Origin of the sequence: Mesorhizobium sp. M0590 (assembly GCF_040320905.1) — a bacterium.
Lineage (GTDB): Bacteria > Pseudomonadota > Alphaproteobacteria > Rhizobiales > Rhizobiaceae > Mesorhizobium.
This window is the reverse complement of record NZ_JAMYQN010000020.1, coordinates 1-54,113: the sequence shown is the minus strand read 5'-3', so window position 1 is coordinate 54,113 and position 54,113 is coordinate 1. Positions and strand designations below refer to the sequence as shown.

The 54,113-nt window shown below is 62.4% G+C and carries 61 protein-coding genes and 1 tRNA gene (1 of these 62 running past the window's edge); 35 read left to right on the top strand and 27 right to left on the bottom strand.

Going from position 1 to position 54,113, the window contains the following annotated elements:
* A protein-coding gene (locus NKI52_RS26480; protein ID WP_023674477.1) for a DUF982 domain-containing protein crosses the window boundary here: on the top strand, window positions 1-50 show its end. Its footprint begins 208 nt before the window's first position; the window shows 50 of its 258 coding nt (coding positions 209-258); the start codon falls outside the window, past its left edge; the stop codon is at window positions 48-50.
* A gap of 51 nt (window positions 51-101) precedes the next feature.
* Here NKI52_RS26480 and NKI52_RS26475 read toward each other — a convergent pair whose 3' ends face one another.
* Both NKI52_RS26475 and NKI52_RS26470 read right to left on the bottom strand, forming a co-directional pair.
* Window positions 102-260 carry a hypothetical protein gene (locus NKI52_RS26475; RefSeq protein WP_352449291.1) on the bottom strand — a complete coding sequence of 53 codons (159 nt, stop codon included), beginning with the start codon at window positions 258-260 and terminating at the stop codon, window positions 102-104.
* Window positions 261-373: 113 nt separating this feature from the next.
* A complete protein-coding gene (locus NKI52_RS26470; RefSeq protein WP_352449292.1) occupies window positions 374-1,417 on the bottom strand; it encodes an aldo/keto reductase in 1,044 nt (347 codons plus the stop codon).
* 280 nt (window positions 1,418-1,697) lie between these two features.
* Between NKI52_RS26470 and ppk2 the strand changes: the two genes are divergently transcribed.
* Window positions 1,698-2,618: a polyphosphate kinase 2 gene (ppk2, locus tag NKI52_RS26465; RefSeq protein WP_352571473.1), complete on the top strand. Its 921-nt coding sequence runs from the start codon at window positions 1,698-1,700 to the stop codon at window positions 2,616-2,618.
* Window positions 2,619-2,667: 49 nt separating this feature from the next.
* On the opposite strand, the gene NKI52_RS26460 is transcribed toward ppk2, so the two are convergent.
* From NKI52_RS26460 to NKI52_RS26450, 3 genes are all read right to left on the bottom strand, one after another.
* A complete protein-coding gene (locus NKI52_RS26460) occupies window positions 2,668-3,315 on the bottom strand; it encodes a dihydrofolate reductase family protein (RefSeq protein ID WP_352571472.1) in 648 nt (215 codons plus the stop codon).
* 400 nt (window positions 3,316-3,715) lie between these two features.
* Window positions 3,716-4,747 carry a porphobilinogen synthase gene (hemB, locus tag NKI52_RS26455; RefSeq protein WP_352571471.1) on the bottom strand — a complete coding sequence of 344 codons (1,032 nt, stop codon included), beginning with the start codon at window positions 4,745-4,747 and terminating at the stop codon, window positions 3,716-3,718.
* 87 nt (window positions 4,748-4,834) lie between these two features.
* On the bottom strand, window positions 4,835-5,659 hold the full coding sequence (locus NKI52_RS26450; protein WP_023674483.1) for a DUF8605 domain-containing protein: 825 nt from the start codon (window positions 5,657-5,659) through the stop codon (window positions 4,835-4,837).
* Between the two features lie 145 nt (window positions 5,660-5,804).
* Here NKI52_RS26450 and NKI52_RS26445 point away from each other — a divergent pair, with 145 nt between their 5' ends.
* From NKI52_RS26445 to NKI52_RS26430, 4 genes are all read left to right on the top strand, one after another.
* Complete coding sequence (locus tag NKI52_RS26445; protein ID WP_352700273.1) at window positions 5,805-6,848, top strand: enoyl-CoA hydratase/isomerase family protein; 1,044 nt, start codon at window positions 5,805-5,807, stop codon at window positions 6,846-6,848.
* Complete coding sequence (locus tag NKI52_RS26440) at window positions 6,845-7,267, top strand: DUF6163 family protein (RefSeq protein ID WP_023674485.1); 423 nt, start codon at window positions 6,845-6,847, stop codon at window positions 7,265-7,267. Before NKI52_RS26445 ends, NKI52_RS26440 begins: the two co-directional genes overlap by 4 nt.
* A 202-nt stretch (window positions 7,268-7,469) precedes the next feature.
* Complete coding sequence (gene ldtR / locus NKI52_RS26435; RefSeq protein WP_023674486.1) at window positions 7,470-7,985, top strand: transcriptional regulator LdtR; 516 nt, start codon at window positions 7,470-7,472, stop codon at window positions 7,983-7,985.
* A 338-nt stretch (window positions 7,986-8,323) separates the two neighbouring features.
* Window positions 8,324-9,577 carry a L,D-transpeptidase family protein gene (locus tag NKI52_RS26430; RefSeq protein WP_023674488.1) on the top strand — a complete coding sequence of 418 codons (1,254 nt, stop codon included), beginning with the start codon at window positions 8,324-8,326 and terminating at the stop codon, window positions 9,575-9,577.
* On the opposite strand, the gene NKI52_RS26425 is transcribed toward NKI52_RS26430, so the two are convergent.
* Window positions 9,574-9,711: a hypothetical protein gene (locus tag NKI52_RS26425; protein WP_156937265.1), complete on the bottom strand. Its 138-nt coding sequence runs from the start codon at window positions 9,709-9,711 to the stop codon at window positions 9,574-9,576. The genes NKI52_RS26430 and NKI52_RS26425 overlap by 4 nt on opposite strands.
* On the opposite strand from NKI52_RS26425, the gene NKI52_RS26420 reads away from it, so the two are divergent.
* From NKI52_RS26420 to NKI52_RS26360, 13 genes are all read left to right on the top strand, one after another.
* On the top strand, window positions 9,706-11,352 hold the full coding sequence (locus NKI52_RS26420; RefSeq protein ID WP_352571469.1) for a Na+/H+ antiporter: 1,647 nt from the start codon (window positions 9,706-9,708) through the stop codon (window positions 11,350-11,352). The genes NKI52_RS26425 and NKI52_RS26420 overlap by 6 nt on opposite strands.
* 116 nt (window positions 11,353-11,468) lie before the next feature.
* Window positions 11,469-12,782, top strand: coding sequence for a serine hydroxymethyltransferase (glyA, locus tag NKI52_RS26415; protein ID WP_352571468.1), 1,314 nt, complete (start codon window positions 11,469-11,471; stop codon window positions 12,780-12,782).
* A gap of 76 nt (window positions 12,783-12,858) precedes the next feature.
* Complete coding sequence (locus tag NKI52_RS26410; protein ID WP_502896681.1) at window positions 12,859-13,437, top strand: invasion associated locus B family protein; 579 nt, start codon at window positions 12,859-12,861, stop codon at window positions 13,435-13,437.
* Between the two features lie 153 nt (window positions 13,438-13,590).
* The gene (nrdR, locus tag NKI52_RS26405; protein WP_352571467.1) at window positions 13,591-14,100 is read left to right on the top strand and encodes a transcriptional regulator NrdR; all 510 of its coding nucleotides are present in this window, start codon (window positions 13,591-13,593) and stop codon (window positions 14,098-14,100) included.
* Window positions 14,101-14,102: 2 nt separating this feature from the next.
* Complete coding sequence (gene ribD / locus NKI52_RS26400; RefSeq protein ID WP_352571466.1) at window positions 14,103-15,233, top strand: bifunctional diaminohydroxyphosphoribosylaminopyrimidine deaminase/5-amino-6-(5-phosphoribosylamino)uracil reductase RibD; 1,131 nt, start codon at window positions 14,103-14,105, stop codon at window positions 15,231-15,233.
* A 30-nt stretch (window positions 15,234-15,263) separates the two neighbouring features.
* Window positions 15,264-15,881, top strand: a complete 618-nt coding sequence (locus NKI52_RS26395; protein WP_352449304.1) for a riboflavin synthase — start codon at window positions 15,264-15,266, stop codon at window positions 15,879-15,881.
* 130 nt (window positions 15,882-16,011) lie between these two features.
* The gene (ribH, locus tag NKI52_RS26390) at window positions 16,012-16,506 is read left to right on the top strand and encodes a 6,7-dimethyl-8-ribityllumazine synthase (protein WP_352449305.1); all 495 of its coding nucleotides are present in this window, start codon (window positions 16,012-16,014) and stop codon (window positions 16,504-16,506) included.
* Complete coding sequence (gene nusB / locus NKI52_RS26385) at window positions 16,503-17,003, top strand: transcription antitermination factor NusB (RefSeq protein ID WP_352571464.1); 501 nt, start codon at window positions 16,503-16,505, stop codon at window positions 17,001-17,003. The genes ribH and nusB overlap by 4 nt, the downstream gene beginning before the upstream one ends.
* Window positions 17,000-18,217, top strand: coding sequence for an MFS transporter (locus NKI52_RS26380; protein WP_352525292.1), 1,218 nt, complete (start codon window positions 17,000-17,002; stop codon window positions 18,215-18,217). The genes nusB and NKI52_RS26380 overlap by 4 nt, the downstream gene beginning before the upstream one ends.
* Before the next feature lie 159 nt (window positions 18,218-18,376).
* Entirely contained in the window at window positions 18,377-19,288 is a 912-nt protein-coding gene (osmF, locus tag NKI52_RS26375; protein WP_352571463.1) for a glycine betaine ABC transporter substrate-binding protein OsmF, read from the top strand.
* Between the two features lie 43 nt (window positions 19,289-19,331).
* Window positions 19,332-20,507, top strand: coding sequence for an ABC transporter permease (locus NKI52_RS26370; protein WP_352571462.1), 1,176 nt, complete (start codon window positions 19,332-19,334; stop codon window positions 20,505-20,507).
* Entirely contained in the window at window positions 20,504-21,442 is a 939-nt protein-coding gene (locus NKI52_RS26365; RefSeq protein ID WP_352571461.1) for an ABC transporter ATP-binding protein, read from the top strand. Before NKI52_RS26370 ends, NKI52_RS26365 begins: the two co-directional genes overlap by 4 nt.
* The gene (locus tag NKI52_RS26360; protein WP_352456588.1) at window positions 21,439-22,188 is read left to right on the top strand and encodes an ABC transporter permease; all 750 of its coding nucleotides are present in this window, start codon (window positions 21,439-21,441) and stop codon (window positions 22,186-22,188) included. Before NKI52_RS26365 ends, NKI52_RS26360 begins: the two co-directional genes overlap by 4 nt.
* Window positions 22,189-22,215: 27 nt before the next feature.
* Here the strand turns inward: NKI52_RS26360 and NKI52_RS26355 are convergent, their stop codons facing one another.
* Entirely contained in the window at window positions 22,216-22,449 is a 234-nt protein-coding gene (locus tag NKI52_RS26355) for a hypothetical protein (RefSeq protein WP_023674502.1), read from the bottom strand.
* 79 nt (window positions 22,450-22,528) lie between these two features.
* On the opposite strand from NKI52_RS26355, the gene NKI52_RS26350 reads away from it, so the two are divergent.
* Both NKI52_RS26350 and NKI52_RS26345 read left to right on the top strand, forming a co-directional pair.
* Entirely contained in the window at window positions 22,529-23,029 is a 501-nt protein-coding gene (locus NKI52_RS26350; RefSeq protein WP_352571460.1) for a DUF2165 family protein, read from the top strand.
* Between the two features lie 255 nt (window positions 23,030-23,284).
* A complete protein-coding gene (locus NKI52_RS26345) occupies window positions 23,285-25,426 on the top strand; it encodes a sodium-translocating pyrophosphatase (RefSeq protein ID WP_352456590.1) in 2,142 nt (713 codons plus the stop codon).
* Between the two features lie 124 nt (window positions 25,427-25,550).
* On the opposite strand, the gene NKI52_RS26340 is transcribed toward NKI52_RS26345, so the two are convergent.
* Window positions 25,551-26,084: an outer membrane protein assembly factor BamE gene (locus NKI52_RS26340; RefSeq protein ID WP_352449315.1), complete on the bottom strand. Its 534-nt coding sequence runs from the start codon at window positions 26,082-26,084 to the stop codon at window positions 25,551-25,553.
* Between the two features lie 114 nt (window positions 26,085-26,198).
* Here NKI52_RS26340 and NKI52_RS26335 point away from each other — a divergent pair, with 114 nt between their 5' ends.
* The 7 genes from NKI52_RS26335 (at window position 26,199) to NKI52_RS26305 (ending at window position 31,133) form a co-directional block, all read left to right on the top strand.
* A complete protein-coding gene (locus tag NKI52_RS26335) occupies window positions 26,199-26,738 on the top strand; it encodes a ubiquinol-cytochrome C chaperone family protein (protein WP_352456591.1) in 540 nt (179 codons plus the stop codon).
* A 40-nt stretch (window positions 26,739-26,778) separates the two neighbouring features.
* Window positions 26,779-27,327: a YceD family protein gene (locus NKI52_RS26330; protein WP_352571459.1), complete on the top strand. Its 549-nt coding sequence runs from the start codon at window positions 26,779-26,781 to the stop codon at window positions 27,325-27,327.
* A 123-nt stretch (window positions 27,328-27,450) separates the two neighbouring features.
* Window positions 27,451-28,521 (top strand): phosphate acyltransferase PlsX, encoded by a 1,071-nt coding sequence (gene plsX / locus NKI52_RS26325; RefSeq protein ID WP_352449317.1) that lies wholly within the window; start codon window positions 27,451-27,453, stop codon window positions 28,519-28,521.
* A 9-nt stretch (window positions 28,522-28,530) separates the two neighbouring features.
* Window positions 28,531-29,502 (top strand): beta-ketoacyl-ACP synthase III, encoded by a 972-nt coding sequence (locus NKI52_RS26320; protein WP_023674509.1) that lies wholly within the window; start codon window positions 28,531-28,533, stop codon window positions 29,500-29,502.
* A 103-nt stretch (window positions 29,503-29,605) separates the two neighbouring features.
* The gene (locus NKI52_RS26315; protein ID WP_023674510.1) at window positions 29,606-29,929 is read left to right on the top strand and encodes an integration host factor subunit alpha; all 324 of its coding nucleotides are present in this window, start codon (window positions 29,606-29,608) and stop codon (window positions 29,927-29,929) included.
* A gap of 245 nt (window positions 29,930-30,174) precedes the next feature.
* Window positions 30,175-30,717 carry a MerR family transcriptional regulator gene (locus NKI52_RS26310; protein WP_023674511.1) on the top strand — a complete coding sequence of 181 codons (543 nt, stop codon included), beginning with the start codon at window positions 30,175-30,177 and terminating at the stop codon, window positions 30,715-30,717.
* Window positions 30,718-30,791: 74 nt separating this feature from the next.
* Window positions 30,792-31,133 carry a hypothetical protein gene (locus NKI52_RS26305; protein WP_023674512.1) on the top strand — a complete coding sequence of 114 codons (342 nt, stop codon included), beginning with the start codon at window positions 30,792-30,794 and terminating at the stop codon, window positions 31,131-31,133.
* A 127-nt stretch (window positions 31,134-31,260) separates the two neighbouring features.
* Here the strand turns inward: NKI52_RS26305 and NKI52_RS26300 are convergent, their stop codons facing one another.
* Window positions 31,261-31,452 (bottom strand): hypothetical protein, encoded by a 192-nt coding sequence (locus tag NKI52_RS26300; RefSeq protein WP_352700272.1) that lies wholly within the window; start codon window positions 31,450-31,452, stop codon window positions 31,261-31,263.
* 317 nt (window positions 31,453-31,769) lie between these two features.
* Between NKI52_RS26300 and NKI52_RS26295 the strand changes: the two genes are divergently transcribed.
* Entirely contained in the window at window positions 31,770-32,048 is a 279-nt protein-coding gene (locus tag NKI52_RS26295) for a helix-turn-helix domain-containing protein (protein WP_352456593.1), read from the top strand.
* Window positions 32,049-32,167: 119 nt separating this feature from the next.
* On the top strand, window positions 32,168-32,626 hold the full coding sequence (locus NKI52_RS26290) for a YbaK/EbsC family protein (protein WP_352700271.1): 459 nt from the start codon (window positions 32,168-32,170) through the stop codon (window positions 32,624-32,626).
* 38 nt (window positions 32,627-32,664) lie between these two features.
* On the opposite strand, the gene NKI52_RS26285 is transcribed toward NKI52_RS26290, so the two are convergent.
* From NKI52_RS26285 to NKI52_RS26255, 7 genes are all read right to left on the bottom strand, one after another.
* Window positions 32,665-32,859, bottom strand: a complete 195-nt coding sequence (locus NKI52_RS26285) for a hypothetical protein (RefSeq protein ID WP_023674517.1) — start codon at window positions 32,857-32,859, stop codon at window positions 32,665-32,667.
* A gap of 167 nt (window positions 32,860-33,026) precedes the next feature.
* Window positions 33,027-33,260, bottom strand: a complete 234-nt coding sequence (locus NKI52_RS26280; RefSeq protein ID WP_352471996.1) for a hypothetical protein — start codon at window positions 33,258-33,260, stop codon at window positions 33,027-33,029.
* Between the two features lie 791 nt (window positions 33,261-34,051).
* A tRNA-Pro gene (locus NKI52_RS26275) sits at window positions 34,052-34,128 on the bottom strand.
* Window positions 34,129-34,164: 36 nt separating this feature from the next.
* Window positions 34,165-35,454 (bottom strand): O-antigen ligase family protein, encoded by a 1,290-nt coding sequence (locus NKI52_RS26270; protein WP_352571458.1) that lies wholly within the window; start codon window positions 35,452-35,454, stop codon window positions 34,165-34,167.
* Window positions 35,451-36,986 carry an undecaprenyl-phosphate glucose phosphotransferase gene (locus tag NKI52_RS26265; protein ID WP_352571457.1) on the bottom strand — a complete coding sequence of 512 codons (1,536 nt, stop codon included), beginning with the start codon at window positions 36,984-36,986 and terminating at the stop codon, window positions 35,451-35,453. Before NKI52_RS26265 ends, NKI52_RS26270 begins: the two co-directional genes overlap by 4 nt.
* Before the next feature lie 116 nt (window positions 36,987-37,102).
* Window positions 37,103-38,227: a glycosyltransferase family 4 protein gene (locus tag NKI52_RS26260; protein ID WP_352471992.1), complete on the bottom strand. Its 1,125-nt coding sequence runs from the start codon at window positions 38,225-38,227 to the stop codon at window positions 37,103-37,105.
* Window positions 38,228-38,239: 12 nt separating this feature from the next.
* Window positions 38,240-38,803 carry a polysaccharide biosynthesis/export family protein gene (locus tag NKI52_RS26255; protein ID WP_023674625.1) on the bottom strand — a complete coding sequence of 188 codons (564 nt, stop codon included), beginning with the start codon at window positions 38,801-38,803 and terminating at the stop codon, window positions 38,240-38,242.
* 255 nt (window positions 38,804-39,058) lie between these two features.
* Here NKI52_RS26255 and NKI52_RS26250 point away from each other — a divergent pair, with 255 nt between their 5' ends.
* A complete protein-coding gene (locus NKI52_RS26250; protein WP_352700270.1) occupies window positions 39,059-41,308 on the top strand; it encodes a GumC family protein in 2,250 nt (749 codons plus the stop codon).
* Between the two features lie 22 nt (window positions 41,309-41,330).
* On the opposite strand, the gene NKI52_RS26245 is transcribed toward NKI52_RS26250, so the two are convergent.
* Entirely contained in the window at window positions 41,331-42,560 is a 1,230-nt protein-coding gene (locus NKI52_RS26245; RefSeq protein WP_352700269.1) for a GNAT family N-acetyltransferase, read from the bottom strand.
* Between the two features lie 89 nt (window positions 42,561-42,649).
* Here NKI52_RS26245 and NKI52_RS26240 point away from each other — a divergent pair, with 89 nt between their 5' ends.
* Window positions 42,650-43,708, top strand: coding sequence for a polysaccharide deacetylase family protein (locus NKI52_RS26240; protein WP_352636866.1), 1,059 nt, complete (start codon window positions 42,650-42,652; stop codon window positions 43,706-43,708).
* Here the strand turns inward: NKI52_RS26240 and NKI52_RS26235 are convergent.
* Window positions 43,705-43,932: a DUF2842 domain-containing protein gene (locus NKI52_RS26235; protein WP_023674629.1), complete on the bottom strand. Its 228-nt coding sequence runs from the start codon at window positions 43,930-43,932 to the stop codon at window positions 43,705-43,707. The genes NKI52_RS26240 and NKI52_RS26235 overlap by 4 nt on opposite strands.
* A gap of 151 nt (window positions 43,933-44,083) precedes the next feature.
* On the opposite strand from NKI52_RS26235, the gene NKI52_RS26230 reads away from it, so the two are divergent.
* A complete protein-coding gene (locus tag NKI52_RS26230; RefSeq protein WP_352636867.1) occupies window positions 44,084-45,178 on the top strand; it encodes a COX15/CtaA family protein in 1,095 nt (364 codons plus the stop codon).
* Here NKI52_RS26230 and NKI52_RS26225 read toward each other — a convergent pair.
* The 3 genes from NKI52_RS26225 to speB are packed head-to-tail and all read right to left on the bottom strand — an operon-like array spanning window position 45,168 to window position 47,971.
* Entirely contained in the window at window positions 45,168-46,007 is an 840-nt protein-coding gene (locus NKI52_RS26225; protein WP_352636868.1) for an aminoglycoside phosphotransferase family protein, read from the bottom strand. The genes NKI52_RS26230 and NKI52_RS26225 overlap by 11 nt on opposite strands.
* A complete protein-coding gene (gene argC / locus NKI52_RS26220; RefSeq protein ID WP_352449330.1) occupies window positions 46,008-46,934 on the bottom strand; it encodes an N-acetyl-gamma-glutamyl-phosphate reductase in 927 nt (308 codons plus the stop codon). It lies immediately after the preceding gene.
* A gap of 29 nt (window positions 46,935-46,963) precedes the next feature.
* Window positions 46,964-47,971, bottom strand: coding sequence for an agmatinase (speB, locus tag NKI52_RS26215; RefSeq protein ID WP_352449331.1), 1,008 nt, complete (start codon window positions 47,969-47,971; stop codon window positions 46,964-46,966).
* Window positions 47,972-48,276: 305 nt separating this feature from the next.
* Between speB and NKI52_RS26210 the strand changes: the two genes are divergently transcribed.
* Window positions 48,277-49,335 carry a glycerophosphodiester phosphodiesterase family protein gene (locus tag NKI52_RS26210; protein WP_352700268.1) on the top strand — a complete coding sequence of 353 codons (1,059 nt, stop codon included), beginning with the start codon at window positions 48,277-48,279 and terminating at the stop codon, window positions 49,333-49,335.
* Window positions 49,336-49,691: 356 nt separating this feature from the next.
* Here NKI52_RS26210 and NKI52_RS26205 read toward each other — a convergent pair whose 3' ends face one another.
* On the bottom strand, window positions 49,692-50,570 hold the full coding sequence (locus NKI52_RS26205; protein WP_352590585.1) for an aldo/keto reductase family oxidoreductase: 879 nt from the start codon (window positions 50,568-50,570) through the stop codon (window positions 49,692-49,694).
* Window positions 50,571-50,664: 94 nt separating this feature from the next.
* On the opposite strand from NKI52_RS26205, the gene NKI52_RS26200 reads away from it, so the two are divergent.
* Entirely contained in the window at window positions 50,665-51,558 is an 894-nt protein-coding gene (locus NKI52_RS26200) for a LysR family transcriptional regulator (RefSeq protein ID WP_352700267.1), read from the top strand.
* A gap of 108 nt (window positions 51,559-51,666) precedes the next feature.
* On the opposite strand, the gene rpsI is transcribed toward NKI52_RS26200, so the two are convergent.
* The 5 genes from rpsI to NKI52_RS26175 all read right to left on the bottom strand — a co-directional run bounded on the left by rpsI (window position 51,667) and on the right by NKI52_RS26175 (window position 53,993).
* Window positions 51,667-52,149, bottom strand: coding sequence for a 30S ribosomal protein S9 (rpsI, locus tag NKI52_RS26195; protein ID WP_023674644.1), 483 nt, complete (start codon window positions 52,147-52,149; stop codon window positions 51,667-51,669).
* Between the two features lies 1 nt (window position 52,150).
* Window positions 52,151-52,615: a 50S ribosomal protein L13 gene (gene rplM / locus NKI52_RS26190; RefSeq protein WP_023674645.1), complete on the bottom strand. Its 465-nt coding sequence runs from the start codon at window positions 52,613-52,615 to the stop codon at window positions 52,151-52,153.
* Window positions 52,616-52,872: 257 nt separating this feature from the next.
* Complete coding sequence (locus NKI52_RS26185) at window positions 52,873-53,271, bottom strand: type II toxin-antitoxin system HicB family antitoxin (protein WP_352449337.1); 399 nt, start codon at window positions 53,269-53,271, stop codon at window positions 52,873-52,875.
* Between the two features lie 27 nt (window positions 53,272-53,298).
* Window positions 53,299-53,481, bottom strand: a complete 183-nt coding sequence (locus NKI52_RS26180) for a type II toxin-antitoxin system HicA family toxin (protein ID WP_352449435.1) — start codon at window positions 53,479-53,481, stop codon at window positions 53,299-53,301.
* A gap of 56 nt (window positions 53,482-53,537) precedes the next feature.
* Entirely contained in the window at window positions 53,538-53,993 is a 456-nt protein-coding gene (locus tag NKI52_RS26175; protein ID WP_352700266.1) for a PaaI family thioesterase, read from the bottom strand.
* Between the last annotated feature and the right edge of the window lie 120 nt (window positions 53,994-54,113).

The window sequence follows — 54,113 nt, the reverse complement described above, 5'->3', positions numbered from 1 at the left end:
CCGCCGCGCGTGAAGTGAACGTCTTCGTCAGCGACAAGGCGCCCGCCTGAGGCATAGCGGGATTTGACCGAGGCCCGGACCGCCTGACAGGCCGGGCGTCATCACTCGGTCGTTTCGGTTTTGGTTTGGGACTCGCTCTCGCCCTCGGGCTTCGATCGCTCCTTGGCTGCGACCTTGGCAGCCTGCTTTTCCGCCTTCTTGGCAGCCTTCTGCCGGTCGCGTTCCTTGCGTTCCTGACCGTAGTTCGGTGCTCGTGCCATATCGTTTCCTTTCATTGTGCTTGGCCTTTGCCTAGGAGCATTGGACCGCAAACACAACACCGCAAGGCACGATCGGGCTCCATATCTCGGCGCAGTCCGGAGAGCCCGGCTTTTCAGGCGCCGTCGCGGTCGAGGACGAGATCGGCCGGCCCGAACCGGTCCTTTGCCGTGAATTGCTGGTGCCAGTAGGGATAGAGCACGGGCGGCCTGCTGACCACGTCGAGCCGTGTGCGCTCCTCATCGGCAAGCACAAGGCTTGCAGCGGCGATATTGTCTTTGAAATGCGCTTCGGTTCGTCCGCCGATCACCAGCGAACTGACAGCGGGCCGGCCGAGTAGCCAGGCAAGCGCCACTTGCGCTGCCGACACACCGTGGTTCTTGCCGATATCGATCAGCACGTCGACGATCCGCCACAGCCGGTCCTCGTCGCGGATCGGCGGTTCCGACCAGCCGCTGAGCTGGCGGGCGGTCGGCTGGTCACGGTGGTATTTGCCGGACAGCAACCCGCCGGCAAGCGGGCTCCAGACCAGCACGCCGAGCCCTTGGTCGACCGAGATCGGCAACAATTCGTACTCGGCCTCGCGCGCTTCCAGCGTGTAATGGATCTGCTGGGTGACGAAGCGTGGCTGGTGATGACGGTCGCTGATCCCCAGCCCCTTCATAACTTGCCAGCCGGAATAATTGGAGCAGCCGACATAACGGACCTTACCCTGCGCGACCAGCGTGTCGAGCGCGGCGATGGTTTCCTCAAGCGGTGTCAGGCCATCCCACTCGTGCAGGAAATAGATGTCGATGACATCGGTCCTGAGGCGCTTCAGGCTCCTCTCGCATTCGCGGATCAGATGGTAGCGCGACAGGCCTTCATCATTGGGGCCTTTGCCGATCCGCATGCGCGCCTTGGAGGCGATCAACACGTCGCCCTTGCGCTTGCCGCCGAGCGCCTCGCCGATGATCTCTTCCGACACCCCGTTCGAATAGACGTTGGCGGTGTCGATGACATTGACGCCGGCATCGATGCAAAGGTCGATCATCCGACGCGCCTCGTCGAGGTCGGTCTTGCCAACCGCCGAAAACGCGCCGCCGCCGCCGAATGTCATGGTGCCCATGGTCAGGGTCGAAACCTTCAGCCCGGAACGGCCGAGAGTGCGGTATTCCATGTCGTATCCTCACGATTTATCGGGAAAGGGCGTTGCAAACGACAGCCCCTCAGTGAACCGGGCATTTGTAGGATAATTCGTTCCGCTTGTCGCCCGCCCCGCAGGGCAAGCTCGATCACATCTTGCGGATTGAACGCACAGCCAGCGCAGTAGTGGCTGCAATAAAACCGTCATTGCCGACCTATACTAACATCGGTCCAGCGCTTCGATTTCCGGCCGCCGGGCCGGGCGGCAGAGCGCCTGACAGCGGCCGACAAGGCCTGTAAGCGGAGCAGCGCAAATGACCGAGATAAAACAGAATTCCCCGGCCAGGGACTGGCTGGAAGCGGAACTCGCCGACACGCTCGACGAAGATTATGAGCTGGAAATCTCGGAGCCGGCGCTGTCGATGGAGATCGCCAAGATCTACAAGAATGCGCATCCGCCATCGATCGACCGCCTGCAGTATTTTCGCAATCTCATCACGCTGCAATCCGAATTGATCAAGCTACAATCCTGGGTCGCCTATCACAAGAAGAAGCTCGTCGTGGTCTTCGAGGGCCGCGACTCGGCGGGCAAGGGTGGTGTTATCAAGCGCATCACCCAGAGGCTTAATCCGCGCATCTGCCGCGTCGCAGCACTTCCGGCGCCGACCGAGCGCGAGAAGTCGCAATGGTATTTCCAGCGCTACGTTCCGCATCTGCCGGCCGGCGGCGAGATCGTGCTGTTCGACCGATCCTGGTACAACCGCTCCGGCGTCGAGCGGGTAATGGGCTTTGCCCAGCCGGATCAGGTCGAGGAGTTCTTCCGCGACGTTCCGGAATTCGAACGCATGCTGGTCCGCTCAGGCATTACGCTTGTCAAATACTGGTTTTCGATCACCGACGAGGAGCAGCAGATGCGCTTTTTGATGCGCATCCATGACCCGATGAAGCAATGGAAACTGTCGCCGATGGATCTCCAGTCGCGCGTGCGCTGGGAGCAGTACACCAAGGCCAAGGAAGAAACGTTCGCCCGCACCAATATTCCGGAAGCCCCGTGGTTCATCGTCGAGGGCAACGACAAGAAGCGGGCACGGCTGAACTGCATCGACCATCTGCTCAAGCAGATGCCCTATGAGGAGGTGCCGCACGAAGAGATCACACTGCCGGAGCGCGTCTTCAATCCCGAATACGAGCGCCAGGTACTGCCGCGCGAACTGTATGTGCCGGAGAAGTACTGACTAAAGCGGCGAGGAAGGCGGCGCCTCCATGGCGGCGCCCTGCAACAAGCTAGGTGCGCTCGATGATGACATGCGTGGCCTTCGGCGTCGCGACCTGCTCGCTGCAGCGATAGCCGAGCTTGGGCATGTCGATGCCGGCAAAAAGGCTCTCGCCGGCGCCTAGCAGGACCGGTGAGATCGCCAGATGCATTTCGTCGATGAGCTTTTCCTTGAGATATTGCCGGATCGTAGAAACGCCACCGCCCAGCCGTACATCCTTGCCGTCAACCACTGCTTTCGCCTTCTCCAGCGCTGAGTGGATGCCGTCGGTCACGAAATAGAAGGTCGTGCCGCCCTCCATGACAATGGGATCACGTGGATGGTGCGTGAGCACGAAGACCGGCACATGGTAGGGCGGGTTGTCACCCCACCAGCCTTTCCAGCTGTCATCCGGCCATTCGCCGCGGATCGGCCCAAACATGTTGCGGCCCAGGATCCACGCGCCGATATTTTTGAAGCTGCGCGCGGCGAACGCCTCGTCAGTGTCCGTGGTCCCGCCATCCTTGCCGAGGACCATCTTGCGGAAGGTGCGGGTGCCGAACATCCATTCGTGCAGGGCTTCCCCGCCAACACCCAGCGGGTTCTTCAGGTCTTGGTCGGGACCGGCGCCGAAGCCGTCGATCGACAAGGTGAAAGCGCTGACGCGAAGTTTGGACATGAGAGCCTCCTCGATAACCAATTGTGAGATGCAAGCAGTTATCGGGGTAGCTTAACTGATTGCATTTTGCAAGCGGTATTTTGAATCGCCGGCGGGGCAATCGCTTCCAAATCATGTTGGAATAACTAATCTCAATGTCGGCGCCGCCCGTCATCCGCCTGCCGGCAGCTTCTCCCTGTATAGTGACGGGGAGAAGGGGCTGGCCGCAACGTCGATATTTTTGCAACGCTGGAGATTGGTGAAATCTTTTACGAACGCGTCTTTCTCCCTGCCACTTTACGGCGAGAAATGCCCGGCAGGGCAACGAGGGGCAGCGTAAACTTGAAGCGATGTCCTGCGGCGTTCCATGTCGCGCTTTGGACGAACGAACACTACTCGATGTAGACGCTACAAAGGCGCATCACCCCTTGAGCATCGCCGCCACTTCGGGCGCAAAGTAGGTGAGAATCCCGTCGCAGCCGGCGCGCTTGAAGGCGAGCAGCGATTCCAGCATCGCCTTTTCGCCATCGATCCAGCCATTGGCGGCGGCGGCCTTGATCATCGAATATTCGCCCGAGACCTGATAGGCGAAGGTCGGCATCTGCAACTCGTCCTTGAGCCGCCGGATGATGTCGAGATAGGGCAGGCCGGGCTTGACCATCAGCATGTCGGCGCCCTCGGCGAGATCCTGCTCGGCCTCGCGCACCGCTTCGTCGGAATTGGCGTGGTCGATGTAATAGGTCTTCTTGTCGCCCTTGAGCAGGCCGGCGGTGCCGACCGCCTCACGATAGGGGCCGTAAAAGGCGGATGCGAACTTGGTCGCATAGGACATGATCGCCACATCCTGAAATCCATTGGCGTCGAGCGCATCGCGGATGGCACCGATCCGGCCGTCCATCATGTCCGAGGGGGCAATGATGTCGGCCCCCGCCGCCGCCTGGATGACTGCCGCCGCCGTCACCTGCTCCACCGTTTCATCATTGACGATAATGCCCTCGCGCAAGATGCCGTCATGGCCATGCGAGGTGAAAGGGTCAAGCGCGGCGTCGGTGATGATGCCGATCTCCGGCACCGCGTGCTTGATGGCGCGGGTGGCACGGTTGATGATGTTTTCCGGATCGAGGATATGCGAACCGGTCTGATCGCGCAGGCCGAGCTCGACATTGGGGAAAGTGGCGATCGCCGGAATGCCAAGTTTGGCCGCTCGCTCAGCCTCCTTGACGGCGAGGTCGAGCGACAGGCGGAACACGCCGGGCATGGCGGCAATCGGTTCGCGCACTTGTCTGCCGTCGACGACGAAGATCGGCCAGATCAGATCGTCGACCGACAGCCGGTTCTCCTGGACAAGGCGGCGCGACCAATCGGCCTTGCGCATGCGCCGCAGCCGCCGGCTGCCGGTGATCTCGTCGACGCTGCGCGCGCCGGCAGGCTTTGCAGGGGTGAATTTGTTCATCGCAAAAACTCCGGATCGGGCGGCTTTTACCACGAGCTTTCGCTGCTGACCAATGCGACACGATTGTGCCAGCGGTCCTGTCGGGCGCTATTCTGGTTGCCCATTGCCCGATAGGATCTGCGCAGCACCCCGCATGGCGACGCGGAATGCCTCGTCGAAGCTGACGCCGCGCACTTGCCAATTGTAGCTCTTGCCATTCAAGGCAAGCCGCCAGTCGGCTATCCAGCCCAGTTCCTTGTCGCTCCAGACGATACTGCCGGCGAGCGCCTGGTCGGCTCCGGCCTTCCTGGCAAGCTGGTCCAGCGTCGTGATATCGGCATGGCGCAGGGCCTGGTCGTTAAGCTTTGAGGCCGATAGCAGCGACGCTTCGGGAAACACAATCCGCATGACCAGCGGACCGGTGGCGTTGACGAACGATTCGCGCATCGCCGCCCCGCGCTCATCGTCGGCGGTCAGCACGAACTGCCTTGTGCCTTGCTCCGCCGCCAGGAAAATTACCAGGCGTGGCCGCTCGCCAAGCCATGGTTTGCTGCCGAGCGTGGCAAGCACCGGATCGATAACGTCAGGCCTGTACAGACAAGTGAGATCGTGCGGCCGGTCATGGGTGCCCTGTTCGTCATGGACCGGAATGCCTTCGAGACGGTCGCGATAGCGGAATTCGGCAACGAAGCTGCCGGCCTTGTCGCGCAGCGCCGCCATCTCAGTTCTCTTCGGCAGCCGCTGATCGCCGGACACACGAACCAGCACCGCATCGAGGCAGGCCTTGAAACCGATCTGCCTGTTGACCTCGCCCTGGCCGGTGACGATGGTCTGCGATTGATAGAGCTCGTCGACGGTTCCGGCCGATACGGGAGGAGCGTTCGCAGCGATCAGGCCGACCACCACAACAGCAAGGCGCGGCAACCAAGGCATGGTTCAACCTTCCGGTTCAAAGCGCCAGCATTAGCACTGGGTGACGCCGACGACCATGCAGCGGATTGGGCGCCGCCATTGACGCGGCCATGCGCCACGCTTTAGCACTTCACTCCCGGCGGGCGCGGGGAGGGATTCTCTGGCGATGGATTTTGGCGGAGGCGACGAGATTCGCTTCGAAAGATTGGGCAGGGCCGGCGTCGTCACGCTGACGCGGCCGCACGCGCTCAATGCCGTAACCCACCGCATGGTCAAGGCGCTGGACAAGGCGCTGCGCAGTTGGGAGCGCGACGACGGCGTCGACGTTGTCGTCGTCAAGGCCGAGGGCAGGGCATTTTCGGCGGGCGGCGACATCCTCCACATCTACGAAGCCGGCCGCGCAGGAAGGCCTCCGGTCGATTTCTTCGCCGATGAATACCGGCTGAATGCCCGCATCGCCCGCTTCAAGAAACCCTATGTCGCGGTGATCGACGGCATCGTCATGGGCGGCGGCGTAGGTATCTCCTTCCATGGCTCGCAGCGAGTGCTGACCGAGAACGCCCAGTTTGCCATGCCCGAGGTCGGCATCGGCTTTTTCCCGGATGTCGGCGCCAGCCATCTGTTGCCGGATCTCGGCGGCAGCTTCGGCATGTATCTGGCGCTGACCGGCAACCGCATCCGCTATGGCGATGCTTTGTGGTCGGGCCTCGCCACCCATACGATCAAGGCGGAGGGCCAGGCCGGCTTCCTCGACCGTCTGGCGGAAAGCGGCGACCCGGAATCGGTGCTGCGCGGCTGCTTCGTCCCGGCCAGGCGCGAGACCGACAGGCCGACGCTGGAAGCCATCGCCCGGCATTTCGCGCAGCCGTCGCTGGCCGATATCGTCGCTAGCCTGGAGCGGGCAGCCGCTGCCGACGAGTTCGCGGCAAAGACGCTGGCCACCATCCGCACACGTTCACCGACCAGCTTGCATGTTGCATGGCGCCAGATCAGCGCCGGGCAGACGTTGTCAATGGACGAGTGCATGAAAATGGAGTTCCGTATCCTCAACCGCATGCTTGCCGGGCACGACTTCTATGAAGGTATCCGCGCCGCCATCATCGATAAAGGCTCGACGCCGCAATGGCGGCCGGCAGGCATCGATGACGTCAGCGCCGCCAACGTCGACGCCTATTTCGCACCGCTCGGCGAACGGGAACTGAAGCTGTGAGCGAGGTCGCCTCGAGACGCGTGGTGCTGCAGCCCTCGACGATCGAGGTCATCTTCGCCTGGTTCCAGCGCGTCATCGCCGGCTACTGTCTGCTGTTCGGCATCTTGTACTGGATCCGGCTGATCGGCTTTTACCCCGGCCCGTTGTGGCGCTTCGACCTGATGCCGGTGCACTGGCAGGTGGCGGCGGTGGTGCTGGCGGTGTTTTTTCCGTTCGCTGCCGCCGGCCTCTGGATGCTGGCGTCCTGGGGGCCGGTGATCTGGTTCATCTGCGCGGTGACCGAGTGCGTCATGTATGCCGGCTTCCCCGAGCTGTTCGGCCACCGGCCGCTGATCGTCGCCTCGCACCTTGCGGTGGCGCTGCTCTACATAGTGTTCCGCGTGGTGATCTGGATCCAGAAGCGGCAACCCCGGCGATAGCAATTCCGGCCAGGATCGTTGGCTAAATCTTTAGGTTAATTATCCTTGCTCGGGTGACCGTCCGTTAAGCCTCTTTCGAAACCCCTTACCGGTAAGCTCTTGTTAGCCTTGGCGTTTAAGTCGAATTTTATGAGTATTCGATAGTGTCGCGATCAAGGTGAAGAACAAAAAATCACCGGGCGACAAACGAGAGGCAAAGACAATGATCAATTCGCGTCCGGCGGCGAAGACCGCCAACGTATCCGATGACCGCCGCGAGGCGATCCGTTCGCTGTACATGGAATCGCTGCAGCTGGTCGAGCGGCTGCATCGCCGTCTGCTTGACGTGATCAAGGACGAATTCGACCGCAACGGTCGCTCCGACATCAACGCCATCCAGGCGCTGCTCCTGTTCAACATCGGCAATTCGGAGCTGACCGCCGGCGAACTGCGCTCGCGCGGCTATTATCTCGGCTCGAATGTCTCCTACAATCTGAAGAAGCTGGTCGATCTCGGCTTCATCAACCACCAGCGCTCGCGCATCGACCGCCGTTCGGTGCGGGTTTCGCTGACGCCGAAGGGCAATGAGGTGGCGGAAGTCGTCGCCGGCCTCTACGAGCGCCATGTCGGTTCGATCGAGCAGGTTGGCGGCATCAACACGGAAGAGTTCAAGCAGATGAACCGCGCCCTGCAGCGCCTGGATCGGTTCTGGAACGATACCATCGCCTACCGGATGTAATCGCATCCGCCGCATCAAGATCTGAAGCTGGACTACGGAAATGCTGCCGCGGAGTGGACCAAAGGCCGGTGCCGAAAAGCACCGGTCTTGCCGTTTCGTCAGGCCGGCCGATCCAAATTCGAGCAACAGCCACGTTGCCGCCATATTCCAATGGAACCGAAGATGCGGGTGATGCTGGGGCCAAAGCCGTGCATTTGTCCTGTGCTCAAGTCACTTCCCATGTGGTTTTACACCGAAGTGATGCGGGCCATGGTTGGCTAATTGTTAAGAAGCCAACTCTAGAGTGCGGGCGAGACCGCCCGGTGGGTTGAATTGTAGCAAGAATGTCTGGAACGTCCATGAGAACCAGCCGCCGTTTCTTCCTTTCAGGAGCCTCCGCGCTCGCAGCCGCAATGGTCGCCGGCCGCGCCAGTGCGCAGGATGTGATCGGGGATATCCTGAAATCCTCGGCGCGCGGCAATTGGGACGACCAATTCGATGCGCGTGCCAGCGAAGGCGGCAAGGTTGCCTCGACGCTGCCGATCTTCAGCCTGCAGACGGTGTCCTTCACCGAGCAGGCGATCATGCAGTATCAGAATATCGTCGCGCAAGGCGGCTGGGAGCAGGTTCCAGACACCAAGAAGCTGCAGCTTGGCGTCGAGGATCCCGATGTGGTGCCGCTGCGCAGGCGCTTGATGATATCGGGCGATCTGGCGCAGAGCGCCGGGCTCTCGGAAGCGTTCGATTCTTACGTCGACTCGGCGCTCAAGCGCTTCCAGTTGCGTCACGGCTTGCCGGCCGACGGAACCACGGGCAAATATACTTTCGCGGCAATGAACGTGTCGGCGCCGGTTCGGCTTGGTCAGCTGCAGACCAATCTGCAACGGCTGCGTGAGCGGGCCGGCACGCTTGGCAACCGCTATGTTCTGGTCGACATCCCGGCGGCGCAGATCGAGGCAGTCGAGAACGACCGCGTTGTGCTGCGCCACACCGCAATCGTCGGCAAGATCGATCGCCAGACGCCGATCGTCAATTCCAAGATCAACGAAATCATCGTCAATCCGTACTGGAACGCGCCGGTCTCGATCGTGCGCAAGGACATCATTCCGCTGATGCGGAAGGACCCCAACTATCTCAAGGATAGCCATATCCGCCTGTTTGCGCCGGACGGCAGCGAGGTCGACCCAATGACGGTCGACTGGTCGACCGACGATGCCGCCAAATACCGCTTCCGCCAGGATCCCGGTTCCGGCAACGCGATGGCCTCGGTCAAGATCAATTTCCCCAGCCCGGACGGCGTCTACATGCACGACACGCCGCAGCAGAGCCTGTTCGGCAAGCTGATGCGCTTCGATTCCTCTGGCTGCGTGCGGGTCCAGAACGTGCGCGACCTCGTCACCTGGATTCTGCGCGACACACCGGGCTGGGATCGCCAGCATTTCGAGGCGGCGATCAAGACCGGGGAGAACACGCCGGTGCAGGTCACCAATCCGGTGCCGGTTTATTTTCTCTACGTCTCGGCCTGGTCGACAGGGCCGGGCGTGGTCCAGTTCCGTGACGACATTTACGGCCTCGACGGAGCCAACGAGCTGCAGATCACATCCGCGCTCTAAGCAGCTGAGTTCATTTGCAAAAGGCCGCCGGAAGGGCGGCCTTTTTCGTTGCCGAGTCTTTCGCGGCAAGCTTTGCTGGACTGATCGCCGGCAAAAGAACGCGCGGCGCCGTATTCGGAAATCGCATCATGCATGTCGCAATGTTCATTCTGGTCGTGCTTATCTTCGTCGCCGTTTCGGGCGCGCTGGTCCGGCCGGTGCGGGTTCCGCTACCTGTGCTGCAGATCGCCATCGGCGCGGCACTGGCTTGGCCGGTGCGCGGAATGCATGTCGAGATCGATCCCGAGCTGTTTCTGCTGGTGTTCATCCCACCGCTGCTGTTCAGCGACGCCTATGGTGCGCCCAAGCGCGAACTGATCGCGCTGCGCGGGCCGATCCTCGACCTCGCCATCGGGCTGGTCTTCTTCACCATTGTCGGCTTCGGCTACGCTTTGCACTGGCTTGTCCCGAGCATCCCGCTCGTCGTCGCTTTCGCACTTGCTGCGGTGCTGTCCCCGACGGATGCGGTGGCCGTCTCCTCGATCGTCGACAAGAGCCTGGTCCCGGCTCGGCTGATGCACATCCTGGAGGGCGAGGCGCTGCTCAACGATGCGTCGGGCCTCGTGATGTTCCGCTTTGCGGTGGCAGCTGCCTTGACCGGCAGCTTCTCCTTCGTCGCGGCGTCCGTGACTTTCCTCTATGCCGTCGCTGCCGGCATCCTGGCCGGCATGGCTGCCTTGTTCGTCGCCGCCAAGGCGCTGCAATTGCTGAACCGTATCGGCGGCGTGCCGGCCGAGGTGCAGGTGCTGGTCATGGTCCTGCTGCCGTTCATCGCCTATCTCGGCGCCGAGAATGTCGGCGCCTCGGGCATTCTGGCGGCGGTCACGGCCGGAGTGCTCACCGGCGGCTCCGGGATTTTCCGCTTTCTCGGCGTCTCGGCACGCATACAGACCGTATCGCTGTGGACGACGCTATCCTTCGTCTTCAACGGCGCGCTGTTCATCCTGCTCGGGTTGCAGCTTCCCGAAATCATCGGCAACGTGCCGCCTGAGCTCGGCAGCCGCTATCCGGTCATCCAGCCAATCGCCACGGTGGTCGCGCTGACACTATGCCTGATCGGGCTGCGCTTCCTGTGGATCTGGGTCGGCGACATTGCGACGCGCGTCTCAGCGCGATTACGCGAGCAGAAGGCCGAGCCGTTCGGGCTGCGCGTTCGGATCGCCGGCTCTGTTGCAGGCGTGCGCGGCGCCATCACGCTGGCCGGCATCCTGTCGCTGCCGCTCACCATGCCGAATGGTTCGCCCTTTCCGGCGCGCGACGTGGTGATCTTCCTCGCCGCAGGCGTCATCATCTGCTCATTGCTCATTGCCAGCCTTGCCTTGCCCAAGGTGGCACGGGGGCTGGTCGAGCCGGGCGAGGATCCTGGCGCTGCCGAGGAGCGTCTTGCGCGCGTGGGCGCGGCCAAGGCCGCCATCGCCCGCATCGAGAGCATGGCCGGCGCGACCGACGGCGATGAAGGGGATATACCCGGCGCCCGGCTTGCCGCCGCCGACAGCATCGTCGCTGGCTACCGTCGCCGCATCGCTGCCTCCGACGAGGCCGACGAGGCGCGCGCCGAGGCCCGCGAGGCCGGACGGCTGGAGCTCGAATTGAGGCTGGCGGGCATTGAGGCCGAACGCGCAGCGGTTCGCGCAATGTTTCGCAGCGGCCAGATTAACGACCATACGATGCAGGCGCTGTTCACCGAGATCACGCTCACCGAGGCCCTGCTGAAGGGCCGGCAGGCAAGGAAATAGAGGCTGCCAGTCTCTCTGGCGCAATCCGGCCAGCAAATTTCGCGCTGCAAACGTGGCGGGCCGAAAGCAACTGTGTTAATGGCGCGACAGACTCCGAACCTTGAGGATTTCAGCCCATGGCAACAGCAGCGGCAGTGTCGAACAAATTCGAATCCTTTTTCGAAACCACGCTTGCCGATGCCGACCCCGAGATTTTCGGCGCAATCCGCAACGAACTCGGCCGCCAGCGCCACGAGATCGAGCTGATTGCCTCGGAAAATATCGTCTCGCGTGCCGTGCTCGAGGCACAGGGGTCGATCATGACCAACAAATATGCCGAGGGCTATCCGGGCAAGCGCTACTATGGCGGCTGCCAATTCGTCGATGTCGCCGAGGAACTGGCCATCGAACGCGCGAAAAAGCTGTTCGGCTGCAACTTCGCCAACGTCCAGCCGAATTCCGGTAGCCAGATGAACCAGGCGGTGTTCCTGGCGTTGCTGCAGCCCGGCGACACCTTCATGGGCCTCGACCTCAATTCCGGCGGACACCTGACACATGGCTCGCCGGTCAATATGAGCGGCAAATGGTTCAAGGTCGTCTCCTATGGCGTGCGCCGGGACGATCATCTGCTCGACATGGATGCGATCGAGAAGACCGCCCATGAGACCAGGCCGAAATTGATCCTGGCCGGCGGCACAGCCTATTCACGTGTCTGGGACTGGAAGCGTTTTCGCGAGATCGCCGATTCGATCGGTGCCTATCTGATGGTCGACATGGCCCACATCGCCGGCCTGGTCGCCGGCGGCATGCATCCGTCGCCGCTGCCGCATGCCCATGTGGTCACCACCACGACGCACAAATCGCTGCGCGGGCCGCGCGGCGGCATGATCCTTTGCAATGACGAGGATATTGCCAAGAAGATGAATTCGGCCGTCTTCCCCGGCCTGCAGGGCGGACCGCTGATGCATGTGATCGCCGCCAAGGCGGTGGCTCTGGGCGAGGCGCTGAAGCCGAGCTTCAAGATCTATGCGGAGAGCGTCGTCGCCAATGCCAAGGCGCTGGCCTCCAGTCTGCAGGAAACCGGTCTCGACATCGTCTCCGGCGGCACCGACAACCATCTGATGTTGGTCGACCTGCGTCCCAAGAACGCCACCGGCAAGCGCGCCGAGGCTGCCCTTGGCCGCGCCAACATCACCTGCAACAAGAACGGCATCCCCTTCGATCCGGAAAAGCCTTTCGTGACATCGGGCGTTCGGCTCGGCACGCCGGCCGGCACCACGCGCGGCTTCGGTCAGGCCGAGTTCCGCGAGATCGGCAAGCTGATCGCCGAAGTGCTGGATGGACTGAAGGTCGCCAATTCCGACGAAGGCAATGCGGCCGTCGAGGCAACCGCGAAGGCCAAGGTGGCGGCATTGACGGATCGTTTTCCGCTTTACCCGTATCTTGGTTGACGCAGGGCGTCGTTCCCCCAACTGTGACGGCGCCGATCAACTGGCCACGGTTGCATCTCGGAGACGCTTGATGATGATGCGAATTTTCCGTTTCACCAGTGTTGGCGCTGCCTTGCTCACCTTAGCGACCTCTCAGCTACTCGGCGCGGCGTTGGCGCAGACCGAGCCGACGCCGGCAGCACCCAAGACAGAGACCTTCGGCAGGTGGTCCACCACGGTGGACGAGGTCAACACCGGTGAGGATGTGCGCAAGACCTGCGCCGCCTCGACGGTCTTTTTCGATGCTAACGGCACCAGTGGCACCCTCACGCTGGCCATCTCGAATGGCGACGTACTGCCACCCGAGGGCTATCCGAGCCTCATCATCGCCGTGAGAAACAGTGACTTGCCCAAGGGGGACAACATCCCGGCGGTGTTCCGCGACGTCAACGACAAGATCAAGGCTGGTTTTCATATTATCGCCGACGGACAGTGGATGATGGACAACAAACCCGAGACCACGCTTGCCATACTGCGTGCCATGCGCCGTACCAGCGCCCTCGATGTCAGCTTCGCCGACAAGCCGGTCGCGACCATATCGATGGACGGCTTCACCAAGGCCTATCGCTATCTCGGCACGTCCTGCGGCTTCCCGACCGGCGACGTCGCTCCCTGATTGGCGTATTGCCGTCCAACTGATTGCCGCTCTCGCAATTTTCCTCGTGCCTCGCTATCTCTGAGGCGCGATCGGTCATCGGCCATACTTTGCCATCGTGGCAAAAACCTCTAAGCCGTTCGCACTACGAGAATCGCGAACCGAAGGCTCTCCATGCGCTGTCCCTACTGTCAGTCCGAAGATACGCAGGTGAAGGATTCGCGCCCTGCCGAAGACGGTGCAGCGATCCGCAGGCGGCGCGTCTGCCCGGATTGCGGCGGCCGCTTCACCACTTTCGAGCGCGTCCAATTGCGCGATCTCGTCGTGGTGAAGAAGTCTGGACGCAAGGTGCCGTTCGACCGCGACAAGTTGCTGCGCTCTGTCGAGATCGCGGTACGCAAGCGCAATGTCGACCCGGAACGTATCGACCGGGCGGTGACCGGCATCGTGCGCCAGCTCGAAAGCTCGGGCGAGACCGAGGTGGCCTCGGGGGAAGTCGGCCGGCTGGTCATGGAGGCGCTTAAGTCGCTCGATGATGTCGCCTATGTGCGCTTTGCCTCCGTCTACCGCAATTTCCGCGAGGCCAAGGATTTCCACGACGTGTTGGGCGAACTCAAAGGCGACGAGCTCAAAACCGACGAGCCCAAGGGCGAAGAGCTGAAGAGCGAAGAGGACGCCAGCTGAGCATGGCAGGGTCCGAACGCAGCACGGCTGAGCAAGAGGTCCTCGATCGCCGCTATATGGCGGCAGCCCTCAGGCTGTCGCGCAAGAATGCCGGGCGGACCTCGACCAACCCTTCCGTCGGCACGCTGATCGTGCGCGATGACGGCGACGGGCCGATGATCGTCGGCAGCGGTGTCACTGCCGTCGGTGGCCGGCCGCATGCCGAAACCGGGGCTTTGGCAGAGGCCGGCGAACTGGCGCGCGGCGCCACCGCCTATGTGACGCTGGAGCCCTGCGCTCATCACGGCCGCACGCCGCCTTGCGCCAATGCGCTGGTCAGTGCCGGCGTGGCGCGTGTGGTCGGCGCTGCCAGCGATCCGGACCCGCGTGTTTCCGGCAAGGGCTATGCAATCTTGCGTGCCGCCGGCGTCGAAGTGGTGGAAAAAGTGTTGGCGGCCGAGGCCGCGGAGCAGATGGCCGGCTATTTAATTCGATCTCTGAAAAAACGCCCGGAAGTGATCCTGAAACTTGCGCTTTCGAGCGACAACAAGATCGGCGTGAAAGGCGAGGGACAGGTCTCCATCACCGGCGATATCGCCCGACGCGAAGTCTATCTGATGCGCGCCGAAGCGGACGGCATATTGATCGGCATCGGCACCGCGCTGGAGGACGATCCGGCACTGACGGTGCGGCTGCCGGGACTTGAGAACCGTTCGCCGGCGCGCATCGTGCTCGACCGCCAGATCAGGCTGCCGGAGACCTCGAAACTGGTTTCCGGCGTCGACCGGGTCCCGCTCTATGTCGCCGCTTGTGCCGAGGCCGATCCACGTCGGCGGGCCGCGCTCGAACGCACCGGCGTGCGCTTCATCGGCACTGAGACGTATGAAGGCGATATTGCGTTGCCGGAACTGCTCGAGGATCTGGCGGCGCTCGGCATGGCCAGCGTGCTGGTCGAGGGCGGCGCCGAGGTGGCCAAGGCGTTCCTTGAGGAAGGCCTAGTCGACCGCATCGTGCTGTTTCAGGGGCCGGATGCGATCGGCGGGGACGGCATTGCATCGCCGGTCGATGCCAACCATATCTCGCCGGGGTTTCGTAAATTGCGCGACATGCGTTTCGGCGAAGACACGTATGCCGAATGGACAAGAGACATCTAGGACCGAACTGATGTTCACTGGGCCAAAGTAATGTTTACAGGAATTGTCACCGACGTCGGCACCGTTGCCGCCGTGAAGCCGCTCAGGGAAGGCGTCGGTTTGCGTATCGACACCGCTTACGATCCGCAGACCATTGCCATCGGCGCCTCGATTTCCTGCGGCGGCGTCTGCCTGACGGTGACGGGATTGCCGGAAGACGGCGCCAACGCACGCTGGTTCGAGGTCGAGGCCTGGGAAGAAGCACTCAGGCTGACGACCGCGATGGGCTGGAAATCCGGCACGCGCATCAACCTGGAGCGGGCTCTGAAGATCGGCGACGAGCTTGGCGGCCATATAGTGTCCGGCCATGTCGACGGCATGGCCGAGATCGTGGCGCGTAAGGAAGAGGGCGACGCCGTTCGCTTCACCCTGGAAGCACCGCGCGAGCTTGCCAAATTCATCGCCCCCAAGGGTTCCGTCGCGCTCGACGGCACTTCGCTCACCGTCAACAAGGTCGAGGGCACCCGCTTCGACGTGCTGTTGATCCACCATTCGCTGACCGTCACCACCTGGGGCGAGCGACAGGTCGGCGACCGCGTCAACCTCGAGATCGACACCATGGCCCGCTACGCGGCGCGACTGGTGGAGGCGGCGAAGGAGGGACTTTGAGGCGCTCGTCCATAAAGCCCATTCCCTGATGCGACCGCCGCCGAGTTGGCCTTGAAAGTTCCTTCGGCAATCTTCCGCTTGCGATCAAACCGGCTTCGGCCTAAGTCACCGGCGATCCCCGGAGACATCTATGGCAGGCACATCCCAACACGGCAAAGCGTTCATCCGTCCGAAGAAGAAGGCCCACCTTCTTGTCATCGAGGCGCGCTTTCACGACGACCTTGCCGACGCGTTGCTCGAAGGCGCGACAAAGGCCCTCGAGGAAGCGGGCGCGACATACGATGTCGTCACTGTTCCGGGCTCGCTCGAAATCCCGGCGGTGATTTCCTTCGCGCTCGACGGTGCCTCCGAAGGCGGGACGAACTATGACGGCTTCGTCGCCCTCGGCACGGTGGTCCGCGGCGACACCTATCATTTCGATATCGTCGCCAATGAATCCAGCCGTGCCCTGATGGACCTGTCCGTGCAGGATGCGGTCTGCATCGGCAACGGCATCCTGACCACCGAAAACGACGAACAGGCATGGACGCGAGCAAGACGTTCGGAAGGCGACAAGGGCGGCTTTGCGGCGCGTGCGGCGCTGACCATGATCGCTCTAAAGGAACAGCTGGGAGAGCGAACGTGAGCGAACCCGCTTCGCCCGGCCAGCCTGCGGTTCGCCATGCCAACAAGCGCGGTGCTGCCCGTCTGGCCGCCGTGCAGGCGCTCTACCAGATGGACGTCGCCGGCAGCGGTGTGTTTGAGATCACCGCCGAATACGAGGCGTTCAGGCTCGGCAAGGAAGTCGATGGCGCGCTCTATCGCGAAGCCGATGCGCAGTGGTTTCGCGCCATTCTTGCCGGCGTTGTCGAGCACCAGAAGACCATCGATCCAGTCATCCGACAGGCGCTGACCGAGGACTGGCCTCTGTCGAGGCTCGATTCGACGTTGCGCGCCATATTGCGCGCCGGCGTCTACGAGCTGATGCAGCGCGAGGACGTGCCGGTGGCGGTCATCGTCTCCGAATATGTCGACATCGCCAAGGCATTTTACGAAGAAGACGAGCCGAAACTGGTCAATGCGGTGCTTGATCGCGTGTCGCGCCGGGTGCGTGGCGAGGGCCGGGGCAAGGACCCCTCATGACTGCTGTCGTCGCCGTTGAGGCGGGCAAGGAAGCGCGTCGCACCGCCTTCATCCTCGCAGCCTCGCAGGCGATCATCGGCTCGGCCGCACCCATCGCCATTTCCATGGGCGGATTGGCCGGGCAGTACCTGCTCGACGCTGACAAGTCGCTGGCAACCGCGCCGATCACCGGCTTCAATGTCGGCGTGGCGCTCGGTTCCCTGCCGGCCGCGGCGATCATCCGCCGGCTCGGCCAGCGCGACGGCTTCATGACCGGCACAGCGGTCACGGCGCTTGGCGGGCTGGTCGCCACGCTGGCGCTGTTTCATGCCAGCTTCTGGCTATTCGCTTTCGGCTTGGCCGTGATCGGCATCGGAGGCGCCTTCGTCCAGCAGTTCCGCTTTGCCGCCGCCGACAATGCGCCGCCTGAATTCAAGGCGCGCGCCATCTCCTTCGTGCTGGCCGGCGGCATCGTCACCGCCATACTCGGGCCGCAGATCGTCATCTTCACCGGCGACCTGTTCTCGCCGGTGAAGTTTGCCGGCTCGTTTGCGTCCATCCTGGTGCTGGCGGCGGTCGGCGCCGCCATTCTCTCTTTGTTGCGCATCCCGGCCAAGGCAACCGACAAGGTGGAAATCGCCGACAGCGACGCCCGGCCGCTCTCGGAAATCGTCACCAGGCCGCGCTTCGTCGCAGCGCTGTTTTGCGCCGTCGGCAGCTACGCGCTGATGAGCTTCGTCATGACGGGCGCGCCGCTGGCCATGGTCGGCTGCGGCCTTTCGACCGACGACGCCACGCTCGGCATTTCCTGGCATGTGATGGCGATGTTCGCGCCGAGCTTCTTCACGGGGTCGCTGATCTATCGCTTCGGCGCTGAGCGGATCGTGGCCATCGGCCTGGTGCTGCTGATTGGCTGCGCCATAGTGGCGCTGTCAGGGTTGGCACTGTGGCAGTTCTGGACGGCGCTGATCCTGCTCGGCCTTGGCTGGAACTTCAGCTTCATCGGTGCCACCGCCATGGTGGCCGACAGCTACCAGTCATCCGAAAAAGGCAAGGTCCAGGGTTTTCACGATTTCGTCCTGTTCGGCTCCGTCGCCTTCGCCTCGCTGATGTCGGGGGCGGTCTACAATGCCTGGGGCTGGGAGATGTTGAACTGGATGATTTTCCCGGTCGTCGTGCTGTGCTTCGTGGCACTGGGCGTGTTGAAGATGACGGGCTTGCGCGCGGCCAACTGACGTCACCCTGTCGGGACGTCGCGGCAGCGGATTCACTCACATCCGAACAAAATTATTGCGCCCATCCCCCCTCTTATGAAACCGTGTACCCCGACGGGGCATCGAAGCCATGCTCATATGCGGCAGCCGTATTCCGGTTCACAGCAAGGGATTTGTGAGATGTTTTCAATCAAGATTCTGGCCGGCGCTGTACTGGCGCTCGGAATTGCGTTGGCCTCGGCGAGTGCCCAGGTGGTGGTGTCGTCGAAGATCGACACCGAGGGCGGTGTGCTCGGCAATATCATCCAGCTGGTGCTGAACGCCAATAATATCCAGACTACCGACCGTATCCAGCTCGGCGGCACACCTGTGGTGCGCAAGGCGATTACAGCCGGCGAGATCGACATCTATCCGGAATACACCGGCAACGCCGCCTTCTTCTTCGAGAAGGCCGACGATCCGGTGTGGAAAGACGCCGCCAAGGCCTACGAGACTGCCAAGAAGCTCGACTACGACGCCAACAAGATCGTCTGGCTGTCACCGTCACCGGCCAACAACACCTGGGCGATCGCCCTGCGCAAGGAGGTCGCCGATACCAATAAGCTCGTCACCCTTTCCGACTTCGGCAAATATGTCTCGGGCGGCGGCAAGGTGGTGCTGGCGGCCTCCGCCGAGTTCGTCAATTCGGCGGCCGCGCTGCCCGCTTTCCAGAAGACGTATGGCTTCACGCTGAAGCCGGACCAGTTGATCACGCTGTCCGGCGGCGACACGGCGGCCACCATTGCCGCCGCAGCCAACCAGACCAACGGCGCCAACGCCGCCATGGTCTATGGCACCGACGGCGGCATCGCGCCCTCCGGCCTCGTCGTGCTTGAAGACGACAAGGGTGTGCAGCCGGTCTACCAGCCGGCGCCGATCATCCGCGAGGCGGTGCTGAAGGAGCATCCCGAGATCGAGACACTGCTGAAGCCGGTGTTCGCCAAGCTCGACCTTGTCACGCTGCAGGAGTTGAATGGCCGCGTGCAGGTCGGCGGCGAGCCGGTCAAGGGCGTCGCCGAGGACTTTTTGAAAAAGAACGGCTTCCTGAAGTAAGGCGATTCCGGCGCTCCGCTTTCGAGGTGCGCCGGATCGGCCGATGGGGGAGGGCGTGCGCATCCGGTTCGACAAGCTCGGCGTGGTCATCGCGGCGATATCAGCCTATGCGGCTTTTGCGGCACCATTCGCCACGTTCCGCGCCAATCGCATCGTACCCGGCGAGGCGCGCTCGATCCTCGAATCTTTGTCTGCGACGGTCGGTCCGCTGTTGATGGCGATTGTTGTCGCAGCGGCGCTCATTGCGCTGCTGAAAACGCCGCTTGCTCTGCGCCTCGCCGCCAGTGTGGTTGCGCTTGCAGCGCTGGCGCTGCTGATCGGCGTCGCCGGCAGTTTCCTGACACCTGCCGGCAACACCTTCGCCCGTATCTCGCCGGCTTCGGGCTTTTGGCTGCTTATCTTCGCCTTCACCCTTCTGCTCGCCGACGTGCTTACGCGGCTGAACCTGTCGCCGCAGGCACGGATCGGCGTGCTTGTTGTCGCCGCCGCGGCGATCGGGCTGCTGCTCGTCTCGGGAAGCTGGAATAGCCTGTCGATCCTCAAGGAATATTTCAATCGCGCCGATAGTTTTTGGGCGGAAGGCTCCAAGCACGTGACGCTGGCGCTGGGTTCGCTGGCGGCAGCGGTGATTATCGGCCTGCCGCTCGGCATCCTCTGCCACCGCGTCGAGAAATTGCGGGCCGGTGTGCTCAACGTGCTGAACATCATCCAGACCATTCCTTCGATTGCGCTGTTCGGCCTCTTGATTGCACCGCTCGGCTGGGTCGCTTCGCATGTGCCGGGAGCTGCCGCGCTCGGCATTCGCGGCATCGGCACGGCGCCGGCTTTCGTCGCTTTGTTCCTCTATTCACTGCTGCCGGTAGTGGCCAACACCGTGGTCGGCCTCGCCGGTGTGCCGCGTGCCGCCAACGACGCAGCGCGCGGCATGGGCATGACCGACCGCCAGCGGCTGTTCGGCGTCGAGTTTCCGCTGGCTTTCCCGGTGATCCTCACCGGCATCCGCATCGTGCTGGTGCAGAATATCGGCCTCGCCACAATTGCCGCGTTGATCGGCGGCGGCGGCTTTGGCGTGTTCGTATTCCAGGGGGTCGGCCAGACGGCGATGGACCTGGTGCTGCTCGGTGCTGTTCCCACGGTGGTGCTGGCCTTCGCCGCTGCCATCATCCTCGATGCAGTGATCGAAATGAGCGCCAGCAAGCGCAGGGTTGAAACGGCATGATCGAGATCGAAGGCATCACCAAGCGCTACGGCGAGACGACAGTCGTCGACGACGTGTCGATGGTAATCGAGCCGCGCAGCATCGCCGTCATCGTCGGCACCTCCGGCTCCGGCAAGACGACGCTGCTTCGCATGATCAACCGGCTGGTCGAGCCGACATCGGGCGTGATCAAGCTCGACGGCGTCGATAACCGCTCGGTCCCGGATTATGAGCTGCGTCGCAGCATCGGCTATGCCATCCAGGGCCACGGCCTGTTTCCGCATCGCACGGTGGCGCAGAACATCGCCACTGTGCCGGTATTGCTCGGCTGGGGCGCCAACCGCATCAAGGCCCGCGTCGACGAGCTGATGACGCTATACCAGCTCGACCCGCAAGCCTACGGGCCACGCTATCCGCATGAGCTTTCCGGCGGCCAGCAGCAACGCGTCGGCGTCGCCCGGGCGCTTGCCGCGGAACCCAACGTGCTGTTGATGGATGAGCCGTTCGGCGCGCTCGACCCGATCATCCGCAACAAGGCGCAGGAGGATCTGCTGGCGATCCAGAAACGCTTCGGCACCACCATCATCCTCGTCACCCATGACATGGAAGAGGCCGTTCACATGGGCGACAAGATCGCGGTGATGGATGGCGGCAAAGTAGTGCAATATGCCGCGCCGGCCGAGATACTGGCGAAACCGGCCAGCGCGTTTGTCGAGACCCTGGTTGGCGCCAGCGAAAAACCGTTCCGGCTGTTGTCGCTTGGCCGGGTGCGCGACGCGGTGGAAAAAGGCACGGCCGAAGGCGAGGCGATCCCCGGTGATGCCAGCCAACGCGACGCGTTGGCCGAACTCCTGTGGTCGGGCCGCCCGGCACTTCCGGTGAAAGATACTGACGGCAAATCGCTTGGCCGCGTCACTGTGGACGGGCTGGTTAAGCGCGCGGCGAGGCCGGCATGAAAGCCTGGCTTCCGTCGCTGCTCAGGCTTGCTTTGGTGGTGGTGCTTATTGCCTTCGTCGCCAATCCCGGCTGGTTCGAACCGCTGCTGAGGCCGCTGACAGAGAACAACGCGCCGGTAATCTACAATCAGGGCAGCCTGTTGACGTTGACGCTGCTGCATCTGCGGACCGTGCTGATCGCGACGGTTGCCGCGACGATCGTTGCGGTCGCGCTCGCCATTCTGGTCACCAGGCCAGCCGGCGCCGAATTCCTGCCGCTGTCGCGCAGCCTGGTCAATATCGGCCAAACCTTTCCGCCGGTGGCGGTGCTGGCGCTTGCCGTGCCGGCCGTCGGCTTCGGCGAAAAGCCGACGCTGATTGCGCTGTTTCTCTACGGACTGCTGCCGATCTTCGAGAATGCGCTGACCGGCCTGACGACGCTGCCGGCCAACGTAGTCGAGGCGGCGCGTGGCGCCGGCATGACCGGCTGGCAAAGACTGGTCAAGGTCGAGCTGCCGCTCAGCGCGCCGATCATTCTCGGTGGTATCCGGCTGTCGGTGGTGATCAGCCTCGCCACCGCGACCATCGGCTCGACGGTAGCGGCGAGGACACTGGGCGAGGTGATCATCGCAGGCCTGCTGTCGAACAACCTCGCCTTCATCCTGCAGGGTGGCCTGATCGTCGCCGCCCTTGCCGTGCTGATCTATGACGGGCTGTCGGCGGTCGAGCGCTATACCGCCCGGCGCATGGGACGCGAGCCCGAGTAGCGTCTCGGGGCGAAGTTCGGTCTTTTTTCAGTGGCCGGTCGACCGCGTCGGATGATCGAGCGTCAGTTCCAGCGTTGTGCCCGTCTCGCCGGTGATCCAGCGGCGGCGGATGATGGCGAAATCGTGCTGTGTGTCGGCTCTAACCACAGAGACCAAGTCGCCCACCGCGCAATCACTGTCGAGATCGAGGGCTTCGACAGTCTCGGCAATGTCTTGCTTGCCGGCATAATGTCTCGCAATGGCTGTGAGCACGATGATCACTGGCCCACCCGTTGCGCGATCTTCGGGACTCGGCGATTGATGAGTGCGATGCCCCGATCTTTCAGCAGGAGTTCTTGCCATGACCGCGCGTTTCTCCAAGATCGTCATGTGTTTGTGTCTGGCGGCTTTCGCCTTCCTCGTCGCCTTCGGCAACATCACCGATTACGGCTCAAACTTCGCCTTTGTCCAGCATGTGCTGAGCATGGACACGACCTTTCCCGGCAATGCACTGATGTACCGCTCGATCACCAACCCGGCCTTGTGGACGGCTGGCTACTGGCTGATCATCATTGGCGAGGCGCTGACCTGCCTGCTTTACCTAATCGCCGCCTGGCAACTCTGGCAGGCGCGCAACGCGAGCGGACAGGCTTTCAACGATGCCAAGAAGTTCGCCATCATTGCCGCCACAATGGGCTTCCTCATTTGGTATTTCGGCTTCATGGTCGTTGGCGGCGAGTGGTTCGCCATGTGGCAGTCTTCGATTTGGAATGGTCAGGAGGCAGCGTTCAAATTCTACATGACCATGCTGGTGGTGCTGGTCTTCGTCGTCCAGCCGGACGGCGACCCACGTAAAGCCTGACCGCCGTTCGCCGATTTCAACCGATCTAACCGGATGGCAGTGTCGACAGGCGCACACTGCCGTCCAGCCTTTTGGACGAAACCCGGGATCTTTTGGGCGAAAGCCGGACAGGAACGGAACAATATCTTGACGTTCCGAGCCCTGTTTCGCATAAGCCGCTGCGAAGGGACGGATTCCGGTTGCGGAAAATTCGTCCCCTGTCTCAACGGCCCGGGGAGGGGTTCTTTTGGGCCACCAATCGAGGAAAATTCGGCAATGACCATACTTTCAGCTGTCATCGCCTGCGGTCTGCTTTCAGTCCTTTACGCCATCTGGGCGACACGTTCGGTCCTCGCGGCCGATCAGGGCAATGCACGCATGCAGGAAATTTCCGCGGCCATCCGCGAAGGCGCGCAGGCCTATTTGGCGCGCCAGTACACCACTATCGCCATCGTCGGCGTCGTGGTCCTGCTGCTCGCCTGGTGGCTGCTTTCGATCACCGCCGCCATCGGCTTCCTGATCGGCGCCGTTCTATCGGGCGCCGCTGGCTTCATCGGTATGCACGTCTCGGTGCGCGCCAATGTGCGCACCGCGCAGGCGGCTTCCAACAGCCTCGCTGCCGGCCTCGAGATCGCCTTCAAGTCGGGCGCCATCACTGGCATGCTGGTTGCTGGCCTGGCCCTGCTCGGCGTCTCGATCTACTACCTGATCCTGACCCAGTTCATGGGTCTGCAGCCCGACGATCGCGTCGTCATCGACTCGCTTGTTTCGCTCGGCTTCGGCGCCTCGCTGATCTCGATCTTCGCCCGTCTCGGCGGCGGCATCTTCACAAAAGGCGCCGACGTCGGCGGCGATCTCGTCGGCAAGGTTGAAGCCGGCATTCCCGAGGACGATCCACGCAATCCGGCCACCATTGCCGACAATGTCGGCGACAATGTCGGCGATTGCGCCGGCATGGCCGCCGACCTGTTCGAGACCTATGCGGTGACGGTGGTCGCCACCATGGTCCTCGCCGCCATCTTCTTCGGTGGCACCGCCGTTCTCGGCGCGGCCATGCTCTATCCGCTGGCCATCTGCGGCGCCTGCATTCTCACCTCGATCGTCGGCACTTTCTTCGTCAAGCTCGGTTCCAGCGGCTCGATCATGGGCGCGCTCTACAAGGGCCTGATCGTCACCGGCCTGCTGTCAATTGTCGGCCTTGCCGTGGCCACCTCGGCATGCATCGGCTGGGGTGAGATCGGCACCGTCGCCGGCATGGCCATCACCGGCACCAACCTGTTCATCTGCGGCCTGGTCGGCCTTGTGGTGACCGGCCTCATCGTGGTGATCACCGAATACTATACCGGCACCAGCAAGCGTCCGGTGAACTCCATCGCCCAGGCCTCGGTCACCGGTCACGGCACCAACGTCATCCAGGGCCTCGCGGTCTCGCTGGAAGCAACGGCGTTGCCGGCGATCGTCATCGTCGGCGGCATCATCTCGACATACCAGCTTGCCGGCCTCTATGGCACGGCGATCGCGGTGACGACGATGCTTGGCCTCGCCGGCATGATCGTCGCGCTCGATGCCTTCGGCCCGGTCACCGACAATGCCGGCGGCATTGCCGAAATGGCCGGCCTTCCCAAGGAAGTGCGCCAGTCAACCGACGCGCTTGACGCTGTCGGCAACACCACCAAAGCGGTAACCAAGGGCTACGCCATCGGCTCGGCCGGCCTCGGCGCGCTGGTGCTGTTCGCGGCCTACTCTAACGACCTGAAGTTCTTTGCCGCCAATGGCGACAAATACCCGTACTTCCAGGGCATGGGCGACGTCTCCTTCGACCTCTCCAACCCTTACGTCGTCGCCGGCCTGATCTTCGGCGGCCTGATCCCGTATCTGTTCGGCGGCATCGCCATGACCGCCGTCGGCCGCGCCGCGGGTGCTATCGTCCAGGAGGTGCGCAAGCAGTTCCGCGAGGATCCGGGCATCATGGCCGGCACCTCGAAGCCGAACTATGCGCGCGCCGTCGACCTTCTGACCAAGGCAGCGATCCGGGAGATGATCGTTCCGTCATTGCTGCCGGTGCTGGCACCGCTGGTGGTCTATTTCGGCGTCCTCCTGATCTCCGGTTCGAAGGCATCCGCCTTTGCCGCGCTCGGCGCCTCGCTGCTCGGCGTCATTGTCAACGGCCTGTTCGTTGCCATCTCGATGACCTCCGGCGGCGGCGCCTGGGACAACGCCAAGAAGTCGTTCGAAGATGGTTTCGTCGACAAGGACGGCCTCAAGCACATCAAGGGCTCCGAAGCGCACAAGGCTTCGGTGACCGGCGACACGGTCGGCGATCCCTACAAGGATACTGCCGGCCCAGCGGTCAATCCGGCGATCAAGATCACCAACATCGTCGCGCTGCTGTTGCTGGCCGTTCTCGCGCACGGCTAAGCTCGGTCGCTATGGCCTTAAGACAAAAACCCGCGGGATCGCTCCCGCGGGTTTTTCATTGCCTGAGATATGCCGCTTACAGGGAAGCGAAAGGAACGGAAGGAAGCCGACACCCTCGGGCGGATCAGGAGCCGCCGAGCGTGCTGCCGCCGCTGGCGCCGGGAACACCAGGCGCCAGCTTGCTGGCGCCACTGATGATCTGGCTGAGGAAGTTCTGGTCCTTGCCGCCGGTCGGCGTGGTGCGCGAGATGAAGTCGAACACCTTGCCGTCCTTCAAGCCGTAATTGGCGATCTGGGTGACGCGCCCGTCATCGCCAAAATAGACCGCCAGCACATGCTGGTCGACCAGCCGCGGCTTGTCGAAGGCGACATAGCGCTTGCGCGTCTGAGAAATGTAATAAAAGGCCTCGTTATCGAAGGTCGCCTTGGTCGAGGGAGTGCCGAGCGCCAGCAGCACCTGTTCGCGGCTTGAGCCGACCGGCACCAGGTCGATCGCCTGCTGGTCGATGACGTAGCCTTGCGTCAGCGTCTCGCTCGGATTGAGATCGCCGATCATCTTGGACGAATTGCAGGCGGAAAGCGCCGCAGCGATCACCAGCAGCGAAACCGCACCGCCGGGCCTGGGCAGGAAAGTCGACTTGAATTTCAGCGCGCGCAACTACAACTCCATAAGCTGGCCGCAACTTGCGCTGGGCCGCAAAACCGGTAAACCAGCTTGCTTGCCGATGCAACAAGGCCACTTCAACAAACGGTCCCGGGAGACCACCCTCAAATGTTCCAGCGCCTCTTTGGCCACGAACGACATGCCAACCGCGCCATCACCGAGGCGCTTTACGCACAAATCGTGGCGGCGGCGCGGCAAACGGTGTTTTATTCCGCCTGGAACGTGCCGGACACGCCGCTCGGCCGCTTCGAGATGCTGTCGTTGCACATGTTCCTGTTCCAGCACCGGTTGCGCGGCGAGGGCGGTGCTGCGGCAGAGGTTGCGCAGGTGCTGATCGACGAGTTCTTCATGGATGTCGAACATTCGTTGCGTGAATTGGGCATTGGCGACGTCGGCGTGCCGAAGCGAATGCGGAAACTGGCGAAGATGTTCTATGGCCGTACCGCCGCCTATGATGATGCGCTGCAACGAAATGACCATGATGCACTCGCCGCCGCCCTTGCCCGCAATGTCAGGCCGGATGCCGGCGCCTGGCCGCAAGCGTCGCAACTGGCACTCTATGCCGCCGATGCATCAAGGCAACTCGCGGAACAGCCGACCGAATCGATCGTTTCCGGAACGGTGGCATTTCCCGTGGCCAACGCTTGAGCGACGGCAGGCCGATGAAGGTGGCGAAGTGGAGGCGAAGATGAAACACCCTGATACCCACAGCCCAGTGTCATTCCTGGCAAATGTCGCCCGGCTGCCGCAAAAGGGGCTGCCGGTGGTCATCGATGCCGACGCTGGGCAGCGCGCCCTGCTGGCCGTCGAGCACGAGCTGCTTTCGGTCGAGAACTATCGCGCCGAACTCCTGGTCGAGCCCTGGAAGCGCAACGGGGTGAAAGTCAGCGGCCATGTCGAGGCCGATATAACGCAGGCCTGCATCGTCACCCTCGACCCGGTCAAGGCGCATATCGATGAGCCGGTCGAAGCGCTGTTCCTGCCGGAGCAATCCAAGCTCGGGCGGCAAGGTTTCGACGGCGGCGGTGAGATCCTGCTCGACGCCGAAGGCCCGGACAGCCCGGAAACCTTTTCCGGCGATGCGATCGACGTCGGGGCGCTTGCCGAGCAGTTCTTTGGCTTGGCGATCGATCCATATCCGCGCAAGCCGGGTGTATCGCTGGAGGCCGCCGGCGATGCCGAGCCTGTGGAGAATGAATTCCAGCAAAAGCTCAGATCACTGTTGGGAAAATCCTGATAGCTGACCCAATTTGAGAAAAGTTGGTTGTGCGGCAGCCCAAAACCGTTATTTTCGCCGAACCTTCGCGAGCCCCGCACCTTGGCAAGCCCGCTGGCCAAGCAACCGTGAGATGAACACCGCGTGATCAGGATTTCCATCGATGCCATGGGCGGCGATCACGGGCCAAGCGTGGTCATCCCGGCGCTCATGACTGTCGCCACCCGCCGTCCGGATATACGCTTCGTCATTTATGGGCGCGAAGAAGTGGTACGGCCCGAACTCGCCAAATTCCCCAAGCTGGCGGAAGTGAGCGAGTTCATCCACTGCGAGATCGCAGTGCGGATGGACGACAAGCCGAGCCAGGCGCTGCGCCATGGCCGCTGGAAGTCATCGATGTGGAAGGCCGTCGAGGCGGTCAAGGCAGGCACTGCCGACGCCTGCATCTCGGCCGGCAATACCGGCGCGCTGATGGCAATGTCCAGATTCTGCCTTCGCACCATGGCGACCATCGATCGCCCGGCAATCGCGGCGCTCTGGCCGACATTGCGCGGCGAGAGCGTGGTGCTGGACGTCGGCGCCACCATTGGCGCGGATGCGCATCAACTGGTTGATTTTGCCATTTTGGGCACCGGCATGGCGCGCTCGGTTTTCGGCATCGAACGGCCGAGCGTCGGCCTGCTCAATGTCGGCGTCGAGGAGATCAAGGGCCAGGAAGAGGTCAAGGAGGCGGGTCGTATGTTGCGCGAGGCCAACATGGCCTCGATGAACTACCATGGCTTTGTCGAGGGTGACGACATCGGCAAGGGCAGTGTCGACGTCGTCGTTACCGAAGGATTTGCCGGCAACATCGCGCTGAAGACGGCGGAAGGCACCGTCAGGCAGATCGCCGGCTATCTGCGCGCGGCGATGAACCGGACGCTGATGGCCAGGATCGGCTATATCTTCGCCAAGACCGCCTTCGATCGCCTGCGCGAGAAGATGGATGTCGGCCGCTCCAATGGCGGCGTCTTCCTCGGATTGAACGGCATCGTGGTGAAAAGCCATGGCGGGGCTGATTCGGATGGCTTTGCGGCGGCGATCGAGCTTGGCTACGACATGGTGCGCAACAATCTGCTTGACCGCATCGAAGCCGATCTCGACCTGTTCCATGCCCGCAATCCGAATGCCCAGACAATCCGGAAATCCGACGTCGTCATCGACGCAAAGGAATAGGAAAGAGCATTGATCAGATCAGTCGTGCGCGGCACGGGCGCCGCGCTGCCCCGCCGCATTATGAAGAATGCCGATTTCGAAGGCATGGTCGAGACGTCGGACGAGTGGATCGTCCAGCGCACCGGCATTCGGCAGCGCCACATTGCGGCCGACGACGAGACGACGGCCTCGCTGGGCGAGGCGGCAGCGCGCGCAGCCCTCGACAGCGCCGGCCTGACGGCTGACGACATCGACCTGATCGTGCTGGCGACCTCGACGCCCAACAACACCTTTCCCGCGACCGCGGTCGAGATCCAGAACCGGCTCGGCATGCACCACGGTTTTGCCTTCGACCTGCAGGCGGTCTGCTCCGGCTTCGTCTATGCAGTGACGACCGCCGACCTCTATATCCGCGGCGGCTTGGCCAGACGGGTACTGGTGATCGGCTCGGAAACATTTTCGCGTATTCTCGACTGGAACGACCGCTCGACCTGCGTTTTGTTCGGCGACGGCGCCGGCGCGATGGTGCTGGAAGCAGGCACGGGGGCAGGCGGCATCGCCGACCGAGGCGTTCTGGCGGCCAGCCTGCGCTCCGACGGCATCCATAAGGACAAGCTTTTTGTCGACGGTGGGCCGTCGACCACCGGAACCGTCGGGCACCTCAGGATGGAAGGCCGCGAAGTGTTCAAGCATGCGGTCGGCATGATCACCGACGTCATCGAGGCGACGTTCGCACAGGCCGGCATCGGCGCCGCCGATCTCGACTGGTTCGTGCCGCATCAAGCCAATAAACGAATTATTGACGCTTCGGCCAAAAAGCTCGGGATAGAGGAGCGGAAGGTGGTGGTGACCGTCGATTTGCACGGTAATACCTCGGCGGCTTCCGTGCCGCTGGCACTGTCCGCAGCCGTCGCCGACGGTCGCATCAAAAAGGGTGACCTGGTACTGCTCGAGGCGATGGGCGGCGGCTTCACCTGGGGTGCCGTCCTGCTCCGCTGGTAAGTGCCGAACTATCGGGTTCGGGTCCTTGACCTTGACGGATCAATTACTTAGGTTCTGCCGTTGCTTGTATGATTTATGTTTTTGAGCTGATGGGACGGTTCGTATGGGGGGAAAGACACTTACGCGCGCCGACCTCGCTGAAGCCGTTTACCGCAAGGTTGGGCTGTCGCGTACTGAATCGGCTGAGCTTGTCGAGGCGGTGCTGAATGAGATCTGCGAGGCGATCGTTCGCGGCGAGACGGTGAAGCTGTCGTCCTTCGCGACCTTCCACGTGCGCTCCAAAAACGAGCGCATCGGGCGCAATCCCAAGACCGGCGAGGAAGTGCCGATCCTGCCGCGCCGGGTGATGACCTTCAAGTCGTCGAACGTGCTGAAGAACCGTATCCTGCGCTCCCATCAAAACAGCAAAGTCAAGGGCAGCAAGTAGCCGCCCAATCCCCCTTTGCCAAGAATCATGCCCCAGGCTTCGGTTGAAAAGCGAACCCTGCTTTTGCGCCGGGCTTGAATATTGTTTCATAAACCGCTGAAATAAGATGCGATTCGGTACGCCGGATCGGTATTTGGGTGTGATCCGTTCCGGCGGGACGGAAAGCTGCTCTCCTTGTTAAGCGTGATGTCGCCCGAACCCGGTTCCCGCCTTTCGCGATCATGCTCTAGCGTGAGGATTCGCCCATGGACAAGAGCCCTGATGCTTTCCGCACCATCAGCGAGGTCGCGGAGGATCTGGATTTGCCGCAGCACGTGCTGCGCTTCTGGGAGACGCGTTTCAACCAGATCAAGCCGATGAAGCGCGGCGGCGGCCGCCGTTACTACCGTCCGCAGGACGTAGAACTGATCAAGGGTATTCGTCATATGCTCTACGACCAGGGCTATACGATCAAGGGCGTGCAGAAGCTGTTGCGCGAGAACGGCAACCAGTTTCTGATCGCCGTCGGCAGTGGCGACATGGCGGCGGTCGAGGCGATCTCGCAGCGCCGACAGGCCGACACGGTACCGCTGACGCAAGCGGCGCAGCCGCGCGGCCCGGACGACGAAATGCTGGTTGGCCAGCCGAGGGTGAAACCCAGCCGTCGTTTTTTCGGTATAGGCAAGACCGACGAGGAAGGTCCGGTTCCGCCGGACACGTCAAAACTTTCCCGTGACAATCGCGCATTGCTGCAGGAGGCGCTGTTCGACCTCCTGGAATGCAAGCGCCTGCTCGATCAGGTTCGCTAGAGCCCGCCGGGCTGACCGGAACGGTCTTCAGGGTCATGCGTTAGGCTTCCTTCTACAGATGAAGGAAGCACGTCATGGCATCGCTTTCGAGCATCTCCGACACCGATCTGGACAAACAGGTCGCGGCCCTGACCAGGGAACTGGCCACCTTGAAGAAAGCCGTGTTAAAGCGGGGCGGCGCCTTTTACGAAGACGGGCGCGATACCGCGTCGGATTATTATTCGGATATCACTGAGCGCCTCGGCGACGCCTTGCCGGCAATCAGAAGGCAAGGCCGGGCGATCGAGAAGACCGCCCGAGATCACCCGGCGACGGCGGCCGCTGTCGGGCTGGTTCTGGTCGGGCTCGTCGCCAGTCTGTTCCTCGGCGGCCGGCAGCAACAAGCACCGCGAGCGCGTTCAAGATCGGCACGTTGAGATAAGCAAATGGCGGTGGTCAGCGGACCGCCGCCATTTTTCGCCGACACGGAAAGCCCGGCAAGCGCGCCGCCCTTGATCAAGCACCAGAACGCCCTGGTTGCGGGTTGTTCGCCCGAGGGTGTTTTCAGTACTTCTTCGCGACAACCTTCTTGTGATGGTGGCGGTAGTGGTGGACGCGGTGATGGTAGTGATGGCGGTGATGCTTCTTGACGGTGGTGTGCATCGTCGTTGCATTCGCGCTGCTTGCGCCGATGATCGGCATCGAGAGGGCAAGTGCGATTGCAAGTCCAAGGGCGGAGAGAAGAGGCTTGTTCATGACATCGTTTCCTTTTTGCGCAGGCGGAATTTGAGCGTCACTGATTCAGGTCGGTGACTCGAGCGCTGCGGTTGGGACTATCGCCTTGGAGTTTTTCGGCAGTTTTTCCGGCCTGTAGAATTTCGTTTCCGAACTGTGTCTGCTGACGATCCGGCCAGATGTCGGCGCGCCGGCATCCGCCATCCATTCCGGCGTCGGTTCACGATGCCGTGACGCTATCTTTGATGCTTGGCAAATCACCGGCGAGCGGGCATTCTCCCGATCGTCTCAGGCAACAACATGATTTGATCTAACTCTTTCATCCCACGGAGTTGCCAATGCCCCAAATAGCAAAACGCGAACCTTACTCCGAACTGGCGGCGAGCGCGGTTACGCCTGAACGCAGTGCCGTCCGAACCGCCCGGGAAGCCCGTGGATACAGCATCGAAGAGCTGTCCCTGGCGTGCGGGCTGGCAGCCTATGAGATTGCCGACATTGAAAGCGGCAAGGATGCCGATCCCTCGAAACGTCGGCGTATTGCCTCCGCGCTTCAACTTCCGGAAAGCGCTCTGTTTGACGAAGTCGTGTTGCCTGCCAAAAGGCGATCCGTGTCGTAGCGGCGTGTCATGCTTTTATTCCACGAGCTCGCCATGGGTCGCCCTGGCGGGCTTCGTTTTTTCGGCCACGTAGTGGACTTGCCGGCCGCCACGGCGACGCCAGACGGAAATTGCCGGAGATGAGCCTCGAATCCGTTCGCGCCTTTTTCGCCGCACACGCGCCCGAAATTGATGTCATCGTCACGGAGGCAAGCTCGGCGACGGTGCCTCTGGCCGCCGAAGCGCATGGCGTAGCGCCGGCGCAGATAGCCAAGACGATCTGCTTGCGCGCCGGCGACCAGACGATGCTGATCGTGGCCAGCGGGATCTCCAGGCTGGACAATCGCAAATTCAAGGACCGGTTTGGTGGCAAGGCGCGAATGCTGGACGCCGAGCAGGTGCTCGCCGCGACCGATCATCCCGTCGGTGGGGTGTGCCCGTTCGGCCTACCGGCGCCGCTCCCGGTCTACTGCGACATCTCGCTGCGCGCCTTTGACGAGGTCGTCCCGGCGGCAGGCGCGACGAATGCCGCCGTGCGGCTCAGCCCGCAATGCCTGGCCGAACTCGTCGACGCCGAGTGGGTGGATGTGTGCCAGTAGCCATTTATCCGGGTCGTGGGATCCGCTGGGCGTTACCGCTACTCGGTCTTCTGTGGCTCTTCTTTCTTGATCGTCTGAGCGTCCGTGACAGTCGACATATCTGCCTTCTCGACGCTTGCTGTCTTCGTCTGCGTGTCGACCGATGCCTGGACCTTGGAATGCGCGGGGCAATCCGCAGAGGCAGCTGATATGGACATGGTCAGTGCCGCGGCTATTGCGAGGAATGTCTTCATGATCATTCTCCTCTTTCGTTCGATGGGTAAAGTTAGCCCGTCCGGCACCGACCGCAAAATCACATTTGTTCACACGCGCTCCTGCGCAAACGGAAGCCGATGCTGGGCCAGTGATTCAGACGCTGGGCCAGTAATTCAAATGGCTGCGCGGATAGCCGCTTGCCGTATCAAGGCCCACTGGCTCCGGCCGGAGGATTTTTGGCGTTAAAGATCTCGCCGCTCAGAGCCAGTCTCAAATCTTCGGCGCTGAGCTGACCACTTTCAAATAAATCCATCACCCTGCGGCCGAGCACTTCTCTGCCCGGATCTCCATCAGCGAGGCCTAGTTCACGGCATCGGGCATCAAGTGCCTTGGTCAACATGGTCAGCTCGGCAGGACAGGCAACTCCTTGAAGCGACATTGCATCTCTCCCGAAAAGGGCGAAAGCGCGTGGCATCTTCGAAGCGTCCGCTCGCCCTTACAACTGCGGACGACGGCAATTCAACTAGAGCCAACCTTTTTCGAACTCAACATTCAAACGTACCAAAACGCCGCGCGCTCCAATGGGAGGATCCTGCTACAATACGGTATGGCCGTCCGAATAGCGGTTGTCCTCGCGCTTCTTTTCGCCTTCGCCTACGGTTTCGCAAAACTCGCGGAACATTATCGCAGCGTTGGCGACAGGCCCTCTCCGTGTGAAGAATTGCCCTATCCTGATTGTCCTGACCAAAAAGCTCCTCCCCGGGAAGAAACTGAGCCTTGAGCGCGCGCCTGTTCAGGCCAGGCCAGCCGTCGGGATTGAATTAGTTCTTTCCAACCGACGGTTGGTGGACGCATTGCAGCTGATGCGCCTAGGGTTCACTACGATCCGCGCGCACCGGGCATGCCCAACCCCCGAGTCACCCCTGCCTGATGCAAGGCGCCTGATCGAGTCCCGCCGTTCTGGCATGTGCGGCGGGACCTTTTCTTATTGAAGCTGGAATACGGGCTCACGATAAAGGTTGGCGTACGCAGCAAAGCTTACCTAGCCATTACCGCGCGGTTACTCGGTGGGCTTCTGGCTAGACGCCAGCCTCCGTGCCTCGCGCACGAGTGATGCGTGATCGGTTCCCTCGATGAGATCACGCGCCTGCGTATGTTGCGCTGGCTGCAGTGCGGCTATTGTCTGTACAGCCAGTTTGGGGGAAAACTGGCTAAGGCTTTGGATTTTAATGGTCGGAGTGGCCGGATTCGAACCGACGACCCCTTGACCCCCAGTCAAGTGCGCTACCGGGCTGCGCTACACTCCGGACCGGTCGCGATGTATCGTGATAGACCGGGTCCGGTCAACCGAATTCGGTTGCTGTCCTGCCTGAAGCAACCGCGACGGGGATTGCCGGTCGCTGCGCCGCCCGCAGCTGCCACTGGTGGCGGTATTCGAGCGCGATGGCACCCCAGATCAAGCCAAGCAGCAGGTAGACATGGCGCCAGTGGTCGATGTCGATGAAGGTGCCGAGCCCGATATTGCCGATGAAGGCGACGTAGGCGCATAGAAGATAAGGCTGCCACGGCCGGTCGCGCAGCAGAATGCGGAAGCCGGCGGCGATCGTCCAGCACGTCAGCGTCAGGAACGACACGAAGCCGAGCCAGCCGTAATCCATCAGCATCTTCAGCCAGATGTCGTGCGTGTCCTCGCCGAACATCTTGCCGAAGACGAGCGGGCCGATGCCGAACGGATGCTCCAGTGCCATCTGAAAGCCGATCGTATAGCGGGCGAAGCGGCCGAGCCGGGCGGTGTCGTAGCTTTGTTCGAGCTGTGCGCGGTTCGAGAACATCTCGGCGACGCCTGGCAGTTGCAGGATGACGATCATTGCGATGACCAGCAGTCCGACGGCGGCGATGGTCATGACGACGACGCGCAGCTTGAACTTGCCGCTGGCGCTCTGCAGGAACAAGGCACCGGTCAGCAGGATCGCCGAAACGGCGAACATGCCCCAGGCGCCGCGCGAAAAGGAAAAGAAGATGCCGGCGGTGATTATCAGCAACGGCACCGCCAATAGCGGCATGCGTGCGACCGAGCCGGTAAGCAGCAGGTAGAGCAGGTAGATGCCGGGCAGCACCAGGAACGGACCGAACACGTTCGGGTCCTGGAAGGCGCCGGCGGCACGGTCGTATTTGGTGAAGATCTCCGCTCCTGGAAAGGCATGGAAATAGCCGGCTATGCCGACCAGCGAAGTCAGCACTGCCGACACCACATAGGCGACGAAGATCACCCGGTAGAGACTGGGCTGGACGGCCGTCATCGAGGCGAAGAACACTGCGGTCAAGGCAAGGAACAGCGAGACTGCGAGATAGAGCGGCGTGCTGGCAAGGTCCGACATCTGCGTCATCGAGATCATGCCGCCGATATTCATGATCACCAGCAGCACCAGCAGCGGCACCGCCGCGCGCTGGATGCGCAGGCCGAACAAGGGCCACACCACGATCAGTCCGATCATATAGAGGTCGTATGGCGCCGGCTCGGCGATGACGAAACCGGACAGGAAGACGCCGAGGAAAACCGCCCCCGACACAATCAGTGCGATCAGCTTGGCGTTGACCGCCGCCGCCGGCAATTCGTAGGCCGTCGCGATCAATACGCGTTTTCCGTATTGAGCAGGCGGATCGGCGTCAGGAACAGGATTCTGAGGTCGAACAAGAGCGACCAGTTCTCGATGTAATAGAGGTCGTATTCCGTCCGCATGCGAATCTTCTCGTTGGTGTCCATCTCGCCGCGCCAGCCATTGATCTGCGCCCAGCCGGTCACACCGGGTTTGACCTTGTGGCGGGCGAAATAGCCGTCGACCACTTCATTGTAGAGGAGGTTGTGCGACTGCGCGGCAATGGCGTGCGGGCGCGGCCCGACCAGCGACAGCGAACCGAACAGCGAATTGAAGAACTGCGGCAGTTCGTCGATCGAGGTCTTGCGGATGAAGCGGCCGACGCGGGTGACGCGCGGATCGTTCTTGGTCACGGTCTGCTTCGCCGTCGGGTCCGCCTTGTCGGTATACATCGAACGGAACTTGTAGACGTCGATAATCTCGTTGTTGAAGCCGTGCCGCTTCTGATGGAACAGCACCGGCCCCTTGCTGTCGAGTTTGATCGCGATTGCGGTCGCCAGCATCACCGGCGAGAACACGATGATGCCGATGATCGAAAAGACAATGTCGAAGGCGCGCTTGGCGACCGAATCCCAGTCGTTGATCGGCTTGTCGAAGATATCGAGCATCGGCACCGAGCCGATGTAGGAATAGGCGCGCGGCCTGAACTGCAGCGCGTTCGAATGCGCCGATAGCCGGATGTCGACCGGCAGCACCCACAGCTTCTTCAATAACTGCAGCACGCGCGATTCGGCGGTCAGCGGCAGCGATACGATCAGCATGTCGATGCGCGCGATGCGGGCAAATTCGATGAGTTCGGAAATTGTACCGAGCTTGGGATAACCGGCGACAACCGGCGGCGACCGCTTGTCGCCGCGGTCGTCGAAGATGCCGCAGATGCGGATGTCGTTGTAGGGCTGCCTTTCGACCGAGCGGATCAGTACCTCCGCCGCCTTGCCGCCACCGACGATGACGGCGCGGCGCTCCATCCGCCCGTCGCGCGCCCAGCGCCGGATCAGCTTCGACATCACCAGCCGGAGACCCAGGATCAGCACGAAGCCAATAACGAACCACGTGCCGAAGAGCAGGCGCGAATAGTCTTCCGACATTTTCATGGTGAAGGCGGTGAGCGCCATCAAGGCGAAGGTTCCAGCCCAGACCAGCAGGAGGCGGCCGAAATTGGCGATCGGCCGCATCAGCGCGACAATCTGGTAGCAGTCGGTGACGTCGAACAGAACGACCGCCAGGAACGAGGTGGCGGCGATCGTCAGTGAGTATTGCCAGGCAAGATAGTTGAAAAAGCCGACATAATAGAAATAGACGGCAAGACCTGACACCAACAGCAGCGCGAATTCCACCATGCGCAGGACGCCGCTCACCATGATCGGCGACATCGTATCACGCCGGTATTGCGAGGCGACCTGGCGGGCAACATCGTTCATGCCGCCGGCCGTATTGTTCTCGGCAGGGGCGTCGAATTTGCGCACCGCGTCTAGCGAAAAACGGCGCGCTGGGTCGATTTCGTTCATGGGGCGTCCGCAGGTTTCCCTCAGGTGAATAGCAAAAGAGAGCTAAGAAACCCTTGAAACAACAGATGGCTTTGGAGACGCTTTCACCAGGAGCAGCCCGGTGGAAACCCGTTGCTCTATTTTTTGAGCGCGGCGAAATAAGCCTTTTCGATTTCGGCGGCCATTACATCGGCGCCGAAGCGTGCCTTGAGGTCGGCGAGGCCGGGCATCAGGCCTTTGTAGGTGTCGAGATCGGCCAATGCGGCGCTTATCTTGTCGCCAAGTTCGCGCGGGTCGGGCCGGATCAGGACCGGTGAGCCGGTGTCGAAGATTTCCGGTATGCCGCCGACCGCCGTCGCGATGATCGGCTTGCCGGCGGCGAGCGCTTCCAGAACTATATAGGGCATGGCTTCCGCGCGCGAGGGAACGACGACCAGTTCGGCGAGCCTGAAGGCGAGCCTGGCCGGCATCGGCGCCAGGAAGCTGACCTCGAGGCCGAGCTGATTCACTTGGGCGCGATAGCGCGCCAGGTCGTCGCCGTCGCCGACCATCAGCGCTTTCAATGGGCGGCCGAGCCGTGTCGCGGCTAGCCCCAGCGCATCGATGAAGATGTCCGGGCCCTTGAGGTCGCGCATCATGCCGATATAGAGGAGGTCAACCGCATTGTGCTCGGTCCGCACCGGCTCGAACTCGGCGGCGCGCAGGCCGTTGTGGACGAGAGCGTTCGGAATGGGCGGCTCGCCGACCTTCCTGCGATAAGTCCGCCGCTCATAATCGGAAACAAACAGCAGGCAATCGGTGAAGCGAGCCATGAAGCGCTCGAGCGCGAAGAACAGCTTCCCCATGGCGGTGGTCTCGTCATAGTGAAGCGAGCCGCCATGCGGCGAATAAAGGCGGGCTACGCGAGACCTGGATACCCGCAACAATGAGCCGAACAGACGGGCATAGGCGCCACCTTTGGCGCCATGCCCGTGCAGCACGTCCGGCCGCAATTCTTTTATGATCCTATAGGTGCGCCGGGCCGAGGCGAGATCGCCTGGCCCGACATGCCGCTGCATCGGGGTGCGGTGAATGCCGAGCGCCAGGCTGCCTTTCATCTGTTCGAACAGCCGTTCCTCGAAATCGCCGCCCGTCGTCGAATCGCAGACGATGCCGACGGCATGGCCGGCGGCGACCTGAGCCTCGGTCAGGTCGCGCACATGCCGGAAGATGCCTCCGACCGGTGAGCGAAAGCAGTGGACGATCCTGAGTGTGTCCGCCACTTTGTCAGCACATCAAAACAGGCGTTCGCGAACATAGACTGTATCGCCGGGCAGTAGCGGGTCGGAAGTCACCACGCGTCCGGTTATCACCTTGCCGTTGATGTCGCGGGTAATGTCGACGCTTTCCTGGTTGGCGCGTGGCGTGAACCCGCCGGCGATGGCGACGGCTTTCTGCACGGTCAGGCCCGGGACGTAGGAATACTGGCCCGCCGCACCCACTTCACCCATGACGAAGATCGGCCGGTAGCGATCGATTTCGACCGAAACATCGGGATCCCGCAAATAACCCTGGCGCAGTTTCTCGGCGATCTCGCTTTCAAGCTGTTGGGCGGTGTGGCCGCGCGCCGGCACGTTGCCGACGAGCGGCAGCGAGAGATAGCCGGACTGGTCGACGCTGTAGGTATTGGTCAGTCCTTCCTGCTCGAACACGGTTACGCGGACGCGGTCGCCGGCGCCGAGGCGATAGGGCTGGTCGAGAACTTCATGGAATGCGGCCGGCGTCGGCCGGTAGCTGGAGCAGCCCGAAAGCATCGATACGGCAAGCAGCGCGCGGAAAAGGGGAGCAGTGCTTTTCATGAGCGGACACGTACCTTTGAATAGCCGGCGACTCTGCGGCAAACCTTAACGATCGAGCTCGGTTATCATCCTGTTAGGGTTAATGGCCGGTAAAGGCGCGCGGCCGATGCGGGCCGGATCGACAAATGCAGATGGTTTTCAGCCTCTTGTTTGCGGCTTGTTAGTAGAGCCTAACAGGTTCTTACCGCGATATTAACGGCTGAGTTACCATAGTTGTTTACGGTGCATGCTGACTCAGTACCGGAGCAGGGATGCATGTCCGTTCAATCCGCGGCCGCAGATGTCGACATCGATCTCAGGCAGCTTTTCGCCAGCCTGGCGCGAAACTGGTTGCGCATCCTTGTCGTCGCACTGGTTGTAACCGGCCTGGCCTTTGCGCTCGCCTGGCTTGCAACGCCCGAATATAAGGCGGCAGCCAAGCTGGAGATCGGGCCTCGAGAATCGGAGTTCACGCGGCCAGCCGGGGCCAACGGCAACGAGCGGTCGATTCCCGACGAAGAGGCTGTGGCCACCGAGGTCCAGATCATCTCGTCCCCCGACATCCTCAAGCAGGTGGCGGCGAAGCTCAACCTGGCGAAATTGCCCGAATTCGACGAGGCGCTGAAGATGTCGGCGCTGAGCCGCGCCCTTGTCCTTGTTGGCTTGAAAAGCGATCCGTTCGAGATTCCGCTGGAAGAGCGCGTGCTGGACGCAATGCATGAGAAGCTCAACGTCTATGGCGTTGAAAAAACCCGCGCGATCGCAATCGAGTTCTCGTCAGAGGATCCTAAGCTTGCCGCCGCGATCCCAAACGCCATTGCAAACGCCTATATCGGCTCCAAGGGCAATGCCAAGCTCGAATCGAATTCCGCCGCCACCGACTTTCTGGCGCCGGAAATCGCGGATCTGCAGAATCGGGTGAAGGAGGCGGAAGCCAAGGTTGCCGCATTCCGTGCGCAGTCCGATCTTTTGATGGGCGGCAACAATTCGGTGCTTGCCACCCAGCAGCTGTCCGAATTGTCGAGCGAACTGTCACGCGTGCGCGCCAATCGCGCTTCGGCGGAAGCGACCGCTGACAGCGTGCGCAGGGCGTTGCGCAATGGCGGCTCGCTGGATGCCGTTCCGGAGGTGTTGTCTTCCGAACTGATCCAGCGCCTGCGCGAGCGGCAAGTCGAACTCAAGAACAACATCGCCGACCTTTCTACCACCTTGCTCGACAACCATCCGCGCATCCGCGCGCTGAAGTCGCAGCTCGCGGATCTCGACCGCCAGATCCGCAACGAAGCGGAAAAGATCATGAAAGGTCTGATGGCGCAGGCCGAGACGGCGAAGGCGCGAGAGGCCCAACTCGTGGCAGACGTCAACACGCTGAAGGCGGCGTCCGCCCGCGCCGGCGAAGAGCAGGTGGAACTCGATGCGCTGCAGCGTGATGCCGCGACCAAGCGTCAGCAGCTCGATCTCTATTCATCCAGCTATCTCCAGGCGGCCGCACGCAAGGATCGCAACTATCTGCCCGTCGACGCTCGCGTATTTTCGGAGGCCCAGGTGCCGGCCGAACCTTATTTCCCCAAGATTGGTCCGATTGTCAGTGCGGCCTTTGTCGGCTCGTTGCTCATCATGGCGATCGTCACGCTTCTGCAGGAACTGTTTTCCGGCCGCGCCATGCGTCCGGCCGCCGGTGCCCATTTCGAGCGCATCGAGCAGGTTGCGATGCCGGCTGTCCAGGCCGAACGCGTGATGGCCGAGCCCGACCCGTCGGTTGGCCGGTCCGAACCGGCAGTCGTCGAGATCGATGAGGCCGACGACGACAATATCATTGAAAGCAAAGTGGAGCCGGAACCCGTCGCGGTGGCGGAAGCGGCTGCCGAGAAAATCGAACCGGAGTACTCTGAAATGGCCGCTGGAGACATTGAACCGGCACGTTCTATCCTCGGCGAGGTCGACATCGACAAGGCCGCGGAAAAACTGATCGCCACCGGTGCCGCCCGCGCCATATTCGTGTCGCCAGAAGGCGACGAGGCGGCCGCCTCGGCGGTGTTGGTGGCGCGCGCAGTCTCCGACGCCGGGCTACGCGTGCTGCTGCTTGATCTCACCGCTTCGGGTGCCGCCTCGCGGCCGATGCTGGACAGCGGGCTGTTTCCGGGCATCACCGATCTGCTCGCCTCGCAAGCGCAGTTCAGCGATGTGATCCACCCCGATCTCTATTCGGACTGCCACGTTATTCCCGTCGGCACAGCCGATCCGGTCCGCGCCATGCGCGCCGCCGACCGGCTGCCGATCATCATGCAGTCGCTGACCACCGCCTATGATTTGGTCGTGGTCGAATGCGGACCGGCCGACGCGCAAGGCATCAGCCGCCTAGTGGGCGAGGGGACCGAGGTCTTGCTCTCCATGCTTGAGCCGGACGACGAGGTGACGCAGGCCGCGGTCGCGCTCATCGAGAGTGGCTATCCCGACCTGACGCTGGTCACGCCCATCGGCCATGTGGCGCCGGGCCCAATGCCGGGACGGCGCTCGGCCGCCTGAGGCAGTTTCTCTAAAATCGAAATCAGCTGTCGTCTTCGCCTGCGGCCGGTGCTGTCCGCCCCACGGCTTTGCGGCGCAGCAGCTTGGTCAGCTTCCAGACCATTGGGCTGTGCTTGATGAATGCCTTCAGGCTTGCGCCGTGCCTGAGCGCAAGCGCCAGCGCACGACCTTTCAGCGTCAGCGGAACCAGCACCTCGAAATGCTGCGTTTCGACATCGCACCACAATCGCTTGTAGGGTTCGTCGCCGACCGAGAAATCATAGATTTCGAAACCCGCCTCGCAGGCTTCCTGGATGTTCTCGAAGAACAGGAAGTCGCCCGGGCTGGTGTGTGCGAGGTCGTCCTCGGCGATCGCCCCGAATTCGCAGATCAGCCGCTTGCCCGAGCGGCTCGATCCGGTGACTGCACGAAGTTTGCCGGCGACTTCCAGCCCATGCAGGACGAAGGACGGATCTTCCTCTTGAAGCGCGTCGGCAAACAGCGAGCGGAAAAAAGCGCGCACCTCCGCCTCACCGAAAACATCGGCGATGCCCATCTTGCGGAAGCGGAATTCCTTCATCTCGAAAAAGGCATCGAGCAGCATGTGCACTTCGTCCGCAGTCCTCGCCTCGATGCGACGATAGCTGCCAACGGCCTCGAACTTGCGCGCCTGCGAGCGATGCTTCTTGCGCCTGCGCTTGCCGCTCACGCGGGTGAGCAGTGCGTCAAATCCTCCCACAAGACCGGCGGCCAGCGACAGATTGGGGCTCGAAAAATGCGGCAAGGCGGAGAGCGGGTTGGCAACGCCGTCGAGATCGGGCAGCAGCCGCTCCAGCGCAACAAGATCGATGTCGCGCCGCGCCTTGGCAATCGCAGCCAGCATCGAGCGGATCGCCGCGCTATCGGCATTCGCCAGCCATTGCGGGTCGGCGGCGGCAAAATTGCCGTTTGCATGGCGGCCGCCCATGAACCGGGCGACGCGGAACGCTCCACTACAAGTGACCTCCAGCGCCAGTGAGAAAACCGGCCTGTCCTCGGCGCGCAGCGTCGCAACGACAACGTCGGCGCCGGTATGTGCGGCCCAGTTCAGGATCCAGCCTGCGCTTTGCGCAGGGGCAAAAAGCGCCGAACGGCAGAATTCTGCGTACGCCGCCAACGCCACACTATCGGCGACCGAGGTTGACAGGCCGGCTTTGCCGGCCGGCAAGGCACACGGCGACGCCTCGCTGCTTGCCAGCCGATTGCCGTCAAATGACGCGGTGGCGTCAACCATACCTCAATCCTTAGGGCGTATTCGTCGCGATTGGGGGTCCGCGCAGGCGCATTCCATGCTTGATGAGCTTAGGCGCAAAAGGTGAATGAATGATCGACGGGGGCGAGGCAATCCGCAAACTGGCGCTCAATCTCGCCCGCTATTCCGGTCTCGCTCCGCTGGCCAAGCCGTTTATCGGCGGTCTCGGCGCTATCCTGATGCTGCATCGGGTAACCGCGACACCGGAAAAGCCGAACGGCGTCAACCGCCACTTGAACATCGCGCCTGGGTTTCTCGACACCGTGATCGCCGACTTGAAGGCGAACGGCTACAGTTTCGTCACGCTTGACGAGGCGATCGAGCGCATCAAGGCTGGTGACAAGGACGGCCAGTTTGCGACGATCACCGCCGACGACGCCTATCGAGACAACATGACCGAGGCGCTGCCGGTGCTGGAGAAACACGGCGCGCCGATCACCATCTACGTCGCGCCGGGACTGATCGACGGCGCCGCCGATTTGTGGTGGGACGTGGTCGAGGACATCGTCAATGCGCGCGATCGCCTGACGCTGACGACGCCGGATGGCCCGGTGACAATCGACTGCTCGAGTCCGGGAAAAAAGGTCCAGGCCAATGCGCGCCTGCACGCTCATCTGACGCTGAAGGTGCGCGAGCAGGACCAGCGTGCGGTGTTGCGGGATCTGGCGCGCTCGAACGGCATCGAGTTGGGTGGTCCGCGCCCGAGCACGCTGATGAACTGGGACGAGATCCGCACCATGGCCGAGCACCCGCTGGTGACGATCGGCGCACATAGCGTCAATCACTGCAATCTGAAGCGGCTTTCCGAGAGCGATGCGCGACATGAGATCGGCGACGTCAAGCGCATATTGCAGGCCAAACTCGGCGAGGAGCCGCGCCATTTCGCCTATCCCTACGGTTATGCCAGTGCCGTCGGCCGCCGCGAAGTAGGCCTAGTCCGCGATGCCGGCTATGCCTCGGCGGTGACAACCCGCCACGGCATACTCCGCGCCGAGCATGCCGGCTTCCTGCACGCCCTACCGCGCATTTCGGTCAATGGCCGCTATCAGAGCGTCGCCCACATCCGAACAATGTTGTCGGGCGTGACGACGCCGCTGGCCAATGCCGGCAAGACGGTGGTGACGATCTAACTGTTGCCTCGCCCCTTCGGCCGCGGCTCCAGGATCAGCCATTTGATGATGCCCATCGCCGGCAGCACCCACAAAAGCCCGCTGAGCAGGAAGAAGATGAAGTGCGCCAGCGGCCCGGACTGCGACAATTGGGCGACCGCCACGATCGAGGCGACCAGCGCATAGACTATGACCAGCACTACCAGCAGGAAGCTTCCGATCAGCTTTTTCAGGCGAATGGGCATGGCGCGATCTCGTTGATCGCTATCGCTTAGGCCGAACAGCCAATACGCGCAACCCGCCAGAAACGGCGCGACGGCGTGCCGCGCTGTCCGGTCTTGCAAGCCGGGTTGCGATGGTTCACCAATCCGAGACTTCAACTGTCGGGACAAATCCATGGCTGCTGCCATATCCGATGCCGCGCCTTTCGCCGCCCGCGATCGCGACCTTCGCAACCGCGCGCTGGTACGCGGTTGGCTCTATGTCGTGCTCCTGGTGCTGTTTGCGCTGGTACTGGTCGGCGGCGCTACAAGGCTCACCAATTCCGGCCTGTCGATCACCGAATGGCAGCCGATACACGGCGTCATCCCGCCGCTCAATGATGCCGAGTGGCAGGAGGAGTTCCTGCGCTACCAGCAAATTCCGCAATATGCCGAACTCAACAACGGCATGAGCATCGAGGCGTTCAAATCGATCTTCTGGTGGGAATGGGTGCACCGCATCCTGGCGCGTAGTGTCGGCGTGGTCTTCGCCCTGCCGCTGCTGTTCTTCTGGGCGACGCGCCGCATCGAGCGGGGCCTCGGCACGAAATTGTCGGGCATCCTCCTTCTCGGCGCCCTGCAGGGCGCGATAGGCTGGTGGATGGTGGCGTCCGGGTTGGTTGACCGGGTTTCGGTCAGCCAATATCGGCTGGCGACGCATCTGACGCTGGCGGCGCTGATCTTCACGGCGACCATGGTGGTCGCGCGTGGGCTGGCGCCGCACTCGGAACCTGCCGCCGACCGCTCGACGCAACGTCTGGCCGGCTTCCTGGTGCTGCTGGCGCTGGTCCAGATCTATCTCGGCGGGCTGGTCGCAGGGCTCGACGCCGGCTTGAGCTACAACACCTGGCCGCTGATGGACGGCAAGCTGGTCCCTGGCGACCTGCTGCTGCTCGAGCCGGCATGGCGCAATTTCTTCGAAAATCCGAAGACGGTGCAATTCGTCCACCGGGTCGGCGCCTACACGATCTTCGCGGTCGCGCTCTGGCACATGATCTCGACACGCCGGCGCCTGCCGGGCACGACGCATGCCCGACGCGCGACGCTTCTGTTCCTGATTGTCGTGGTGCAGGCATCGATCGGCATCGGCACACTATTGATGCATGTGCCGCTGCACATGGCCCTGACGCATCAGGCATTCGCGCTGTTCCTGCTCGGCTTCGCCGCCGCGCATTGGCGCGGCACCAAGGGCGCTTATCCGCTGCCTCATGAGATTGCTCTCAGAGGCTGAGCCGCACCCGCCGGATTGCTGTGGCAATCGCCAGCTCGCGGTTTTCGTCGACCGCATTGCGATCCTCATGATGCCATGCAGCCGACAGGCAGCCATAGGCGATGGCGTGGTCCAGTATCGCGGGCGGCGACTGGCCGAGCGTTGCGGAAAAGACATGCGCCATATGCGCGATCCGCCGCGGATCGAGGCAAAGATCGTCCCGGTCAAGTGGGTTGTAGAACATGTTGGCGGCGTCGAAGCCGGGGTCGCCGAGAACGCCCTTCGGGTCGATCGCCAGCCAGCCGCGCGGACCGTGCATGATGTTGTCATGATGCAGGTCGCCGTGCAGCGGCCGCACGTCGTGCGGATTGGACAGCAGCCGTTCCGCGATTTCGGCTGCTTCGACATACAGGCTCCTTTCGCCGGCGGCGCGATCGGCCCTCGCTTTTTTGAATAGGCTGGAAAACCGGGTCCGCAACGGCTGAAGGTCCGGCGGGGCAGGGTGCTTCGACGGCGAGACCAGTCTTGCCATCACCCCCGCCGCGATCGCGGTGGCGGCATTGTCGCCGTGTTCGGCAAGATGGTGTGACAGCATCCTGTCGCCAGCGTATTCGAGCAGCATGCGGTGGCCGTCGCTGCCGAGCAGCCGCACCACGCCTTCGCCGCGTCGCCAGGCGAGGAAATGCTCGCCACGCAACTCGTCCTCGACATCGTCGAAAGGCTTTAGATCCTTGACGATTGCCGGCGAGCCGTCCTCGCGCGCAACCTTCCAGATGCGGCTGCTGAACGTGTCGGCGGTGAGTTCGGGCGCGCCGACCTTCCAGCGCTTTGGAAATGCCGGCACATCCATTCAGAGGCCGAGCATCAGATCCATGTTCTGCACGGCAGCGCCCGAGGCGCCCTTGCCGAGATTGTCATAGACCGCAAGCAGCAGCGCCTGCGCTCGATCGTCATTGGCGAAGACGTAGAGCTTCATCCGGTTGGTGCCATTATAGATCTCCGGATCGATGTCAGGCATGCGTTCCTGATGCAGATACGGCGCCACCTCGACCACGCCGCCATCGATGGAAGCGAAATGATCGGCGATCGCCGCGTGAAGCTCGGCGCCGGTCGGCACATGGTCGAGGCCGCCGAGTTGCAGCGGCACCACCGTGATCATGCCTTGCGCGAAATTGCCGACCGCCGGCTGCATGATCGGATCGTGCGAAAGCTTGGCATAGGTCCTGAGCTCAGGCACGTGCTTGTGCTGCAGCGTCAGCCCGTAAGGCAGGAATTCCGGCGCATCCTCGCCCTTGCCGACATAATCCTCGATCATCGGCCGGCCGCCGCCGGAATAGCCGGAAATGCCGTTGACGGTGACCGGAAAATCGGCCGGCAGCAGCCCCGCCGCAACCAGCGGCCGCAGCGTCGCGATCGGTCCTTGTGGCCAGCAGCCCGGATTGGCGACGCGCTTCGCCGAAGCGATCTTTTTCGCCTGGTCCTTGTCCATTTCGGCGAAACCATATTCCCACCCATCGGCGACGCGATGTGCCGTCGAGGCGTCGATCACTTTGGTGGTGTCATTGGCGATCAGCGAAACGCTTTCCTTGGCGGCTGCATCCGGCAGACAGAGGATCGCGACATCCGCAGCATTGAGGAACTCGGCGCGCGCTGCCGTTTCCTTGCGGCGCTCGGTCGGGATGGAGATGATTTCCAGGTCGCCACGCTCGGCAAGCAGCGCCCTTATCTGCAGACCGGTGGTGCCGTGCTCGCCGTCGATGAAGATTTTCGGTTTCATTGCTTGCCAAAATTCCTGTTATCTCAAAGCTATATGCCGCTTGCCTGATTCAATCCGGCAACGCCGTGATTGCCCTGGTTCATTTCTTCGAGTCGGGCCTTTCGTTCCGCCAACAGCCCGAGATAGTGCATGGCCACCATCGACCCGGCAATCGCCGTTATATCGGCGTGATCATAGGCTGGCGCAACCTCGACGACGTCGGCGCCGACGATATCGAGCTGGTTGATCTGGCGCAGCACCGACAGGATCTTTGCCGAAGACGGGCCTCCCGCGACCGGCGTTCCGGTGCCGGGCGCAAAAGCCGGGTCCAGGCAATCGATGTCGAAAGTGACGTAGGTCTTCTTGCCGCCCGTACGGTCGACGATGGCATAGGCGATGTCGGACGCACGCATTTCCTCCACTTCATGGCCATACAGGATCTTGATACCGAACGTGTCGGGCGCATGGGTGCGGATGCCGATCTGGATCGACCGGTCGGGGTCGATGATGCCCTCCTTGACTGCACGGCCGACGAAGGAGCCGTGATCGATGCGCTTGCCGTCGTCGGGCCAGGTGTCCTGGTGTGCGTCGAACTGCACCAGAGCCAGCGGGCCATGGATGGCGGCATGCGCCTTCAGCAGCGGCCAGGTGACGAAGTGATCGCCACCGAGTGACAGCAGAAAGGCGCCGGATTTCAGGATCTTCGCCGCTTCGCGTTCGATCGTGGCAGGCGTCTTCTGGTGATTGCCGCTGTCGAGCAGGCAGTCGCCATAATCGACCACGGCAAGCTGTTCGAACAGATCGCGCGAAAACGGATATTGCGGATCGTTGTCGAGGATGGCCGAGGCGCGGCGGATCGCCTGCGGTCCGAAACGGGCGCCCGGCCGATTGGTGACCGCAGCGTCGAAGGGAATGCCCCACACCACCGCATCGGCGTCCTTCACGTCCTTCGAATATTTGCGCCGCATGAACGACAGGGCGCCGGCATAGGTCGGCTCGAACGACGCACCCGTCCTGGAGCGGGTGGTGAAGGCATGATCGATGGTCCTTGGCGGCATGAAGCGATCTCCTGTGCGTCGACGCGCAACCTTATTGGACATAATTCTCAGAATTGCGACCCCTGCGGAGGATCATGGCCATTCGATCCGGTCACAAATCCTTGCTCGCCAGGCGAACCCGGCATCGCTCGCCAGGAGATTGCCTGGCAAGCAACCGAAAGTAGCCGCCGACGACTGCCTCGGCCGGCGCTGACCTGATTTTCCGGCATTTTGCAAGCCGGCTTCGTTCACCTGCCTGTCACGGGCATCGCTTAACCGGGGTGCGATCCCGGTACGGAGCGATTCTCGTGCGAACGACTTGTCTCATGCGAACGATTTGGCTGAGCCTTCTGCTTTCCGCGGCGCTGGCGCTCTCCCTTGGCCAGGCATCGGCAGGCGAAACGCGCGCCAGGCAGATTCGCGACCGCTTCGAGCACGCCAACCAATGGCGCGACCATGTGCTAGTGGCCGCGCACCGCGCCGGCGGCATGCAATCCGGCAAGACGCTCTATCCCGAAAATTCGATCGCCGCCGTCGAGGCGTCGATCGCAACGGGCGCCGAAATCGTCGAGGTCGATATTAGGCGCTCGAAGGACGGACAGTTCGTCGTCATGCATGACAGTTGGCTCGACCGCACGACGAATTGCAAAGGTGAGGTCGACAAGCACACATTGGCCGAACTCAAGACTTGCCGGTTGGTGATCGAAGGCACCGGCGCCGTTACGGGCGAGACGGTCTCGACGTTGCGCGAGATGTTGATGACGACCAGGGACAGGATCCTCATCAATCTCGACAACAAGCTCGATACCGAAAGCCTCGTCGGCATGGTCGCGGTTGCGCGCGACCTCGGCATGGTCGAACAGGTGATCGTCAAGGAGAACCTGTGGAATGCGGAGCGGATTGCCAGTGTCAAGGCCGCCATGGACGCGATCGGCAGCGGCTTCCAGTTCATGCCCATTATCGCCGATGACGCGGTTCGCGACGCCATGTTTGCCGAGAAAGTGAGCCGGGCCTTCCCGATGCGCGCGGTCGAGATGATCAACTGGCGCACGGGATCTGAGACACTGACCGAGACCGGCGGCCCGCTGTTCAGCCCGCGCATGCGCGCGCTGGCGGTGAGGGGCGACTGGCACATCTGGGCCGACACCTATGCCATCGTCAACAAGCCGGGCGGCTTCCTCGCCGGCGGCCGCGGCGACGAGCTGGCGGTCGCGGCCAGCCTGCCGCGCGAGACCTACGGCTTCTGGGTCGAGCGCGGCGCCACCATCATCCAGACCGACGAACCGAAGGCCGCCATCGGTTGGCTGGCGGCGAACGGTTTTCGCGTGCCCTATGCCGGTGAGAAGCGCCCGGCCGAGCCGGCCAACACGGCCAGCATCAACTAGACCGGCGCGGCGAGAATTGGATCTCCCTCTTGTGGTGACGATGCCCGGCAGGGCAGAAGGGCGCTGTCCCGCCGACCCCAGGCCGGCAGCGCCAAACTTTCGAAGGAACCCAGAAACAGAAAACCCGCCTCCGTGGGCGGGTCGTTGGAGCCAATTAGCACCATACCCAGATTAGTAGCATAGCTGCCGGCACAAAGCAAGAACAAAATGTGGCGTAGTGGCAGAAAAATGCGACGATCCTTCAGCGTCTCGGCTGTCCCGCCTGCTAGGTCGCGCGCCTTCGCTGTCCTACCGGCAATCTCCCCCGCAAGGGAACCCATTTTGGGGGAGATTGGCTCATCACTGCCTTCGGTAATCTACTCGCAGGCCGCCATTGCCACACCATCCAGCTCCTTGATGACATCGTCCGACAGTTCGAGGTCGGCAGCGGCGAGGTTCTCCCTGAGATGCGCGACGGAAGACGTGCCGGGAATCAGAAGAATGTTGGGCGCGCGGCGAAGCAGCCAGGCGAGCGCGACCTGCATGGGCGTGGCGCCGAGGCGTGCGGCGACCTTGGACAAGGTCGACGACTGCAACGGGTTGAAGCCGCCAAGCGGGAAGAACGGCACATAGGCAATGCCGTCGCGGGCCAGATCGTCGATCGAGGCATCGTCGCCCCGATGCGCCAGATTGTACTGGTTCTGCACGCAGACGATCCTGCAAATCCTGCGGCCTTCGGCGATCTGTGCAGCGGTGACGTTGCTCAGCCCGATGTGGCGCACGAGGCCCTGTCGCTGGAGCTCGGCAAGCGTCGCAAGCGGCGCCTCGATCGACCCTTCGGCGGGGCCATGCGCATCGAACATGACCCGCAGGTTGACCACCTCCAGCGCGTCGAGCCCAAGATTGCGCAGATTGTCGTGCACCGCCTGTGTCAGCTCTTCTGCCGAGAAGGCCGGCAGCCACGATCCGCCCTGGCCGCGCCGGGCACCGATCTTGGTGACAATAACGAGGTCGTCGGGATAGGGTGCGAGCGCTTCGCGGATCAACAGGTTGGTCACGTGCGGGCCATAGAAGTCGCTGGTGTCGATGTGGTTGACGCCTTGTGCAACGGCTTCGCGCAGTACGGCCAATGCCGCGTCGTGGTCCTTTGGTGGGCCGAAGACGCCTGGCCCTGCGAGCTGCATGGCGCCGTAGCCGAGCCGTCTCACCTTGCGGTCGCCGAGGATGAATGTGCCGGACTGGTCGACGCTGGACATGGTCTTTCTCCTTCAGGGATGGTGCAGAGATAGACGCTGTCCGATCTCATGATAATTGGGTACAATTCGCACGGGCTGTGCGGAATGACGAACAATGCAGATTGATCTCGCGGATCTGAACGCCTTCGTGGCCGTAGCGCGCGCCAAAGGCTTTCGCGGTGCGGCACGCGCCAGCGGCGGCAGTGCGTCCGGCTTGAGCGAGGCGGTGCGGCGCCTGGAGACGCAGCTCGGTGTCAGGCTGCTCAACCGGACGACCCGCAGCGTTGTCCTGACGGAAGCCGGCGAAGGCCTGCTGGCGCGGCTCGGTCCTGCCTTGACCGAGGTGGAGTCGGCCCTCGACGTAGTGAACGGCTTTCGCGACAGGCCGGCAGGTACGTTGCGCCTCAATGTGCCGGTCAGCGCGGCGCGGCTGGTGCTGCCCAGCATCGTTCCGCCTTTTCTCGCCGCCTATCCAGGCATTCGGTTGGAGGTGATCTCGGAGGAGAGCTTCGTCGATGTGCTGGCGGCGGGGTGCGACGCCGGCATCCGCTATGAGGAGCGGCTGGAGCAGGACATGATCGCTGTGCCGATCGGACCGCGCGTGCAGCGCTTCGCCACCGCCGCCAGCCCGGCCTACCTGGATCGTCATGGCCGGCCGCAACACCCGAGCGACCTGCTCGGCCACGCCTGCCTGCGCGGCCGCTTTGCCAGCCGTGCGATGCCGCCGTGGGAATTCGAGCGCGACGGCGAGGTGGTGCGGGTCGACCCGACGGGGCCGCTTGTCGTGACCCTGGGTGGGGCGACTGACCTCAAAGTCGATGCAGCCATCGCCGGCACCGGCATCATCAGCCTGTTCGAGGATTGGCTACGCCCTCACTTCGAGAGCGGGGCGCTCGAACCGCTGCTTGAACCCTGGTGGCAGAGCTTCTCCGGCCCGTTCCTTTACTATCCAGGCCGGCGCCTCGTGCCGGCGCCGTTGCGGGCGTTCATTGACTTCATCAAGGCCTGAAGTCTGCCACGATGCGTGCGAGCCGCGCCCGATGGGGTGATTGGTGCCCCTTTTTGTGGAAAAGGCCGCCCGGAGGCGGCCTTTCGATAGCGTGTAATTGCGCAGCGCTTAGCGCTTGGAGAACTGGAAGCTCCGGCGGGCCTTCGCCTTGCCGTACTTCTTGCGCTCGACGACGCGGCTGTCGCGGGTCAGGAAGCCACCCTTCTTGAGCACGGCGCGCAGCGCCGGCTCGTAATAGGTCAGCGCCTTGGAGATGCCGTGGCGCACGGCACCGGCCTGGCCGGAAAGGCCGCCGCCGATGACGGTGGCAACGATGTCGTACTGGCCGGCGCGATTGGCGGCGATGATCGGCTGGTTGAGGATCATCTGCAGCACCGGACGCGCGAAATATTCGGCGAACACCTTGTCGTTGACGACGATCTTGCCGGAGCCGGGCTTCACCCAGACGCGGGCGATGGCGTTCTTGCGCTTGCCGGTGGCGTAAGCGCGGCCCGACTTATCGAGTTTCTGGACATGGACGGGTGCGGCCGGCTGGGTGTTGGTATTGCCGGTGGCAGCTCCGAGTTCTGCGAGCGAGGAAAGCTCAGCCATCTTACGAAACCTTCTTGTTCTTGGCGTTCAGCTTGGCCACGTCGAGGACGACGGGCTGCTGGGCGACATGCGGATGTTCCGTGCCTGCATAGACGCGGAGGTTCTTCATCTGGCGACGGCCGAGCGGGCCACGCGGGATCATGCGTTCGACGGCCTTTTCGACGACACGCTCGGGGAAACGACCCTCGAGCAGCTGGCGCGCGGTGCGCTCCTTGACGCCGCCGGGGTGGCCGGTGTGCCAGTAATAGACCTTGTCGGTGAACTTCTTGCCGGTGAACACCACTTTGTCGGCATTGATGACGATGACGTTGTCGCCGTCGTCGACGTGCGGGGTGAAGGTGGGCTTGTGCTTGCCGCGAAGATGATTGGCGATGACAGTGGCGAGACGGCCGACGACGAGACCCTCGGCGTCGATCAGCACCCACTTCTTCACCACATCCGCAGGCTTCTGCGAAAAGGTTGCCATGAATTGTTGCTTTCGGTTCGGACCTTCAAAAGAAGGCGTTTCTTGTTGCTTGGATTGGCGAAAGGCGCTTGCCCGCCGCCAATAACAAAACGGCGGCCTTTGCGGGCCGCTGCTTCGTCACGGCTTATAGGGGAGGGGTTCGATCGCGTCAAGGCGCATGAAACACTTGCCAGAAGATAAAGCCAAATGAAAACAAGGATTTGTGTTAAAGGTATGATTTTACCACATCGCGATTTTGGTTCTGTGTCGGGCAAGTCTCAGTGCTTTGCCTCGATTTCCTTGCGAGCTGCGCTGGAGAGGAATGCCGATCGCGTTATGCCTCGGTCGCGCGCTGCGGCGTCGATCGCCCGCAAAACGCCACGCTCGAAAGTCACATTCGCCCTCACGACAGCGCTGTCATTGTCGATGAGTGGTACCGAGACCAGATAGCCTCCTTCAGCAAGTGCTTTGCGTATATCCGCAAGCGCGATGATCGCCTCGTGGCTGGACGGTTCGGGAACAGGCATATCCTCCGCCCACAGTTGCAATGCTTCGACTGCATTCGGTACGATGTCTTCCGCCTCGTCCGCGGCTGAAAAGCAGCCGGGAATGTCGGGAAAGCGAATGCCGAACGCGCTGTCGGGATCTTTATCGACCAACGCGAAATAGTTCTTCATCTCAGCCTCCAAGCCGCCTCAGGTCGCCTATATCCAGCCCGCTTGCTTGGCGATGGCGCGAGCTGTACCGGTTGGTAGATCCTTCTCCGGATGCGGAACGATCAACACGATCTCGCCCTTTCGGAACTTGTGATGTGAGCCGCGTATGGAAACCAGCTCGAAACCGTCGTCCTTGAGACGCTTCACGATTTTGCGGCTGTCACGCTCCAGCAAAGATCACCCATGCGCACATATATACACATCAAGGAAAAATTCAATCGAAAGCATCAGGCCGGCGCTCGCTTTGGCGGGATCGAATAGGTGCCCGTTGCGTGCGCTACCGTGTGTCCCTTCGGGCCGGCGACGATGTCGATATCGAACACCATCAGGCTCTTGCCGAGCTTGAGGATGCGGCAATGGCCGTCGATCGGCCCGGCCTCGGCCTTGTGGACAAAATTGATGTTGAGACTGGTGGTGACCGAAAGTGCATCCGGTCCGGCATGCGAGAGCACGCAGACATAGCCGCCTATGTCGGCCAGCGTGAACAGCGCCGAACCCGACACGGTGCCGCCGGGACGCAAATGGCGCTCGTCGGCATTGAGTCGCACGACACAGCCGCCTGGAAACACCTCCAACGCCTCGTAGAAGGTGAACTGGTCGTTGAGTTGCGGGAAAACGGTCGCCATCAGCGCGTTGACATCAGCAGCCGTCAGCACCGGCTTGAGATTGCTGTGGGCGGGCATTTCAGTCTCCCGGTTTGCGCCCTGCATGTATGAACGCGACGTGGCGTTTCTGGCAACAGCCCATTCATTATGGCAGAAGCGGAGGAGGGAGTTGGACGAAGCGAGACGGCATACTAGATT

What these genes read in the sequence shown, in the direction of transcription:
- nrdR (WP_352571467.1), top strand. Translation starts at nt 13,591, where the DNA reads ATGCGCTGTCCCTACTGTCAGTCCGAAGATACGCAGGTGAAGGATTCG.
- NKI52_RS26310 (WP_023674511.1), top strand. Translation starts at nt 30,175, where the DNA reads ATGGACAAGAGCCCTGATGCTTTCCGCACCATCAGCGAGGTCGCGGAG.
- NKI52_RS26295 (WP_352456593.1), top strand. Translation starts at nt 31,770, where the DNA reads ATGCCCCAAATAGCAAAACGCGAACCTTACTCCGAACTGGCGGCGAGC.
- NKI52_RS26205 (WP_352590585.1), bottom strand. Translation starts at nt 50,570, where the DNA reads ATGTCCAGCGTCGACCAGTCCGGCACATTCATCCTCGGCGACCGCAAG.
- NKI52_RS26380 (WP_352525292.1), top strand. Translation starts at nt 17,000, where the DNA reads ATGACTGCTGTCGTCGCCGTTGAGGCGGGCAAGGAAGCGCGTCGCACC.
- NKI52_RS26305 (WP_023674512.1), top strand. Translation starts at nt 30,792, where the DNA reads ATGGCATCGCTTTCGAGCATCTCCGACACCGATCTGGACAAACAGGTC.
- NKI52_RS26225 (WP_352636868.1), bottom strand. Translation starts at nt 46,007, where the DNA reads ATGGATGTGCCGGCATTTCCAAAGCGCTGGAAGGTCGGCGCGCCCGAA.
- NKI52_RS26345 (WP_352456590.1), top strand. Translation starts at nt 23,285, where the DNA reads ATGACCATACTTTCAGCTGTCATCGCCTGCGGTCTGCTTTCAGTCCTT.
- NKI52_RS26430 (WP_023674488.1), top strand. Translation starts at nt 8,324, where the DNA reads ATGAGAACCAGCCGCCGTTTCTTCCTTTCAGGAGCCTCCGCGCTCGCA.
- NKI52_RS26230 (WP_352636867.1), top strand. Translation starts at nt 44,084, where the DNA reads ATGGCTGCTGCCATATCCGATGCCGCGCCTTTCGCCGCCCGCGATCGC.
- glyA (WP_352571468.1), top strand. Translation starts at nt 11,469, where the DNA reads ATGGCAACAGCAGCGGCAGTGTCGAACAAATTCGAATCCTTTTTCGAA.
- NKI52_RS26410 (WP_502896681.1), top strand. Translation starts at nt 12,859, where the DNA reads ATGCGAATTTTCCGTTTCACCAGTGTTGGCGCTGCCTTGCTCACCTTA.
- NKI52_RS26285 (WP_023674517.1), bottom strand. Translation starts at nt 32,859, where the DNA reads ATGAAGACATTCCTCGCAATAGCCGCGGCACTGACCATGTCCATATCA.
- NKI52_RS26290 (WP_352700271.1), top strand. Translation starts at nt 32,168, where the DNA reads ATGAGCCTCGAATCCGTTCGCGCCTTTTTCGCCGCACACGCGCCCGAA.
- NKI52_RS26460 (WP_352571472.1), bottom strand. Translation starts at nt 3,315, where the DNA reads ATGTCCAAACTTCGCGTCAGCGCTTTCACCTTGTCGATCGACGGCTTC.
- ldtR (WP_023674486.1), top strand. Translation starts at nt 7,470, where the DNA reads ATGATCAATTCGCGTCCGGCGGCGAAGACCGCCAACGTATCCGATGAC.
- argC (WP_352449330.1), bottom strand. Translation starts at nt 46,934, where the DNA reads ATGAAACCGAAAATCTTCATCGACGGCGAGCACGGCACCACCGGTCTG.
- NKI52_RS26210 (WP_352700268.1), top strand. Translation starts at nt 48,277, where the DNA reads ATGCGAACGATTTGGCTGAGCCTTCTGCTTTCCGCGGCGCTGGCGCTC.
- NKI52_RS26245 (WP_352700269.1), bottom strand. Translation starts at nt 42,560, where the DNA reads ATGGTTGACGCCACCGCGTCATTTGACGGCAATCGGCTGGCAAGCAGC.
- NKI52_RS26200 (WP_352700267.1), top strand. Translation starts at nt 50,665, where the DNA reads ATGCAGATTGATCTCGCGGATCTGAACGCCTTCGTGGCCGTAGCGCGC.
- NKI52_RS26240 (WP_352636866.1), top strand. Translation starts at nt 42,650, where the DNA reads ATGATCGACGGGGGCGAGGCAATCCGCAAACTGGCGCTCAATCTCGCC.
- NKI52_RS26335 (WP_352456591.1), top strand. Translation starts at nt 26,199, where the DNA reads ATGTTCCAGCGCCTCTTTGGCCACGAACGACATGCCAACCGCGCCATC.
- NKI52_RS26235 (WP_023674629.1), bottom strand. Translation starts at nt 43,932, where the DNA reads ATGCCCATTCGCCTGAAAAAGCTGATCGGAAGCTTCCTGCTGGTAGTG.
- NKI52_RS26420 (WP_352571469.1), top strand. Translation starts at nt 9,706, where the DNA reads ATGCATGTCGCAATGTTCATTCTGGTCGTGCTTATCTTCGTCGCCGTT.
- osmF (WP_352571463.1), top strand. Translation starts at nt 18,377, where the DNA reads ATGTTTTCAATCAAGATTCTGGCCGGCGCTGTACTGGCGCTCGGAATT.
- NKI52_RS26280 (WP_352471996.1), bottom strand. Translation starts at nt 33,260, where the DNA reads ATGTCGCTTCAAGGAGTTGCCTGTCCTGCCGAGCTGACCATGTTGACC.
- NKI52_RS26370 (WP_352571462.1), top strand. Translation starts at nt 19,332, where the DNA reads ATGGGGGAGGGCGTGCGCATCCGGTTCGACAAGCTCGGCGTGGTCATC.
- rpsI (WP_023674644.1), bottom strand. Translation starts at nt 52,149, where the DNA reads ATGGCTGAGCTTTCCTCGCTCGCAGAACTCGGAGCTGCCACCGGCAAT.
- ppk2 (WP_352571473.1), top strand. Translation starts at nt 1,698, where the DNA reads ATGACCGAGATAAAACAGAATTCCCCGGCCAGGGACTGGCTGGAAGCG.
- NKI52_RS26365 (WP_352571461.1), top strand. Translation starts at nt 20,504, where the DNA reads ATGATCGAGATCGAAGGCATCACCAAGCGCTACGGCGAGACGACAGTC.
- rplM (WP_023674645.1), bottom strand. Translation starts at nt 52,615, where the DNA reads ATGGCAACCTTTTCGCAGAAGCCTGCGGATGTGGTGAAGAAGTGGGTG.
- NKI52_RS26360 (WP_352456588.1), top strand. Translation starts at nt 21,439, where the DNA reads ATGAAAGCCTGGCTTCCGTCGCTGCTCAGGCTTGCTTTGGTGGTGGTG.
- ribD (WP_352571466.1), top strand. Translation starts at nt 14,103, where the DNA reads ATGGCAGGGTCCGAACGCAGCACGGCTGAGCAAGAGGTCCTCGATCGC.
- NKI52_RS26255 (WP_023674625.1), bottom strand. Translation starts at nt 38,803, where the DNA reads ATGAAAAGCACTGCTCCCCTTTTCCGCGCGCTGCTTGCCGTATCGATG.
- NKI52_RS26475 (WP_352449291.1), bottom strand. Translation starts at nt 260, where the DNA reads ATGGCACGAGCACCGAACTACGGTCAGGAACGCAAGGAACGCGACCGG.
- NKI52_RS26300 (WP_352700272.1), bottom strand. Translation starts at nt 31,452, where the DNA reads ATGAACAAGCCTCTTCTCTCCGCCCTTGGACTTGCAATCGCACTTGCC.
- NKI52_RS26330 (WP_352571459.1), top strand. Translation starts at nt 26,779, where the DNA reads ATGAAACACCCTGATACCCACAGCCCAGTGTCATTCCTGGCAAATGTC.
- NKI52_RS26265 (WP_352571457.1), bottom strand. Translation starts at nt 36,986, where the DNA reads ATGAACGAAATCGACCCAGCGCGCCGTTTTTCGCTAGACGCGGTGCGC.
- NKI52_RS26175 (WP_352700266.1), bottom strand. Translation starts at nt 53,993, where the DNA reads ATGCCCGCCCACAGCAATCTCAAGCCGGTGCTGACGGCTGCTGATGTC.
- NKI52_RS26315 (WP_023674510.1), top strand. Translation starts at nt 29,606, where the DNA reads ATGGGGGGAAAGACACTTACGCGCGCCGACCTCGCTGAAGCCGTTTAC.
- NKI52_RS26185 (WP_352449337.1), bottom strand. Translation starts at nt 53,271, where the DNA reads ATGAAGAACTATTTCGCGTTGGTCGATAAAGATCCCGACAGCGCGTTC.
- NKI52_RS26425 (WP_156937265.1), bottom strand. Translation starts at nt 9,711, where the DNA reads ATGCATGATGCGATTTCCGAATACGGCGCCGCGCGTTCTTTTGCCGGC.
- NKI52_RS26445 (WP_352700273.1), top strand. Translation starts at nt 5,805, where the DNA reads ATGGATTTTGGCGGAGGCGACGAGATTCGCTTCGAAAGATTGGGCAGG.
- NKI52_RS26450 (WP_023674483.1), bottom strand. Translation starts at nt 5,659, where the DNA reads ATGCCTTGGTTGCCGCGCCTTGCTGTTGTGGTGGTCGGCCTGATCGCT.
- NKI52_RS26470 (WP_352449292.1), bottom strand. Translation starts at nt 1,417, where the DNA reads ATGGAATACCGCACTCTCGGCCGTTCCGGGCTGAAGGTTTCGACCCTG.
- NKI52_RS26395 (WP_352449304.1), top strand. Translation starts at nt 15,264, where the DNA reads ATGTTTACAGGAATTGTCACCGACGTCGGCACCGTTGCCGCCGTGAAG.
- speB (WP_352449331.1), bottom strand. Translation starts at nt 47,971, where the DNA reads ATGCCGCCAAGGACCATCGATCATGCCTTCACCACCCGCTCCAGGACG.
- hemB (WP_352571471.1), bottom strand. Translation starts at nt 4,747, where the DNA reads ATGAACAAATTCACCCCTGCAAAGCCTGCCGGCGCGCGCAGCGTCGAC.
- NKI52_RS26250 (WP_352700270.1), top strand. Translation starts at nt 39,059, where the DNA reads ATGTCCGTTCAATCCGCGGCCGCAGATGTCGACATCGATCTCAGGCAG.
- ribH (WP_352449305.1), top strand. Translation starts at nt 16,012, where the DNA reads ATGGCAGGCACATCCCAACACGGCAAAGCGTTCATCCGTCCGAAGAAG.
- NKI52_RS26350 (WP_352571460.1), top strand. Translation starts at nt 22,529, where the DNA reads ATGACCGCGCGTTTCTCCAAGATCGTCATGTGTTTGTGTCTGGCGGCT.